46 protein-coding genes (2 of these 46 only partly in view) are annotated in these 57,671 nt (G+C 68.2%); 20 read left to right on the top strand and 26 right to left on the bottom strand.

Translation table 11 applies throughout. The features are described from left to right. Positions 1 to 5, bottom strand: partial view of a phosphotransferase gene (locus F8O03_RS17185; protein ID WP_167516624.1) — the 5' portion only. 1,093 nt of this gene lie to the left of the window's left edge; 5 of the gene's 1,098 nt are visible here — the first part of the coding sequence; the start codon lies at positions 3 to 5; its stop codon lies off the left edge, out of view. Positions 6 to 169: 164 nt separating this feature from the next. Between F8O03_RS17185 and F8O03_RS17180 the strand changes: the two genes are divergently transcribed. Genes F8O03_RS17180 through F8O03_RS17170 form a run of 3 tightly spaced genes read left to right on the top strand, consistent with a single transcriptional unit; the run spans position 170 to position 4,459 of the window. Beyond that, positions 170 to 1,486, top strand: a complete 1,317-nt coding sequence (locus F8O03_RS17180) for an MFS transporter (RefSeq protein WP_151424962.1) — start codon at positions 170 to 172, stop codon at positions 1,484 to 1,486. Next, positions 1,483 to 3,102: an amidohydrolase gene (locus F8O03_RS17175; RefSeq protein ID WP_151424961.1), complete on the top strand. Its 1,620-nt coding sequence runs from the start codon at positions 1,483 to 1,485 to the stop codon at positions 3,100 to 3,102. The genes F8O03_RS17180 and F8O03_RS17175 overlap by 4 nt, the downstream gene beginning before the upstream one ends. Next, positions 3,089 to 4,459, top strand: a complete 1,371-nt coding sequence (locus F8O03_RS17170) for an aspartate aminotransferase family protein (protein ID WP_244296353.1) — start codon at positions 3,089 to 3,091, stop codon at positions 4,457 to 4,459. Before F8O03_RS17175 ends, F8O03_RS17170 begins: the two co-directional genes overlap by 14 nt. Before the next feature lie 140 nt (positions 4,460 to 4,599). On the opposite strand, the gene F8O03_RS17165 is transcribed toward F8O03_RS17170, so the two are convergent. The 3 genes from F8O03_RS17165 to F8O03_RS17155 all read right to left on the bottom strand — a co-directional run bounded on the left by F8O03_RS17165 (position 4,600) and on the right by F8O03_RS17155 (position 12,144). After that, the gene (locus F8O03_RS17165; RefSeq protein WP_167516623.1) at positions 4,600 to 7,869 is read right to left on the bottom strand and encodes a glycosyl hydrolase; all 3,270 of its coding nucleotides are present in this window, start codon (positions 7,867 to 7,869) and stop codon (positions 4,600 to 4,602) included. Positions 7,870 to 7,943: 74 nt separating this feature from the next. Next, on the bottom strand, positions 7,944 to 8,573 hold the full coding sequence (locus tag F8O03_RS17160; RefSeq protein ID WP_151424959.1) for a TetR/AcrR family transcriptional regulator: 630 nt from the start codon (positions 8,571 to 8,573) through the stop codon (positions 7,944 to 7,946). A 91-nt stretch (positions 8,574 to 8,664) separates the two neighbouring features. Beyond that, positions 8,665 to 12,144 (bottom strand): glycosyl hydrolase, encoded by a 3,480-nt coding sequence (locus F8O03_RS17155; RefSeq protein ID WP_151424958.1) that lies wholly within the window; start codon positions 12,142 to 12,144, stop codon positions 8,665 to 8,667. A 163-nt stretch (positions 12,145 to 12,307) separates the two neighbouring features. On the opposite strand from F8O03_RS17155, the gene F8O03_RS17150 reads away from it, so the two are divergent. Then, positions 12,308 to 12,931 carry a TetR/AcrR family transcriptional regulator gene (locus tag F8O03_RS17150; protein WP_151424957.1) on the top strand — a complete coding sequence of 208 codons (624 nt, stop codon included), beginning with the start codon at positions 12,308 to 12,310 and terminating at the stop codon, positions 12,929 to 12,931. A 12-nt stretch (positions 12,932 to 12,943) separates the two neighbouring features. On the opposite strand, the gene F8O03_RS18470 is transcribed toward F8O03_RS17150, so the two are convergent. The 12 genes from F8O03_RS18470 to F8O03_RS17090 form a co-directional block, all read right to left on the bottom strand. Continuing rightward, a complete protein-coding gene (locus F8O03_RS18470; RefSeq protein ID WP_244296352.1) occupies positions 12,944 to 14,164 on the bottom strand; it encodes an MFS transporter in 1,221 nt (406 codons plus the stop codon). A 4-nt stretch (positions 14,165 to 14,168) separates the two neighbouring features. Then, positions 14,169 to 15,062 carry a dihydrodipicolinate synthase family protein gene (locus tag F8O03_RS17140; RefSeq protein ID WP_151425013.1) on the bottom strand — a complete coding sequence of 298 codons (894 nt, stop codon included), beginning with the start codon at positions 15,060 to 15,062 and terminating at the stop codon, positions 14,169 to 14,171. A gap of 2 nt (positions 15,063 to 15,064) precedes the next feature. Continuing rightward, a complete protein-coding gene (locus F8O03_RS17135) occupies positions 15,065 to 15,685 on the bottom strand; it encodes a helix-turn-helix domain-containing protein (RefSeq protein WP_151424956.1) in 621 nt (206 codons plus the stop codon). Positions 15,686 to 15,862: 177 nt separating this feature from the next. After that, complete coding sequence (locus F8O03_RS17130) at positions 15,863 to 16,456, bottom strand: recombinase family protein (protein ID WP_151424955.1); 594 nt, start codon at positions 16,454 to 16,456, stop codon at positions 15,863 to 15,865. A 14-nt stretch (positions 16,457 to 16,470) separates the two neighbouring features. Continuing rightward, positions 16,471 to 17,130 carry a Fic/DOC family protein gene (locus F8O03_RS17125; protein WP_151424954.1) on the bottom strand — a complete coding sequence of 220 codons (660 nt, stop codon included), beginning with the start codon at positions 17,128 to 17,130 and terminating at the stop codon, positions 16,471 to 16,473. After that, positions 17,130 to 17,369 carry an antitoxin VbhA family protein gene (locus F8O03_RS17120; protein ID WP_151424953.1) on the bottom strand — a complete coding sequence of 80 codons (240 nt, stop codon included), beginning with the start codon at positions 17,367 to 17,369 and terminating at the stop codon, positions 17,130 to 17,132. Before F8O03_RS17120 ends, F8O03_RS17125 begins: the two co-directional genes overlap by 1 nt. A 916-nt stretch (positions 17,370 to 18,285) precedes the next feature. Next, positions 18,286 to 18,840, bottom strand: a complete 555-nt coding sequence (locus tag F8O03_RS17115; protein WP_151424952.1) for a hypothetical protein — start codon at positions 18,838 to 18,840, stop codon at positions 18,286 to 18,288. A gap of 1,007 nt (positions 18,841 to 19,847) precedes the next feature. Further along, on the bottom strand, positions 19,848 to 20,528 hold the full coding sequence (locus F8O03_RS17110; protein WP_151424951.1) for a hypothetical protein: 681 nt from the start codon (positions 20,526 to 20,528) through the stop codon (positions 19,848 to 19,850). Positions 20,529 to 21,066: 538 nt separating this feature from the next. Continuing rightward, a complete protein-coding gene (locus F8O03_RS18300) occupies positions 21,067 to 21,513 on the bottom strand; it encodes a class I SAM-dependent methyltransferase (protein ID WP_208851901.1) in 447 nt (148 codons plus the stop codon). 529 nt (positions 21,514 to 22,042) lie between these two features. Next, on the bottom strand, positions 22,043 to 25,660 hold the full coding sequence (locus F8O03_RS17100; protein WP_151424950.1) for a glycosyl hydrolase: 3,618 nt from the start codon (positions 25,658 to 25,660) through the stop codon (positions 22,043 to 22,045). A gap of 118 nt (positions 25,661 to 25,778) precedes the next feature. After that, positions 25,779 to 26,567 (bottom strand): SDR family NAD(P)-dependent oxidoreductase, encoded by a 789-nt coding sequence (locus tag F8O03_RS17095; RefSeq protein ID WP_151424949.1) that lies wholly within the window; start codon positions 26,565 to 26,567, stop codon positions 25,779 to 25,781. Beyond that, positions 26,567 to 27,400 carry an SDR family NAD(P)-dependent oxidoreductase gene (locus F8O03_RS17090; protein WP_151424948.1) on the bottom strand — a complete coding sequence of 278 codons (834 nt, stop codon included), beginning with the start codon at positions 27,398 to 27,400 and terminating at the stop codon, positions 26,567 to 26,569. The genes F8O03_RS17095 and F8O03_RS17090 overlap by 1 nt, the downstream gene beginning before the upstream one ends. 81 nt (positions 27,401 to 27,481) lie before the next feature. Here F8O03_RS17090 and F8O03_RS17085 point away from each other — a divergent pair, with 81 nt between their 5' ends. From F8O03_RS17085 to F8O03_RS17060, 6 genes are all read left to right on the top strand, one after another. Further along, complete coding sequence (locus tag F8O03_RS17085; protein WP_151424947.1) at positions 27,482 to 28,090, top strand: TetR/AcrR family transcriptional regulator; 609 nt, start codon at positions 27,482 to 27,484, stop codon at positions 28,088 to 28,090. A gap of 179 nt (positions 28,091 to 28,269) precedes the next feature. Further along, complete coding sequence (locus tag F8O03_RS17080) at positions 28,270 to 29,778, top strand: sugar ABC transporter ATP-binding protein (RefSeq protein ID WP_104254725.1); 1,509 nt, start codon at positions 28,270 to 28,272, stop codon at positions 29,776 to 29,778. Beyond that, complete coding sequence (locus F8O03_RS17075) at positions 29,778 to 30,830, top strand: ABC transporter permease (RefSeq protein ID WP_104254724.1); 1,053 nt, start codon at positions 29,778 to 29,780, stop codon at positions 30,828 to 30,830. Before F8O03_RS17080 ends, F8O03_RS17075 begins: the two co-directional genes overlap by 1 nt. Further along, positions 30,827 to 31,921 carry an ABC transporter permease gene (locus tag F8O03_RS17070; protein WP_151424946.1) on the top strand — a complete coding sequence of 365 codons (1,095 nt, stop codon included), beginning with the start codon at positions 30,827 to 30,829 and terminating at the stop codon, positions 31,919 to 31,921. The genes F8O03_RS17075 and F8O03_RS17070 overlap by 4 nt, the downstream gene beginning before the upstream one ends. Positions 31,922 to 31,981: 60 nt before the next feature. Continuing rightward, entirely contained in the window at positions 31,982 to 33,013 is a 1,032-nt protein-coding gene (rhaS, locus tag F8O03_RS17065) for a rhamnose ABC transporter substrate-binding protein (protein WP_151424945.1), read from the top strand. Between the two features lie 307 nt (positions 33,014 to 33,320). After that, a complete protein-coding gene (locus F8O03_RS17060; protein ID WP_151424944.1) occupies positions 33,321 to 33,653 on the top strand; it encodes an L-rhamnose mutarotase in 333 nt (110 codons plus the stop codon). A 235-nt stretch (positions 33,654 to 33,888) separates the two neighbouring features. Here F8O03_RS17060 and F8O03_RS17055 read toward each other — a convergent pair whose 3' ends face one another. Continuing rightward, the gene (locus F8O03_RS17055; protein ID WP_151424943.1) at positions 33,889 to 34,440 is read right to left on the bottom strand and encodes a nucleotidyltransferase family protein; all 552 of its coding nucleotides are present in this window, start codon (positions 34,438 to 34,440) and stop codon (positions 33,889 to 33,891) included. A 467-nt stretch (positions 34,441 to 34,907) separates the two neighbouring features. Then, on the bottom strand, positions 34,908 to 35,984 hold the full coding sequence (locus F8O03_RS17050) for an XdhC family protein (protein ID WP_151424942.1): 1,077 nt from the start codon (positions 35,982 to 35,984) through the stop codon (positions 34,908 to 34,910). A 170-nt stretch (positions 35,985 to 36,154) separates the two neighbouring features. Between F8O03_RS17050 and F8O03_RS17045 the strand changes: the two genes are divergently transcribed. The 6 genes from F8O03_RS17045 to F8O03_RS17020 are packed head-to-tail and all read left to right on the top strand — an operon-like array spanning position 36,155 to position 43,477. Beyond that, positions 36,155 to 36,982 carry an FAD binding domain-containing protein gene (locus F8O03_RS17045; protein WP_151424941.1) on the top strand — a complete coding sequence of 276 codons (828 nt, stop codon included), beginning with the start codon at positions 36,155 to 36,157 and terminating at the stop codon, positions 36,980 to 36,982. Beyond that, on the top strand, positions 36,979 to 39,825 hold the full coding sequence (locus tag F8O03_RS17040) for a molybdopterin-dependent oxidoreductase (RefSeq protein WP_151424940.1): 2,847 nt from the start codon (positions 36,979 to 36,981) through the stop codon (positions 39,823 to 39,825). The genes F8O03_RS17045 and F8O03_RS17040 overlap by 4 nt, the downstream gene beginning before the upstream one ends. A 44-nt stretch (positions 39,826 to 39,869) precedes the next feature. Continuing rightward, positions 39,870 to 40,961: an ABC transporter substrate-binding protein gene (locus F8O03_RS17035; RefSeq protein ID WP_151424939.1), complete on the top strand. Its 1,092-nt coding sequence runs from the start codon at positions 39,870 to 39,872 to the stop codon at positions 40,959 to 40,961. Between the two features lie 4 nt (positions 40,962 to 40,965). Next, positions 40,966 to 41,790, top strand: a complete 825-nt coding sequence (locus F8O03_RS17030; protein ID WP_151424938.1) for an ABC transporter ATP-binding protein — start codon at positions 40,966 to 40,968, stop codon at positions 41,788 to 41,790. Positions 41,791 to 41,792: 2 nt separating this feature from the next. Next, positions 41,793 to 42,602, top strand: a complete 810-nt coding sequence (locus F8O03_RS17025) for an ABC transporter permease (RefSeq protein ID WP_151425012.1) — start codon at positions 41,793 to 41,795, stop codon at positions 42,600 to 42,602. After that, the gene (locus F8O03_RS17020; protein WP_151424936.1) at positions 42,599 to 43,477 is read left to right on the top strand and encodes an ABC transporter permease; all 879 of its coding nucleotides are present in this window, start codon (positions 42,599 to 42,601) and stop codon (positions 43,475 to 43,477) included. Before F8O03_RS17025 ends, F8O03_RS17020 begins: the two co-directional genes overlap by 4 nt. A gap of 77 nt (positions 43,478 to 43,554) precedes the next feature. Here the strand turns inward: F8O03_RS17020 and F8O03_RS17015 are convergent, their stop codons facing one another. From F8O03_RS17015 to F8O03_RS17005, 3 genes are all read right to left on the bottom strand, one after another. Continuing rightward, positions 43,555 to 44,922 carry an amidohydrolase family protein gene (locus F8O03_RS17015; RefSeq protein WP_151424935.1) on the bottom strand — a complete coding sequence of 456 codons (1,368 nt, stop codon included), beginning with the start codon at positions 44,920 to 44,922 and terminating at the stop codon, positions 43,555 to 43,557. A 70-nt stretch (positions 44,923 to 44,992) separates the two neighbouring features. Continuing rightward, entirely contained in the window at positions 44,993 to 45,508 is a 516-nt protein-coding gene (locus tag F8O03_RS17010; RefSeq protein WP_151424933.1) for an adenine phosphoribosyltransferase, read from the bottom strand. An 83-nt stretch (positions 45,509 to 45,591) separates the two neighbouring features. Further along, on the bottom strand, positions 45,592 to 46,464 hold the full coding sequence (locus tag F8O03_RS17005; RefSeq protein ID WP_151424931.1) for a LysR substrate-binding domain-containing protein: 873 nt from the start codon (positions 46,462 to 46,464) through the stop codon (positions 45,592 to 45,594). Between the two features lie 68 nt (positions 46,465 to 46,532). On the opposite strand from F8O03_RS17005, the gene F8O03_RS17000 reads away from it, so the two are divergent. Continuing rightward, positions 46,533 to 47,015 carry a GNAT family N-acetyltransferase gene (locus tag F8O03_RS17000; RefSeq protein ID WP_151424930.1) on the top strand — a complete coding sequence of 161 codons (483 nt, stop codon included), beginning with the start codon at positions 46,533 to 46,535 and terminating at the stop codon, positions 47,013 to 47,015. A gap of 243 nt (positions 47,016 to 47,258) precedes the next feature. Here F8O03_RS17000 and F8O03_RS16995 read toward each other — a convergent pair whose 3' ends face one another. The 5 genes from F8O03_RS16995 to F8O03_RS16975 all read right to left on the bottom strand — a co-directional run bounded on the left by F8O03_RS16995 (position 47,259) and on the right by F8O03_RS16975 (position 52,915). After that, the gene (locus F8O03_RS16995; protein WP_151424929.1) at positions 47,259 to 48,269 is read right to left on the bottom strand and encodes a LacI family DNA-binding transcriptional regulator; all 1,011 of its coding nucleotides are present in this window, start codon (positions 48,267 to 48,269) and stop codon (positions 47,259 to 47,261) included. A gap of 100 nt (positions 48,270 to 48,369) precedes the next feature. Then, positions 48,370 to 49,227, bottom strand: coding sequence for a DUF6807 family protein (locus F8O03_RS16990; protein ID WP_151424928.1), 858 nt, complete (start codon positions 49,225 to 49,227; stop codon positions 48,370 to 48,372). Next, entirely contained in the window at positions 49,224 to 50,291 is a 1,068-nt protein-coding gene (locus F8O03_RS16985; RefSeq protein WP_151424927.1) for a Gfo/Idh/MocA family protein, read from the bottom strand. The genes F8O03_RS16990 and F8O03_RS16985 overlap by 4 nt, the downstream gene beginning before the upstream one ends. Before the next feature lie 117 nt (positions 50,292 to 50,408). Continuing rightward, the gene (locus F8O03_RS16980) at positions 50,409 to 51,719 is read right to left on the bottom strand and encodes an MFS transporter (protein WP_341872798.1); all 1,311 of its coding nucleotides are present in this window, start codon (positions 51,717 to 51,719) and stop codon (positions 50,409 to 50,411) included. 146 nt (positions 51,720 to 51,865) lie between these two features. Beyond that, a complete protein-coding gene (locus F8O03_RS16975) occupies positions 51,866 to 52,915 on the bottom strand; it encodes an FUSC family protein (protein WP_151424924.1) in 1,050 nt (349 codons plus the stop codon). A gap of 309 nt (positions 52,916 to 53,224) precedes the next feature. Between F8O03_RS16975 and rhaI the strand changes: the two genes are divergently transcribed. The 3 genes in view from rhaI to F8O03_RS16960 are tightly spaced (at most 57 nt apart) and all read left to right on the top strand, a layout consistent with a single transcriptional unit that may run on beyond the window. Then, positions 53,225 to 54,391 carry an L-rhamnose isomerase gene (gene rhaI, locus F8O03_RS16970; protein WP_151424923.1) on the top strand — a complete coding sequence of 389 codons (1,167 nt, stop codon included), beginning with the start codon at positions 53,225 to 53,227 and terminating at the stop codon, positions 54,389 to 54,391. A 57-nt stretch (positions 54,392 to 54,448) separates the two neighbouring features. After that, complete coding sequence (locus F8O03_RS16965; protein ID WP_151424922.1) at positions 54,449 to 56,485, top strand: bifunctional aldolase/short-chain dehydrogenase; 2,037 nt, start codon at positions 54,449 to 54,451, stop codon at positions 56,483 to 56,485. Next, positions 56,482 to 57,671 carry the 5' portion of a rhamnulokinase gene (locus F8O03_RS16960; RefSeq protein ID WP_151424921.1) on the top strand. The gene runs 292 nt beyond the window's last position, so only the first 1,190 of its 1,482 coding nucleotides appear in the window; it begins with the start codon at positions 56,482 to 56,484; its stop codon lies off the right edge, out of view. Before F8O03_RS16965 ends, F8O03_RS16960 begins: the two co-directional genes overlap by 4 nt.

The raw sequence follows: 57,671 nt of genomic DNA, 5'->3' as shown, positions 1-57,671 counted from the left end.
TTCATGGTTGAAGTATTGATCATCAATAGAGTCGACACAAGGTGGGACGACTCGAAATACCGTTGAAACACGAGGAGAGAACACTGTTATTGCGCGCAGTCGGCTGTTGACACCCCGTCGAAGCTCTGCGATGCTTCCATTATTGGTGATCAATGAAGGGTGTTCCCACATGACGACGACGTCAATCACCGTGACGACGACAGATGCTCGCCGCATCGCCGTCGCTGCGTTCGCAGGTACCGCGCTCGAGTGGTACGACTACTTCCTGTTCGGCACGGCCGCGGCCATCGTGTTCAACCGTCTCTACTTCACAACCCTCGATCCGGTCGCGGCGCTCCTCGCGGCATTCGCCACGTTCGGCGTCGGCTTCGTCGCCCGTCCGATCGGGGCGGTGCTCTTCGGTGCCATCGGGGACCGGATCGGGCGCAAGCCCGCCCTCATCCTCACCGTGGTCCTGATCGGCGTCGCGACGGGGCTCATCGGCTTCCTGCCCGACTACGCCGCCATCGGCGTGCTCGCTCCGATCGCTCTTGCCGTACTTCGCCTCTTGCAGGGGCTCGCGGTCGGCGGGGAATGGGGCGGAGCCGTGACCATGGCCGTTGAGCACGCGCCGATCGAGCAGCGTGGCCGTTTCGCCGCGCTGCCGCAGCTCGGCTCCCCGGTCGGCACTCTGCTCTCCTCCGGAGCGATCGCTCTTGTGCTCCTCATGCCGCCGGAATCGTTTGACGCCTGGGGATGGCGCCTGCCGTTCCTCGCCGCGTTCCCCCTGCTGCTCATCGCGCTCTGGATGCGCAACCGCATGGAGGAGTCACCGGTGTTCCTCGAACTGGCGAAGCAGGCCGACTCGATGCCCAAGGTCCCTGCGCTCGTCGTGTTCCGACGTTCGCCCGGCCGTCTCCTCGCCGGCATCGGTGCGAGCCTCCTCGGCGTGGCAGGCTTCTACATCATGACGACCTTCGTCGTCGGCTACGGGACGACGACGCTCGGCCTGCCTCGAGAGTGGCTGGTCAACGCGACGCTCATTGCCGCGGTCGTCCAGATCGGTGCCCTGCTCATCTGCGGTCGATTGACCGAGCGCTTCGGGGCCGGTCGCATGAGCGTCATCGGCGGAATCGTCACGGCTGTCGTCGCGTTCCCTGTCTTCTGGCTCATCGACACCGGGGAGTTCCTCCTGATCGCACTCGCCATCACGATCGGCACCGCCTCGATCGACATCGTCTACGCGGCGGCCGGGACCCTGCTCAGCGAGCTCTTCCCACCGGAGCAGCGGTACTCCGGCGTCTCGCTCAGCTTCAACATCGCCGGTGCGATCGGCGGATTCCTGCCTCTCATCGCCACCGCTCTCCTCGGGGCCACCGGCGGTGGCTCGTGGATCGCGGCACTCCTCCTCGTCTTCGTCGCGGCGCTGACCGCACTGGGCGGGTACTTCGGAGGGCGTCTCCGAATCATCGACAACGTCGTGTCGGCGGATCGAGCGGGCGCGTGAAGATCGATCTCATCGTCGAGGCGGCCGACGTCATCACGATGGACGAGCGGCGGCCGCATGCGCGCCGCCTAGGCATCCACCATGGTCGAGTCGTGGGGCTCGATGAGGATCTCGTTGGCGTAGATGCGGTCCGTCGCGTGGACGTTGGGGATGCGGTGGTGATCCCCGGGATCATCGACGCGCACTGCCACACGACCTGGTTCGGGCGCACCCAGATCGATCTCGACCTGTCCGGAATTCGCGACGTGGATGAAGCGCTCACACTGCTCACTGCCCACGCGAAGACGCTGCCCGTCGGGGAGTGGGTGCAGGCTGCCGGCTACAACCAGCATCTGGTCGGCGGCCGATACCCGTCGCTGGCAGCTCTGGATGCCGCCACCGCAGGGCACCCTGCCGTGATCAAGCAGTCCTCCGGGCACGCCGTGATCGCCAACACCGAGGCGCTCCGTCGAGCCGGTGCTGTGGACGCGTCTGACCCGGATGGTGGCCGCATCGAGCGGGATGCCAGCGGCCGGCTGACCGGCCGTCTGGAGGAAACTGCGCAGGCCCTTGTCCTCGATCTCCTCAAGCCGATGTCCCATGCCGACATCGTTCGTTCGCTCGAGATCGCAACCAGCATCTACGCGTCCGAGGGCATCACCTCCTTCACGGAAGCTGGGATCGGAGCAGGATGGATCGGCAACAGCACAGCCGAGCTCGGCGCCTACCAGATCGCGCGAGACAGTGGAGCTTTGCGGGCAAGGGCGCAGGTCATGCCAACGCTTGACTCCTTCGAACTCGCGCACGGGGATCCGGCAACGCCGGGATCGATCGGTCTGTCCCTTGGCGCTCGAACAGGTCTTGGGGACGACCGGCTCTGTATCGGTCCGCTGAAGCTCTTCGTCGATGGCTCCCTGACGGGACGTACCGCAGCGATGTCCTCGCCGTACTGCGGCGAGCCGGACAACACAGGCTTCCTGCAAGGCGAGGCCGAGGACATCACCCGCAAGATCCTGGCAGCAGCGGCGAGCGGATGGTCGATCGCCGCGCACGCCATCGGCGACGCCGCGATAGACCTGGCCATGGACGCGATCGAAGCATCCATCGCGGCGAACGGGACGCCGTCGACGCCTCACCGGATCGAACACGCGAGCTACCTGCGAGACGATCAGCTTCCCAGGCTCGCACGACTCGGGATCGCCGTCACCCCTCAGGCGATGTTCGTGCACAGGTTCGGCGACGAGTTCGTGACCTCGATGGGGAAGGAGCGCGTCCCCGGTATCTATCGAGCGCGAAGCCTGCTCGATGCGGGTGTGCTCGTGGCGGGGAGCTCAGACCGCCCGTGCATCGATGGCAATCCGTTCCTCGCGATGCGCACTCTCATCGAGCGGCGAACCGCGTCCGGGCAGGAGTTCGCCCCGCAGGAACGGCTGACCGCCCAGCAGGCGCTCGCTTCGTACACGCGAGATGCCGCCAGGGCCACGGGCAGTCTTGACACGGGCTCCCTCGCGCCAGGTCGACTCGCGGATCTCGCTGTCCTCGACCGCTCACCACTCACCTCGACCCCGGATGAACTCAGCGAGACGCAGGTTCTGACCACGCTGGTGGGCGGGGAGCCGACCCATGGCAATCTCTAGAGAGGAACACGACATCGTGCAGCAAGCCACCGGTGCAGGCGTCCACATGGCAAACGGATTCGACCCCGCGAAGGGCGCGCGGCTCGAACCGAAGATCGCCGAACTCGTCGCGCGTCGAGACCGAGCCCTCGGGCCGTCCTACCGCCTCTTCTACGACGAGCCGGTCGCGCTTGCGTCAGCCAGCGGCCTCGAACTCGTCGGTATCGACGGGCGCACCTACCTCGATGCCTACAACAACGTTCCGGTCATCGGCCACAGCCACCCGGCCGTTACTGCCGCCGTGAGCACACAGCTGCAGACGTTGAACACGCACACCAGGTACATCACCGAGTCCATCCTCGATTACTCAGAGCGGCTGCTCGGGCACTTCCCCGCGCCTCTCGAGCGCGTCACCTACACCTGCACGGGCAGTGAAGCCATCGATCTCGCGGTCCGCATCGCTCGCCATCGCACCGGACGACGCGGGCTCATCATCTCGGAGCACGCGTATCACGGCACGACAGTGACCGCAGCGGGCATGTCACCCTCACTCGGTCCGAACAACCCACTGGGCACAGATGTCGTCACCATCCCATCTGTCGACACCGCCGCAACACCGGCGGATCAGGTTGGTGCCAAGCTCGCGGCCGATGTGAGGGCCGCCGCCGCGCAGCTCGAGGAGTCCGGGGCAGGGGTCGCCGCGGTCGTGCTCGATTCGATTCTGTCGAGTGACGGCGTGCAGACCCATCCACTCGGCTTCCTTCAGCCCGCCGAAGCCGTGGTCCGAGAACTCGGAGCGCTCTGGATCGCCGACGAGGTGCAGCCCGGCTTCGGACGCACGGGCACGTGGTGGGGGTTCGAGCGTCACGGGATCGTCCCCGACCTCGTCGTCCTGGGCAAGCCGATGGGCAACGGCATGCCCATCGCGGCCGTCGTGGGAACCCTGGATGCCCAGGCGTCATTCGGCGCCGAAGTCAGGTACTTCAACACCTTCGCCGGCAACCCCGTCTCGATTGCCGCAGCCACTGCGGTGCTCGACGTGATCGAGGGCGACGAGCTCGTCAGCCACGCGGCCGCGATGGGAACGCGGCTCCTGGACGGCTTGCAGGAGCTCGTCCAGAGCCACGAATCCGCACAGCACGCACGTGGTGCGGGGCTCTTCGCCGCGCTTGATCTCGGCACACCCACCTCTCCGGATCCCGAGTTGGCTGCCCGCGTGGTCAATGGCATGCGCCAGTCGGGGGTGCTCATCAGCGCCTCGGGCCCAGCCGCTGCGTCGCTGAAGATTCGACCCCCACTTCCGATCTCGTCGGCACAGTGCGACCAGATCGTCGAGACGCTCGACGCCGTCCTGATGGAGGTCGAGCGCGCACGTTGAGCAGCTCGTGAAGCCGCCGCGCCAGGTTGCCGGCCTGCCCCCGCGGTGCAGGAGTTAGTTCACGGGTGCAGAACGCCCGGGTGGATGTACTGGTCAGCACCAGCACGTCCACCCGGGCGATCCCATGGAAACCGACGCGGCTACTCGCTGGTCACGCGTCCGCGGCGCTTCTTGATGAGGAACGCCGCTCCGGTGCCCGCGAGGACAGCCCCGAGGGGCGCGAGGAAGCCGGCGAGGCTGCCGTCGACGCCGGTCGTGGCGAGGTCGCCGTCCTGACCGCCAGCGTCAGAGACGCCGTTGCCGCTGCCGCTGCCCCCGCCGTTGCCGGGGCTGGACGTCGGCGCGGTCGTCCCCGTGCCGTCGGTCGACGTCGGCTGAGGCGTCGGCTGCGACGTGCTCGTCGGTTCCGGTGTCCCGTCAACGGGAACCTGCTGCGTCGAAACCAGCTGCACCGGGCCGGTGAGGCCCACCGCGTGCGTCTTCACCTGGCCGGGGTTTGGGAACGGCGCAGGAACACCGCCGGCCGCCGAGACAGCGTTGCGGAGCGTCGTCGCCAGTTCGATCTCGATGACGTTCTCGCCTGGTCGAAGCGCTTCGGTGATGTCGTGCGTCGTGTCGCGGCCCACGTGACGCGAGACCTCGATGCCGTTGACGCTGAGGACGCTCGTGCCGAGCGCCCCGTCGATGTCCAACTCGACTCCGGCACCCGAAGTGAACCAGCTCTCCGGCAGGTCGAAGGTCGACGTGTAGGTTCCGGTCCCTGACTTGTCTTCGAGTCCTGAAATCTCTCGCCAGTCCTTCAGCTCAGTGAGACCGTCGACCTGAATCGTCGCACCGCCGTCGGCCGCGGCGCTCGTGACCTGGAGGTCCCAGGTATTCAGTTCGAGAGGAGCTCGATCCGCGCCGAGCTCCGCCGAGACGGACGCCGTCGAGCCGTCCGCGCGGGTCAGCTCTGCGGCGTCGGTCGCGGTGGCCGTCCAGACGGGGGATCCTCCGTCGTCGAACGTGACGGGGAGCGGCTCGGCGTTCGTGATCGCTCCGGACCATGGCTCCTGAGTCGAGTCGATCTCGATGACCGTCGTGCCGAGCGGCTCCAGCGACAGCGGAACGACCGTGCTGGTGCCAGTGGTCGTGAACTGAGCCACCGGGTTGCGCTCGCCCTCCCACAGGTCGATCTCGCTGACCGCTCCGCGCGCGTTGATCTCTGGTGCCAAGTCCACCGTCTCCGAGGAGGTGTTGTACAGGTAGACGTACGTGGTGTCACCGCTCTGGCGGTACTGGGTCAGCACGGGTGCGTCGTTCCAAGAGACGCGAGCGGATACGCCCAGGTCTTCGAGGGCTGGCTGCACGTCGGCCTGCGTCGGCACCGTGCGGGTGTTCGCCGAGGCGAGGATCGTTGACATTGCCGCTTCGACCTTCGCGTTGCCTGCCTCGCCGCTCGCGAAGCTCGAGTCGACCTTCGGCGCATCACCGACGACGACGATCGCGAGACCGTTTGAGGATGCGTCGGCGAGCGCTTCGGCGGCCGCGCCGTCGATGCTCCGCTCGTCGATGACGAGCGCCTGGTACGCGGGGCCGTCAGCGAACAGCGTTCCGTCGCGAACAGCGCCCGCGTCGACGAGTCCCTTGGGGTCGAGGTACTGCACGGAGTACCCGTGGTTCTCGAGGCCTCGCGTCTCGAACAGCTGGTCCGGCGCCGTCGCATCCTCGCTCGGGTCGAAAACGCCTCGGGCTGAGGTCGTCAGGAAGTCCGTGGAGTAGATCGCGACGTCCGTCTTCGGGGTCCCCGTTTCAAGGACAAGCGTGCCGCGCGCCCAGTAGTCGGTGAGCTCGCTCCAAGCTGCCCACTGCGGGTACGTCTCGTCGTTCCAGCTCTCGCCGGTCAAGCCCCAGAATCGGTCTTGGGTTGGCCATGGCGCGTCGTCGGCCTGGCTGGCGTAGCCGTGGACGTACGGCTGCGTCAGGCCGGCGGCCCATTCCTTGTCCATGAGCTGCTGGTAGTCGTTGAGCGTGATCTCGAAGGCGCCCTGGAACTGTGCGCCAAGCTCCGATGACACTCGGTTCGCCCCGCCCTGGTGGGCTCCGGCGACGAGGGTGCGCTGCCAGTCGAGCGCGAATCGCCACGTCGCTTCGTCGGAACGGACGGGGAACCTGTCTCCCGAGTTGAGGGACTCGCCCTCGATGCCTGCGCCCATGAGCGCCAGCTCGCGTGCGCTGCGGATGACGTCGAGGTTCTGGCCGTAGGCGGGCTGCGTCTTGAAGTCGACGCCGTAGCCCTCTGCCCATTCCTGGTACGGCTTCAGGTGGCCGTCGACGTAGAGGTCCGTGAGGGTCGTGTAGTAGTCGGTCCGGACTCGCTCGCCGGTCTCATCAACCGCGGCGAAGTCGGGAGTCGGCTCCTCGTTTGGCACCCAGTAGTGCGACATGCCGTGCGCGAAGAAGAACGGAAGGTACGCCGTGGGGTCGTATCCGCGGGCATCCTCGAACGACTCGAGGAAATCAGGGGTCCAGAACAGGGAATCGGCGTGCAGCTCGAGCGAATCCTCGAAGAGGTCTCCTCCGACCTTCCCGAGCTGCGCTCCGTTGTCACCGATCTGGTGTTCATCGAGGTACTCGGTCGCGGCCTTGGCGGCGTCCGGGTCGAAGGCGTTCGTGACGTTCTGCTCGGCGTCGCGTTGCCAGTAGGCGAAGAGGATCCAATCTCCCTCGGCGGGGGCAGTCCATGAGACGCCGCCGTCGACGACGCTCGAAGTGAGGTCGAGCACGGATTCGGGGTCGAGCACTGTGGATTTCTCGGGCGGGGCTGCTTCGCCGGACACCTCTGGGCCCGCTTCGAGCACCCGCGCCGCGGTGACCGCGACGAGCTCAGCGGGTCGCTCGCCTGTGGCATCGTCCAGCGGCCCGGGGAGCGTGCCCGAGAACGCACTGCCTGCAGGCACGTCGACGCGGCCGTACTGAAGCTCCTTCTGCACGTACGGCGTTCCGATTCCGGTGTTCGGCGTCTGCACTGGCCAGGCGGCGCCCATCGTCATGCTCACCTCGATGCCGAGGGTCTCGGCCTCGTCGAGGACGACACCGAGTACCTGGCGCTGCACGTCGCTGGCCCAGAACGTTGCGGAGAAGGCGATCTCGACGGAGCTGAATCCTGCTTCGGCGATGGCACGGACCTCGCGGAGGGCCTCCGTCTCGGAGATCGGGGTCTGCCACCACCAGCGCATACCGGGCCTGGAGTCGGAACCGGGATCTGCGAGCTCTTCGACGGAGAGGGCTCCGGATTGGGTGACCGCGCTCGCGGGTGAGGCGAGCGGCACCGTCACGAGTCCGGTCGCGCCGACCGCCAGCACGGCTCCGGCGGCACAGGCTCTGACCCATCGGGGCAGACTAGTTGGTGTGGAACGTTTCAATGACACGCAGTTCTCCCTTGAACTCGGCATCGCCTCGGTGAAGCGACCGAATCAAGTAGTAACTGATTATTTATAAGTAATCAAGAAGTTTGAGCATCAGAGGCTTCCGCGGCGTCGGCCGCCCCGGAGGCGTCAAGGCCGAGAGCATGCACTGCGTGCTCGAGTTCGGTCCGCATGTCGACATCCGCATCGATGAGCCAACGGGTGAGGAGCCCATCGCTGAGTGTCAGCAGGAGTGTCGCGGCGCGTCGTGCGTCGAAGTCCTGAGGGAGCCGGGCATGCGCGGCACGCGCCTGGGCGCTGAGCGTGAAGTAGTGCACCATCAGACGCTGGCGCTCGAAGAAGTAGTCGTGTGCGGGATGCTGCTCGTCTGATGCGGAGCTCGCGTAGTGGGTGAAGAGCGCGGCCAGGTGGCGGCTCTTGGCGCTATTGCTGGCGGCGCTGAGGAGGGCAGCGATCGCATCGGGCTCGACGAGCTCAACCGCGTGCGCGTCGCGGTATCTGAGCAGTTCGACGAACAGCTCATCGCGACTGGGGAAGTGGTGGTGGATCGCAGGCTGGCTGATGCCGACCTCGTCCGCGATCATCTGCAGCGAGACGCGCGGGTGACCGTGCTCGCGCACGAGGCGCTCCGCGCTTGCGAGAATCTCCTCCCGCCGCCGGATGCCGGCCCGATTCGGCTTCCTGCTGGCCGGATGTTCTGTTGCCACCCCGCCATGCTAAGCGGCCTCGCACGACCGCGGCCCCGCGCAGCCACGGTGAGGTGGATGCGCGGGGCCGCGGTTGTGATGTGCGCGAGAGCTACTCGCTGGTCACGCGTCCGCGGCGCTTCTTGATGAGGAACGCTGCTCCGGTGCCTGCGAGGACAGCCCCGAGGAGCGCGAGGAAGCCGGCGAGGCTGCCGTCGACGCCGGTCGTGGCGAGGTCGCCGTCCTGGCCGCCAGCGTCAGAACCGCCGCCCCCGCCGCTGCCGGGGCTGGACGTCGGCGCGGTCGTGCCGCTGCCATCAGTCGAGGTCGGCTGCGGCGTCGGCTCGGTCGTGCCGGTCGGCTCCGGCTCGGCGATGCTCTCGACTGCGCTGTTCAGCGTGACGGGGCCGACGAGGCCGGCCGGGATGAGACCGGATCCGCCGTGCACGCTGTTGTACGCCTGGTACTTCACGTTCGCGGTGGGGTCGCTGTTGTAGAGCTCCTTGAGGCCTTCGCGGCGGTTGCTCTGCACGGGCTGCACGTCGACCTCGATGACGTTGGAGCCGTTCACGAGCGCCGGCGCGATGTCGACCTCGTAGGGCGCGGCGTACAGCTGCGTCACGAACTCGTGCTCGGTGCCGGGGTTCACGCGCACCGTCGCGGCGTTGTGCACGGTGCCGAGGTTCAGCACCGCCCCGCCCTCGAGCAGGTCGGCTGCATCCGGAATCTCCACTGAAGTGCGGTAGGTGCCCGAGTCGGTGACGTACCGAAGCTCGTTGCCGAGGAAGCCGTCGGCGCTCCAGTCGCCGAGCACCTCGCCCGTGTACTCGGACGTGCTCGCCTCGCCCGGCGCGTTCGAGCCGATGTTGTCGGCCGTCACCTCGAGCGAGAACGCCCCGAGCTCGTGGGCGACGCCGCGGTCGGTGGTGTCGATCGACGACGGACTTCCGTCGGAGACGGCGGCGTCGGCGATACCGGTGCCGGCTGGCTCGCAGAGCAGGGCGACCGCTCCGCTCGCGTCGAGCGTCGCCGAGACGACGTTGCCGTCGACCTGCGCGTCGAAGATCTCGCCCGTCTCCGGGTCGAGCCACCAGCACGCGTCGAGGCCGTCGCCGACGGTGAGGTTCACACCCGTGGCCGCTTCCGTGGAGGTGTTGCGCACGTAGGCGAGCTCGCCTCCGGTCGGGAGCGCGCGGCGCCCGAAGCGGACGTCCGTGTTCTCCTCGTAGGAGATGGGCGCGTCAACCGAGGCCGCGAGGGCCGCGGGGACGGCAGCCGCATCGACGGCGCCGCCCATGGCCGCGGCGATCTCGCCGACCTGTGCGTCCAGGGCTGCGTAGTCGCCGCCGGCGTAACCGGGCTGCGCGGCGGGAGCGGTGCCCACGAAGACGATCGGAGCGCCCGCGTCCTTGAGCTTCTGCAGCGCCTGCATCGTCTCGAGCGGCACGGTGCCGCTCTCGACGAGCATGGCGTCGAAGGATGCGTTGCCGCCGTTCGCGACGAGGTGCGAGCCGTCCCAGCTGAGGCCGGTCTGGATCGTGTCGTCGTTGATCGCATCCCACGCCCAGCCGTTCGCCTGGGCCGTGGTGACGGATGCGAGCGGCGTGGAGCCGCCGCCGAATCCGCCACCACTGGCGAGAGCGCCGAAGAGCGGCATGTAGATGGCGACGTCGCTGCTGTTGGTGCCGGACTGCATCAGGTAGTTCGCACGCGAGGCGTAGGAGTTCATCGACGCGTAGTAGTCGGCGATGCCCGCGGTGTCGGCCATCTCGACGCCGATCGTGGGCCAGGCGCGCCAGCCCTCCTCGGCGTAGAGGTTGTCGTCGGAGGTGAAGGCGGGGTCGTCGTTGCCGCTGTAGGTGGCGCTGAGGCCGTGGTAGAAGAAGTTGTTCACGCCGCTCGTGGCCATGAGGTCGTAGCCCTGCTTCATGAACTCGGGCGTGATCTGGAACGGCACCGAACCCAGCGTGAAGACCTCGGAGGTGACGAGGTTCTTGCCGTAGAGGTGCGCTCCGGATGCGACGCGCTTCAGCGAGTACTCGTCGAGCCCCTCGGTCTCGGGGATGTCGACGTACTGCGACGACTTGAGGGTGTCGATGGGCGGGTTGTACGCCTGCTGGCGGTAGTCGATGCCGTACTCGCCGAGCGTCGTCGAGAAGGCCTCGAGGCCCTGCAGGAACGAGTCGTTGAGGAGCACGCCGTAGTCGTGCACGATGCGCTGCGATTCCTCCTCGCTGAGGTTCGTGGCGAGGAGCGGGACTCCGCTGCCGCCGCCGAAGCGGCTGACCTCGGGGGTCTGCATCCCGAGGGCCGCGTACTCGGGCTTGACCGTCGGGGTGCCGTCGATGAGGAACGAGTCCTGGTAGAGCGAGTAGAGGGAGGGGAGGTACGGGGTGATGTCGTAGCCGAGCAGCTCCTGCGACTCCGCCGCGGCCTGAATGAGGTCGTTGTAGTGGCGGTCGGTGTAGAACTCGTAGCTGTCGTTGAAGGCGGCGCGGATGTCGCGCGACTCGACGATGTCGTTCAGCGCCGCTTCGCCGAGCCAGCCGTCGACGAGCTTCGTGATGGCGACCGGGTTGAGGTGGTCGACGACGTAGTTGCGCTTGTCGGTCGTCGTGTTCTCGATGATCGAGTTGAAGCCGTAGGCGCCCGTCGCGGCGCTGTAGAGCGCGACGACCTCGTAGTCGCCGGCTTCGAGCTTCGAGGTGTCGACGCCGAAGGTCGTCTGCCCGTCGCTCGGGTAGGAGAGCTGGGCCGCGTCGAGATCGAGGACTGGCTGCTGCTCGTAGGTCTTGACGGCGCTGAGATCTGAGGTGAGTGTCTGGTTGGCCGTGGTCAGGTCGGCTCCCTGGCCGGTGATCGGGGCGAGCATGACCGAGTTGAGGTGGACGTTCGCCGGGTCCCACTCGCCGAAGTCGAAGCCGAACTTCTCGGACGCGAAGAGCGGGCTGACCTCCGGCTTCGGGATGCCGAGTGAGACAGGTCCCGTCCCCGAGGGGACCGACACGTCGCCGGACACGAGGGTGAGGGTGCCCGCGGCGTCCACGCGAACGGTCGCGCGGCCGAGCGCCATCGTGTTCTGGCTGTCCTCGAGGCCGATGGAGTCGTCGCTCGCCAGGTATCCGCTGCCGATGTTGAGGTCGACCGTGATGCCGAGCTCGTTGGCGCGGGCGACGACCGCGTCGAGCTTCGCGAAGTACTCGGGCGACTCGTAGCCGAGGATCGCCTCGGTGTCGTGACCCGGGGCGGCGTCGTAGATCGAACCGCCGTTGCCTCCGTTGCCGGCGATGCCCTCCTCGGTGAGGAATCCCTTGGAGAAGGCGACGATCTCGACCGCGCCGAAGCCGTTCTCGTGCAGGTAGTCGACCTGGGCGAGCAGGTCCTCCTGGCTGGCCGCGTTGCCCGGCCACCACCAGCGCACACCGGGCCGGAAGTCGACGCCCGGCTCGGCGAACTCGGTGGGGTCGATGGCACTGGTCGTCGTGGAGTGCTCATCTCCGATGGCGGGGCCCGCGACCGCGAGCGTGCAGGCCACGGAGAAGGCCGCCCCGAGCGCAAGCGCCCGTCGACCTCTTCTTCGTTGATCGTTCATCTTTGGACCTCTCTGGCATCTTTGCCAATGACGGGGTGTGAACTGTCGCGCGGGCGCACACCGTGGGGGAGAGCTGCGGTGTGCGGCGCGAACCGCTTCGATTGAATCGATTCACGGGTGAACCTAACACGTGTTAGGGAACGCGGCAAGAGACAATGAGGACATGCCTCCAGGCCTCAGCGACAGCTCCGTCCCGCGGTACTCGCGACGGGACGTCACCCCGCATCCGCGACGCGACGAGATCCTGGATGCGGCGACGCGTGTGTTCACGGTCAAGGGCTTCAACGCGGCATCGATCCGCGAGATCGCCGTCGAGGCGGGCATGTCCCACACCGGTGTGCTCCACCACTTCCCGGACAAGGCCGTGCTGCTCGAGACGCTCCTCGAGCGCCGCGGTCAGCGCGCCGCCGCGGAGGTCGGCCTCGACTTCTCCACCGGGCTCTCCTACCTGCGGGGGCTACTTGCGCTCGCCACTCGCGACGTCGCCAAGCCAGAGGGACTTCTGATGTTCAGCATCGTGTCGGCCGAAGCGCTAGCTCCCACGCATCCAGCACACGCCTCGATAGCGCGCTGGTACGAGTTCCTGCGTTCGACGGCGTTCGACGCGCTCACGGACCTGCAGGAGAGAGGGCTGTACGCTCGCGCCGACGTGCCGCTGGAGCTCGCGGCCGTCCAGATCGCCGGCCTCAGGGCGGGGCTGACGCAGCAGTGGCTCCTGGCGTCCGACGTGGATGCGGTAGGAGCGTTCCGCGTGCAGCTGCAGTCGTACGTGACCGAACGACTCTGAGCTCGGACTCGCTCAGCCGGCGTCGTGACCGGCGCGCAGGCGGCGACGTGACTCCCGGACTCGTTCCAGCACCGCGACGGCGCTGGCGACGAAGATGGCCACGATGACGCCGAGCAGCGGCAGCGCCGCGGCAACCCCGATGATGGCTCCCGTGGCGGCCGTCCCAGCCGATCCGGCGGTGATCTTGAGCGCACCGACCCAGACGAACACCTGGCCGCGGGCCTCCGGTGGCGAGTACTCGCTCCGGGCTGCGAGCGTCGCCGCGAAGAAGCAGGCGTTCGCGACGCCGACCGCGGCGTACGCGGCCACCGAGAACCAGAAGCTGGGCGATAGCATCACGGCGAGCAGACCGAGTGCGGTCGCTGCGGCGAGCTTTGGCAGGAGGGCATCCGCCTCCCCTCGCAGGGGGCGGATCGTCACGCCGGCGGAACCCAGAAGGTTGCCGACTCCGTACGCGGCGGTGAGGACTGCGGCTGCGGAGGCCGCGGTGTCGAGGGTGGCCGTGCTGGCGACCGCGACGATCGGCAGGGTCGCGACGGAGAATGCGACGATCACGGTCAGCGAGAGCGTGCGGCGGAGTCGGCCGGACCGAAGCATGAGGCGGAGGGTCCGGAATGGCCGGGGGACATCTGCTCCTGCACCGGCTGCGGGCGCAGGTGGGAGGAATCGCACGAGCACTGCCGCGACGAACGTGCCCGCGGCGAGCACGAGCGCGGCCGCGGTCGGCGTCGACCAGGCTGCGATGGCCGCCACGACGCTGGGCCCGAGCGTGCCACCAAGACCGTAGGTGGCCACATCCCATCCTTGGGCGCGTCGCTGGCTCACCCGATCCACCCCCGCGATCGCGGGGAGGCGGCTGCTGATGCCACCGGTGAGAAAGGGGCCGAAGAGGCCGGAGAGCGCCAGGAGCCCCGCGGGGACGATGGCCCAGGTCAGCGGATACAGGAGCACGGCGGCTGCGAGCGTTGCGCCGTGGACGACGCAGGCGATGGCGATGACGTTTCGGCCATCGCGCGCCGTATCCAGGCGGCGGGCGATGAGCGGGCCGAGCAGGTGCGGGGCCGTCAGGCTCGCGCCGAGGACGCCTGCAAGCCAGCCCGGGGCGCCGCTCGCGGTGACGATGAGCACGATGGCGACGACGCCCCCGCCGTCGGCGCTGCGGGCGAGCGTGGCGGCGGTGACGTAGCGGGTCAGCCCCCATCTCGGACGCGCGGCGGAGGTGTCGTCGGTCATCGCGTCAGTTCTGGAGGCCGAGGTCTGTGACGAGTTTCGCTACGTCTAGGCGCTCTTCGGTGCTGAGACCGAGGATCGGGCGGGGCAGACTGCTCCTGGTGACGAGCCCGAGATGCTCGGCGATCGCGGCCGTGACGCGCAGGCTGCCGTGCTTCGCGAAGGCATCCCAGAGTGGCTGGTGGCGGTTGGATGCTGCGCGCGCGGCGTCGACGTCGCCGGCCAAGGCGGGCCGCGCGATGGCTGTCGCGAGCTGCGGGAGGGTGCCGCCAATCACCGAGTACCAGACGTCGCAACCAGCGCTGAGGCCGGTCTGCGCAGCGCTATCCCCTGAGATGCCGATGGTGACCTGCGCTGGGACGCGGGCTCGGATCGCGTCGACGCGTGCGGCAGCGCTGGCAGGGTCGGCCGGGATCGCGGGGATCTTGATCGATGCCACGTTCGGGAGTTCCGCGATGCGCCCGTACAGCTCGTCCGAGAACGTGAAATGGGTGGTGCCCGGGTTGTCGTAGACGACCAGCGGAACGGAGAGGTCAGCCGTGACGTCCTCGTACAGGCCGAAGACGTCGTCCTCGGTGTGCTTCTGATAGGTCAGCGGGGCGAGCAGCACGCCAGCGGCACCCGCATCCTGCGCGTCCTCGGCGAGGGCTCGCACCTGAGACGTGCGCAGCGCCCCGATGCCGACGATGACCGGCACCGGTCCCGCTGCGGCGATCGCCGCCTCGGTGACCTGCCGACGCTCACTCCGATCCAGGTAGGCGTAGGAGCCCGTCGACCCGAGAGCCGTGACCGAGTCGACCTTCGCCTCGACGAGTCGGGCGACGAGTCCCTCGAACGCGGCGAGGTCGATGACGTCGTCGCGAAGCGGTGTCAGGGGAAATGCGCTGAGTCCGGTGAACATGGTCACGTCCTGTCGTTGGTGGTGAGCGGGGCGCCTCCCGTGTTCGAGCCGACGCCCGGTTCGAACACGGTGAGGGTGAATGTGGCGGGCGTCCGGCCCGAGTTGGCGTAGCTGTGCGGAGCATCGCCGACGAACGTGATCGCGTCACCCGGTCCGAGGGTTGCCCGCTCGGAGCCCGTCGTGAAGGTGACCTCCCCGGCATGGACCTGCGCCAGCTCGCGGGTGCCGATGGCGTGCGCTTCGCTCTCGTGGCGCTCGCCGACCTCCATGGTCCACTCCCAGAGCTCGACCACGTTCGGCGCCTTCGTCGTGGAGAGCAGGACCCCGCTGCCGCCCCGCCGGCCTCTCCAGAGCGCCGCGCCTTCCCCGGCGGGTGTGACCTTCAACGCGACCGCCGCATCTGGTTGCTCGACGAGCGCGGCGAGCTCGACTCCGAGTGTGTCGCTGAGGCGGAGCAGCGTGCCGATGCTCGGATTCGCCGACCCCTGCTCGATGTTGACCAGAGTCCTCCGGCTCACGCTGGCCAGCTCGGCAAGCTGTTCGAGCGTCCATCCCCTGACCTGGCGTTCCTGGCGCGCGCGCACGCCGATGGCGCTCGCGAGGTGCGCGGTGCTCTCATCCATGAGTGCAGAATACTGCACGAAAAGTGCATCCTCATTGTCAGTGCTGGAGTCGAGGGAGGCTGCGCGCCGGTCGCAGCCGCCGAATATGAGGCGGCAAAGCGCTGGGCGGCGCGGTCGAACGGTCGGTCGGATGCTCCGTCGACGAGCTGCGAGAAGTGGGCTGTGACACCAGACGATCTACGTTTGCGACGCGCGCGACGCCGTCTCTCTGTCGACGCGCCCGAGCGCCCGCGATACCGATGACGAGCCCACGCTGAGCAGGCGCGCGATCTCGGCGATGCTGTGACCTTCCCTGCGCATCCGTACCGCCTCAGTCGTGCGCTCAGGCGTCATCACAGACGGGCGGCCGCCGACGCGGCCCTGGGCTCGCGCATGCGCGAGCCCGCGCTGTGTGTTCTCCCGAATCGTGTCCACACGAAGCTGCGCGAACACGGCGACGATGCCGAACAACGCGTGCCCCATCGGCGTGGTCGTGTCAATGTCGGGCTCAGTGAGGCTCTTGATGTTGATGCCGCGATCGTGCAGCTCACTGATGGCTTGAACGGCCATCGTCTCGCTGCCCGCGATGCGGTCGAGGCGGCGCACCATGAGGGTGTCACCCTCCTGCAAGTAGTCGAGGCAGGCGAGCCACTGCGGCCGCTCCGCGACGCGGCTCGATTCGCCGTGATCCACGAACACTCTCGCAGCTCCCGCTGCTCGCAACTCGGCCTCCTGGGCGGCCGGGTCCTGATCGTGCCTAGACACTCGCGCGTAGCCAACGATGTTGCTCATGCTGCCTCTTCCTCTCAGCCTCGGTCGACGTCGTAGCTCTGCCCGGGCCGCTTCACGGCCATCGCTCGGAACACCGGCACGAGCGACGCGGGCTGCGGCGCGTAGCTGCCGCGATCGGGACCAGAGAGCATCGACGCCTGGTTCCACAGCTCGGGACTCACGCCCGACACGGCGGGGCTGTAGTCGATGCGGAACGGGCTCAGCTCGGAGACGTGCTGCATGAACAACTTGCCCGACCGGCCATTGCCCTCGCGGAACGGGTGCGCCTGGTTGACGTAGGCATAGACCTCGGCAGCCGCCGCGGCGAACTGGTCGCGATCCATCGTCGGCCAGTCGGCCCCGCGAATGATCCGGTTGGCATCACTGAGGTACTGCGGGACGTCGGCCGGGTGGGCGAACTCGCTGAGGTTCCTCCGGATGCCGACCGTGCGGTACTCTCCCGCCCACTCGTAGACGTTCCCGAAGAGCTGCTTGTGGATCGCGCGCAGGTGCTCGGCGTCGTATGTCTTCGGGATCGGCGTCATGCCCAGCTCGATCTTCGCTTGCTGCTTGCCCGTCTCGGCATACTCGCGCTGCGCCAAGACGGCCCCGTCGCGCTCTCCGTAGAGGTTGCGCAGCACGGGGCCGCCCGGCTCCCAGAAGTACGAGTCCCAGGAGGAGAACTGCGACGCCATCAGCTCGCGGTGGCGTGCGCGCGATGGCGCTCGGCGGCTCCTGCTGCGCGCCGGTCGTACTCGGCCTCGTCGATCGCGCCGCGCACGAAATCAGTCAGGTTCTCGACGTCCTCGCGGTTCGGCACCCAACCCTCGTGCCAGCTCGACGCGAACGTATTCACGACGGCCGTTCGCGTGGCGTCATCGAGGGCAGCGAACAGCTCTGGCCAGCGGGCCTCGATGTTGAACTCAGCGGCCATGATGGCCCCCCTCTCGTCGATGTCATTCAAGTCTACCGGCCCACCCGAAAACGGTCTAGATATAGTTTCGGGCAGTCTGAGTTTCGGTGCAGAGTTCTGGGCAATCCGAACGCGGCGTGTCGACGTCGAGGGCGACCAGTTCGACCTCTCGCCCACAAACGATCGTTTCCGGTCGGAGTGCGGCGCTGCTGGCGTAGGCCGTCCGTAAACGTGGACCAGTTCAAAAAGTTCTTTTGGGCCAAATGGTTTCGGGCGTGAGTTGCGGGCGGCCCAGCTGAACTCGTCGCGGTCGGCCAGTTTGGTGATGCACGCATGACGACCCCACTCCCGCAGTGCTGTTCGCCGACGGAAGCCTAAGGGACGTTGACTTCAACATGGCGGACCGTTTGCTCTTGTCCCAAATCGAGCCCACCCGTCGTCTGGTGCACTTCGGCATCTTCACTTCTTCCTTACGCGAAGGAGTGTCGAGAGAACCTGTCGAGCAGCTACTCCCCGTGGGCCTCTATCGAAAATTCCGACCATCACCGCACTGGTGATCGAGACTGAATACAGCAAGGTGGGGATGGCGGCGATCACTGTTGGGTCGAGCATGGAAGCTCCATCTGGTGCCAGAGCCAGGAGTAGCACCGATGGTTGAGCAATCGGGCGTTGGGGGGGATCGATGGAACTCATGTGCTGCTGATGCTCCGCTGCTCCTGGGTGCAGGGTCAGAAGAAGATGGTTTCTTCCACCGATCTCGCTTCCAGCGCGCCTGGCGCTCCCAGCGGAAAGATGAGCTGGGTCCTGCCCACGCTCATGGGGTCGTGCCTCAGCCTGGAGAGGCCGGTCCCGCGGCACCTGGCCGCGGGGGATGGCAGCACCCTAGATGAAAAGCCTGAGGAGAGCGATACTCAAGACCCTTCCGCCCCAACTGCTGTCAAAGCTCAATCGGTCTCACGCCGGGGTGTTCAGTCGGAGGTCGCTCCCACCCGTGCTTGGCAGAGATGGCCTTGATCTGCTCTTCGGCCGCGGCCTGGAGCTGCGATGCGGCCGCAGGCACGAACCCGACCTTCCGGAATCGTCGCAAGTTCTGGCCCAGGACTTGAGCCCATAGTTGGTAGGGGGCGAGGGCGGCTAGTCGCTCGTCGCTCGAGTCGCCCGGCTGAGCTGACTTCATCACTTGCCGAGCGAGGACCGTGCCCAGGGCGCGCTCCGACTCCAGCCAAGTATCAAGCCCTTCCCAGTCATCCAGTTCGTCGACGAGGGCGATCGTCGCGATACGGAAGTCCGCGAGCCGATCACCAACCGGCTCAGTCGTTGGATTGAAACCTATGAACCGCTGGACAGCCTGCTGTACGGCGGACCAGATGGCGGTGGCAGCAGCTTTGCGCGACTCAGCCAGCGCCTCCTTGGATCGCTTGTTCGCCAACGCAGTACCCACAATTGCGATGACAAACGACAGGCCGGAAATGATGAGGGCTGCGATCTCCATGGCTGAATGGTGTCACGCTATTTGATCAGCACCTAGAAGCAAGCGTGGCGCAGTCCTGACGTGGTGGTGTTCTTACAGCTGAGAAGGCACTTCCCGGAAACGATCGTCTGCGGCGTGATAGAGCCCGGCGCCCCGGAATAGCTGCCGCAAACGTTCTCCGGAACCCTGTTGTGGCGGGAGTCTCGGCGCACATGATCGTGTTCGACAGCGAACCGTTTCATCTCACACCGCTCGCTCGACCAGAGTGGACAACACGGAGGAGAGAAGAAAATGGACGAGCAAACTCAGACACCGACAGGAGCAGCGTTCGTCAGGCAAGCGATGGAGGCGAAGCGCGCCGCACCCGAAGAGGGACGCAGCAGCGATCGTTAGCGCACCGCGCGCTCGCCTGTCATTTATCTACAGTGCCCGGTTGAGAGTGCTGTGCGCAAACGGTCGATCCGCGAGACAGAGGGCAGCAGCAACCGCTGGCTGGTGGTTCGACAGGATGCAGCAACGGAGCACTGCCGAGAAGGAAGTGCCCCGTTCCTGACATCCGGTAACGAAGGCGCTAGTGCTGATCTGCCTCGCGAATGTGCTGGTGCTGGTACTCGGGGAGGACCACAGCCCGTGTCCACAGTTCCCTTATGAGGGCATCGCACAAGATGTCCCCGCGCCGCACCCAATCGCTCATGCTTTCTTCGCTGGTCCAGCCGAGACCTGGACCCACCTGTTGTGACCATTCGTGCTGCCAAGCGCGCAAGCTTTCTACGAGACTATCGCTGATCCCCAGAGTGTCAGGGTTAGCTAGATCTTTATCGCCTGACGCCCACAAGGGCCAGTCAGTCGCGTGTTCTGGGTAGACCCGAATGCATACTAAAGCTCCATCTCGCTGGTGTTGCGCGCGCAGAATGGTCTCCGCTGGAGTCGAGTATGAAGGAACCAGAAGTTCAACCTGGGTATCAGGATCCACGACCACAGAATGCTTTTCAATGTTCATTTCGGTTTCCGAAGCTTGCTTATTCTGATTAGTTCGCGTTGCAGTAGGTGCGGGGGTCGGGGTATGAAGTGATGATTCGCGCGTTATTCTCTGACCAAGAGACGGTTACCCGGAATTGGTAAACCGGCTCAAATTGAGCGTTGACAAATCCCATTATGCCGTTCGTGCAGTATTTCTGGCTGACTGCACTGTACTTAAGGCCTTCGCCTGGGTCAGAGACGAATGAAGCAGTCGCCATGTTCATGAGATCGTCCCAGGATTCTACTGCCTGCATGTCTGGGTTCCACCCAGCGGCCAGGCCGGCATCAATCTTCTGCTGCCACTGCGTCTCCTTGCCAGCGCGGATGTGCTTGTATCCGTAGACGTCATTCCCGCACTGGAGCGTGATTGGATATCCAACCCCGTCCTTGGGGAATTCGTATGTGCTAAATACCTCAGAACTTTCGTTCAGCGAGAAGCATCGGAACCACTGATCGAAGCTTATGAGCTGTGGGCTCATTTCGCCTTCCGGTGCGGGTGCGTTGTGCAGGTCAAGGGGAGCAGCGTCGACCGCCTCCCATTGGCCATCAACGAGCCGCGCGAGCTGAGTTCCGTTTGTGGTCTCAGGGACGGTAGGGGTGCTCTCCTCAGCACTTACTGACGGGGCTAGGCTGAATGCCAAGACGCCGATGAGCGAGAAACTCGCGAAGAGATTGATTTTTTTGCGCAACTTGTTGCCTATCCGTGAGAATAATCTGTCTGGGTCGGTCGTAATCTGTGTGGACTACCGATTCGAACACTGTTCGGAATAGTCCAGTCCACTCGACAACCCTATGTGCTGGACTCGATGCGAAAGTCGCACGACTATGCGGAATCATTCATCTTGAGACAATTTGTTATCTGGTCGACTCAGGTAACGATCAGTGCGCGGGTCGCATGAACCGTCAACGTCGTGACGGGTGTTGGCTAGGTGGGTTTCATCAGGTAGGCCTGACCGTCACCGCCCAGAGATTGGGGCCAGCAGCTATCGACTTGCCGAAACGATCGTTAGTCGCGTGGCTTGTGCCAGATGATCGCGTAACGCCACATCGCCAGCCCAGTCCATCTGGCGCCCGGCAGCACCTGGTCGGCACTGCGGCGCACATCGCGGTACGTGTGAGCGGCGGCCAGACGACGGGTGCCGAGTGCTCCCAGATGCCGTACCGGCGTTCGTAGACGCGCTGCTGGACGAGACCCTCGACGTCGTAGACGTAATCAAGCGGCCGCGATTAGCGAGCAAGGCCTACGACCGCGACCATGCCTCCCGGAGCGGCCAGCTCTGCGAAGCGGGAAAACGTTTGATCGAGGTTGGGAAGGTGATGGATGGTCGCGATTGAGGTCACTACGTCAAACGATGCGAGCGGCAGCGGGTAGGTCAGCACATCGTCGTGAATCCAGGTCACGTCGTGATCCTCGCCGTGCGCAGATTCCAACGCTTCCGCGTCAGGATCGAGCCCAATGACGGCGGGCACGCGCTGGTGCAGCTCGGCGGCAAGTAATCCATTGCCGGTGCCAACGTCGAGGGCGGTCTGAGCGTTCGGAGGAAGGGCATCGAGGATGAGGTGGTGATAGTGGATGTTGCTGTTCCACTGTGCGGCGCGCTTGATATCCATCTGACCAGAGTGCAGGGATCGCATCGTCTCCCGATAACGATCGTTTCTGGTGCCGGAGTCCACGAGGGTTGACTATGAATAAGCACTGAGGATTCAGTTCCTCCTGGGCTAAACGTGGCTTCACGTGCGTTGCCACCAGGTCCCGGTAGTGCATGCTCGCCACCGCCCTGTTCTGTTGCCTGGCATGTGGGCCGTGCTTCTGCGTCTTTTTGGGCGGCCGCGGCGCCGGTGTGCCAGGTTGTCTCCGGTGCGCCGTGGAGGTCATTTCCCTTGTCTTGATCGCGCCAGCCTTCGCGTGCGCAATCGTCCTCGCTCGACCCGCGTGGTTGGGTGGCTGGTGGCCCGGTGCGAGTGCTCGACGTGTTCTTGGAGCGGCAGCGATGGAAGCGGTCGCTTCTCCGAAGGAAACCTGTGGCAGCGGATGGTTCCGCCGCAATCGTTCATCTCGGCGTCTGAACGACGTGCGCGCGGCCACCTTCGACCTGCCGCAGGACGCGGACCGGACATGCCTGAGGAGGCTGGGGTCTGACCAACGTGGCCCCTGCATCCACACGTTCGTGGATGCAGGGGCCGCGCCCGGTTCTGCTCTGGACTACTCGATGGTCGCGCGTCCGCGGCGCTTCTTGATGAGGAACGCCGTCCCTGTGCCCGCGAGGACGACCCCGAGGAGCGCGAGGAAGCCGGCGAGGCTGCCGTCGACGCCCGTCGTGGCGAGGTCGCCGTCCTGGCCGTCAGCACCTGAACCGCCGTTGCCGGGGCTCGCTGTCGGCGCGGTCGTACCGGTGCCGCCCGTCGAGGTCGGCTGCGGCGTGGGCTCGCCCGTCGGCTCGGGACTCACGGTCGGCTCGGGCGCGGCGAGTGCCACCGTGTCGCGGTAGGGGGTCAGCGTGATGGGCCCCATGAGTCCCGTGCGCTGGTTCTCCGCGGTCTGGTAGTTGGAGTCGCCGGTCGCCTTGACCGCGTTGAACATGGTGGTGGCGACGCGCACGACGACCGAGTTGTCACCTGGCTCGAGGTGCTGACCGAGGTCGATTCGCGAGCGGTCGGCCTGGTTCACCGTGACCTGCTGCCCATTCACCCAGACCTGAGCGGTGTCGAGCACGTCACCGAGTCCGAGGTACGCGCCGTCCGTTTTCTTCCAGGTGTCGGGCAGGGTCACCGTGGTGCTGTAGGTGCCGAGTCCGGATGCGCTGCTCAGGTCGACATCAGCGGAGATCTCGAGCCACGACGGCAGCTTGCCGTCAGCGTCTGCGGTGATCTCGATGGCCTGCTGGTCGGTCTTGAGCGTCTTGGACGCCGTCATGCCGGTGGAGTCCGGCCCCGGGCCCCACGTCTGAGCGGCCAGTGACCAGGCGGTCAGCCCCTGAGCCGGTGCCAATCCGCTGACCTCGGTCGTCGTGGAGGTGCCGTCGCTGAACTCCGTGCGGAACGCGCCGTCACCGGTCGCGCGCACGGAGACGCTGCCGTCAGCCGCAGGCGCGAGCACCTGCGCGTCGCTCGCGACCGCATGCGTGCCCGGCTGCGTCTCGTCGACGAGCGCGAAGATGGCGGTGTCGTGAGCGGCGACGTCGATGGAGACCGTGACGCTGTCACCGTCCTGCGTGAACTCGCCGACCGGCGTCACCTCGCCGGACCACGGGTCCAGCTGGTAGGGGCGGCCGGTGCCCGCGAGGGTCAGCGTCTGCTGGACTGCCTCGCCGGATCGGTTGTACACGAAGTCGTACGTGACGCCGTCAGCTGCGCGCCGCACGAAGCCGAGCGCCGAGCCCTGACCGCTCGGAGCCGCGGCGGGCGTGATCGAGTCGCCACCGAGAGCCGAGGGCAGCTCCGCCTCGGTTGCGAGCTGCGTGACGCTGGGCTGCGCGAGGAGCTCCGCGACGACGGTCGCCAGCTCCTCGGCCCCAGGCTCAGCCCCGGTCAGCTCGCTCGGCGCCTGCCCGACGACGTAGACCCGCAGGCCCTGCTTCGCGAGGTCCCGCAGCGAGCGTGCCCCATCGAGGGAGATCGTGCGCTGGTCGTTGAGGACGACCGCCTTGTACCCGGAGCGGTCGCCGAACAGGCCGCCGTCCGCATCCGGTGCCAGGCCCTCTTCTGCGAGGAACTGGGGTGCGAAGTAGTCGTAGGTGTACCCGGCCGACGAGGTCGCGGAGTTGGTGCCGAGCATGTGCTGCTCAGCCTGCTGGCCGCTCACCGACGAGCCCTTGAGGCCCAGGTCCTCGTAGTAGACGCCCAGGTCGAGCTTCGCCTGGCCTTCGCGCAGCACGTACTGGGTGCGGGCGAGGGCATCGTTGACACCCGTCATGTCCTCCCAGTTGGCCTGGCGGGGTCCAAAGACGTCGTTCACGTTGAGCGCGCCGAAGATGTCCCAAGGCTGGTAGCCGGGCCAGGTGCCGCCATCGCGACCCGCTATCCCGACCCCGGTGGGTGCATCCGGGTACGCGAAACCGTGCCACACGAGCTGGTTCACGCCTCCCGCGTAGCTCTTGTACACGCTGTCGAGCAGGCCCTGCGAGTACTTGCCGCCGAGGACGGACCCCTCGCCGCTGTCCGAGAACTGCCCGCCGATGTTGGGTCCGGCCATGCCGGAGCGGTAGCCGCCGAAGAACACGGCGCAGCACTCGACCGAGACGACGTCCTTGCCTGCGAGGTGCGCGCCCCCGCTGACGGCGCGGTAGTTCTGCTCAGCTCCGAGCGGGTTGGGGCTGCCGAAGTTCAGCGACTCGCCCTCTGGGATGCCGGCTGCAGAGGAGGCGTGCGACGTGGAGGTGGGGAGCCCGTACGCCTGCACGCGGAAGTCGAGGCCGTGCGTCTGCGCCCACGACTGCATGGGGGTCACGTACTCGTCGATGAACAGGTCGCTGACCGTCTCGCGGTAGTCCTCGCGGGCCTTGTCGCCGATGTCGCCGATCTCGAACGCCGCCTCGTGCGACCCCTGGATGCCGATGCCGGCCAGGGCGGGGAGGACTTCGGTCGCGTCGTAGCCGCGGCGCTCCTCGAACTGCTCGAGGAAGCTCCACGTCCATTTCTGGGATTCGCCGAGTTCGAGGGAGTCCTCGAAGATGGCGCCGCCGCCGACCTTGTCGAGGTTCGCCTTGACTGCGTCGGTGAGGATGTTCTCGTCCCAGAAGTCGGCCTGGATGTCGACGCCGCCTCTGCCGAGGTGATCGACGACGTAGTTCGGCTGCGTCGCCGTGTAGCCGCCGCGCTGCCCGACGAGGCCGGATGCGGTCTGCTGGAAGTCGATGACGGCCCAGCGGTTGCCGTCGGTCGGGAACGTGTAGTCGAGCTGCCCGTCGACGACCTTGTCGGTCACGTCGAGGATGGTGCCGGGCACAAGCGCGGCAGGGCCCTCGCTGCCCGGTGCGCAGTCGGCTTCGCACTGCGCGATCACCGTGCGGAGGCGAGTGGTCTCTGCGACGTTCACAAGGGGCGCGTCGGCCGCGTGATCGGCCGAGACCGGGGTCACGGTCAGGGTTCCGGTTGCGCCGAGGCGGTCGCCGAGGGCGGTGACCGTGACCTTCTCAGCTGACCCATCCGCCCCGAGCGTCACGACGTCGCCGACCGCGAAGCCACCGAGACTCGAGACGGTCAGGCTCGTCTGGCCCGCGGTCGCCGCCTCGGTGAGCTTCGTCGCGACCGAGGGTGGCGCCGTCAGGGGCGCCGGGAGGGCGCCGGCGATCGTCTCACCCGGTGCGTGAGCTGACCAGCCGAAGATGAGCTGCTGCTCTGCTTCCGGCTGGTTGAAGCTGTTCAGAGTGGGAACGGTCGGCGGGTAGTGCGGCCCGAGGTTCTGGTCGACGATGAGGCCCAGCTCGGCGGCCTTCTCGGTGATGACCTCCATCTTGTGAGCCCAGGCGGGTGTGCCCCAGCCGTATTCGGCCAGGAACGCGTTGCTCTGATTGCCCTCGCCGGCGACGATGAACGGCGCGACCTCGACGCCGCCGGCTCCGGAGGCGGCGATCTGGTCGAGCTGCTCGCGCAGCACGCTGTCCTCGGTGTACGCCAGCGGCATCCACCACCGGAACATCGGTCGGACGGATGCGGGCGGATCGGCGAACGCGGCGGCGTCGATGACGGGTGTCGTCGCCGGGGGAGTGATCGGCTCAGCAGTCGCCGGGGCGGCGAGCAGCGGAGTGAGGAGGACCGAGAAGGTCGCTGCCGCCGCGAGCGCGACGGTGCGCCGCTGTCGGCCTCGAATGGGTTGGGGCACGGGTGTTCCTTTCCCTGCGCTTGGCAGGATGTGTGGTGCGAATGATGAGTGAAACGATTCACATGAAGGCCGGAAAACCCCGCTCCCTCGACTGCTCGGGGGAGCGGGGGTGACGAGCTCAGGCCTGGATGACAGCCCCGCCGTCGGCGTTGAAGTTCTGGCCGGTGATCCAACGGCTGTCGTCGCTGGCGAGGAAGATCAGGACCGGGGCGATGTCCGCCGCCGGGTCGCCGAACCGTCCGAGCGGATTGACCGACATCTGCTGCTTCACGAACTCCGAGTACTCGGGCGCGAGGCCGTGCAGGATGGTGTCCGTGAGCGCAACCGGCGCGAGCGTGTTCACGCGGATGCCGCTCGCCCCGAGCTCTCGGGCCGCAACCATGGACAGGCCGCGGATCGCCGCCTTGTCGGGAACGTAGGACGCGTATCCCTCCATCCCGGTCTCGTAGACCCCGGAGACCAGGTTGATGATCGAGGCGGTCCCCTCAGCCCTGGCCATGTGCGGGTGGCAGAGCTGCATGAGCCGCCACACGGCCATTGCGCCGACCTCGAACGCGGTGCGAAGCGACGAGATGTCCTGCTGCAGGAAGGGAGTGAGCTCTGCTTCGAAGTTCGCGTTGTTGATCAGCACGTCGATGCGGCCGAAGCGCTCGACGGTTCGCGCGACGTAGTTCTCGAGGTGCTCCACATCGGTCACGTCGCAGACGACCCCGAGCACCTCAGCCCCCTGCGCTTCGCAGAGTGCCACCGTCTCGAGGAGCGCGGCCTCGCTGCGTGCCGAGATGGAGAGCTTCGCTCCGGCCTTCGCCAGCTCGATCGCATTCTGCTTCCCGAGTCCCTTGCTCACTCCCGTCATCATGACGACCTTGCCGTGAAGGCGCCCCTGGTTCTGGTTCTCCGTGGACATCAGATCGTCTCCCCGGCGTCGGCGAGCAGCGTGCTACCGGTCATGATCATTGACAGGTCGCTCGCGGCGAACAGCACGACGCGCGCGATGTCGTCCGGAGTGCCGGTGCGGCCGATCAGGCTCTGGTTCATGACGTCGAGGTCTGGCAGTTCCACGCCGGTGGCCTTCGCGGCTTCCATCCCGGCTGCGGCTGCGGCGATGTTCCCCTCGGTCGGCACGTAGCTCGGGGCGACCCCGAGCACGCGGATCCCCATCGGCGCGAGGTCGAGTGCGAGTGACTTCGTGAGGCCGTTGGCGGCGTGCTTGGAGCTCGCATAGGCGGCCATGCCGGGGAAGCCGACCTTGAATCCTGCCGTGGAGATGATGTTCACGATGACGCCGCCGGAATCGCCCTGGCTCATGTGCCTCGCGGCTTCACGCGAGCCGAGGAAGGCGCCGCGGGTATTCACCGCGAACACCTGGTCCCACATCTCGTCTGGCATGTCGAGCACGGGCGCGTTCGGGAAGATGCCCGCGTTGTTGACCCAGATGTCGATGCCACCGAGCTGCTCTGCGGCGAGGTCTGCGGCGGCGGCGATGGATTCGGTTCGGCTCACGTCGGCGGCAGTGGCGATGGCGCGTGTCTTGTGCTGCGTCGCGATCTGCTCGGCCGCCGCCTCGGCGCCTCCGAGGTCGAGGTCGATGATGAGGAGGTCGGCGCCGGCTTCGGCGAGCCGTTCGCAGATGGCGCGGCCGAGGCCCTGTGCTCCACCGGTGACGACTGCGCGGCGCCCTCTCAGCGAGATGAGGTCGGTGATGGGCGCTGTCGAGACGTCGGGGAACGGGTACGGCATGAGACCTCCACGTTGAGTTCTGAGCGAGTATTGGCAGAGTATGTCAATACTCCGACGTCGGCAAGGAGGAACAATGTGGCTATGAGTGAGACACGACGGCCTGGTCGTCCCGCGTCCGCGGATCACGGCCAGCTCCGCAGTCAGATGCTGCAGATCATCCTCCGCGACGGATACGGGCACGTCACGATGGCGCAGCTCGCCGCGGAGGCCGGCATCAGTGTGCGCACGTTGCACCGCCACTTCCCGTCCAAGGCCGACATCGTCTGGCAGGGCGCGGAAGGCGGGCACGAGGCATTGAGGCGCGAACTCGACACGGTGGATCCCGAGCTGCCGGTGCTGCAGGCGCTCGCGGTCGCGGTCGGCAGGGTGTTCGACCTCGAGGCGGAAGATGAGCCGACCGCGCGTCTCCGGCTCCGCGCCATCGCGGCCATGCCGCCCGAGCTGTCGTCCCGCCCCGATGCGTACTCGGGGTGGCGAGCGGAGACAGCAGTGTTCCTGGCGCGCAGGCTGGGCCTCGGTCCGGACGACCTGGTCGTGCGGGCGGCGAGCGCGGCCGTCCAGGCGACGATGGCGGAGGCTCTCTCGTGGTGGGCGACGAACGCCGGTTCGCACGAGAGTGCCCACTCGGCGATCGAGCGGGCATTCCTGGGGTTGGAGGGCGCGCTGGTCCCGAGCCCCGGTGGCGCGTGACGCTCCCGTGTAACAAGTCCGCATCCCCCGCTTGACGTTTTCTGCGAGCGTCGCGTAGTGTCACATCCAGTCGCTTGAAACGATTCACAAAGTCGGTGAACGCCAAGCGGATCACAACGCTCATTCCAGAGCACCTCCCTCAACACCCCGCAATACTCAACGAAGAGAACGGAGCCACCGTGACGAGTTCGCAAGTCGTACTCGAGCTGCGCGATGTGCAGAAGTCATTCGGATCCGTCGTCGCACTCCGATCCGGCACGATCGCCGTCGAGTCCGGTTCGATCCACGCACTCGTGGGTGAGAACGGCGCCGGCAAGTCCACGCTCGTCAAGATCGTCGCTGGCCTCTACCAGCGCGACGCCGGCACCTTCCAGCTCGGCGGCGAAGACGTCAACTTCACATCCACGGCCCAGTCGAAGGCCGCGGGCGTCGCGGTCATCTACCAGGAGCCGACGCTCTTCCCCGACCTCTCGGTCACCGAGAACATCTTCATGGGCCGCCAGCCCACGAACCGCTTCGGCCGCATCAACCGCGCAGCGATGCGCGACGAGGCCAAGGCGCTCTTCGCCAGACTCGGCGTCAACATCGACCCCGACCGCCCGGCCGAGGGCCTCTCGATCGCCGACCAGCAGGTCATCGAGATCGCCAAGGCCGTCTCGCTCAACGCGCGAGTGCTCATCATGGACGAGCCGACAGCAGCCCTCTCCGGCGTCGAGGTCGACCGCCTCTTCGCCATCGCCCGCAGCCTGCGCGACGAGGGCCGCGGCCTCATGTTCATCTCCCACCGCTTCGACGAGGTCTTCGCGCTCTGCGACAAGGTCACCGTCATGCGCGACGGCAGCTACATCGCGACCAACCTCATCAGCGAGACCACCGTGGATGCGCTTGTGCAGCAGATGGTCGGCCGCGAGGTCACCGAGCTGTTCCCGAAGCAGGAGGCCGTGATCGGCGAGCCGGTGCTCGTCGTCGAGGACCTCGAGAGCCCAGGCATCTTCCACGACATCAGCTTCACCGTCCGCTCCGGAGAGATCGTCGGCCTCGCCGGCCTCGTCGGCGCCGGCCGCAGCGAGGTCGCCCGCGCCGTCTTCGGCGTCGATAAGTACAAGTCGGGCCGTGTCACCGTCGACGGCAAGACCGTCAAGCCCGGATCGCCCGTCGCCGCCATGCAGGCTGGCCTCGCGCTCATCCCAGAAGACCGCCGCAAGCAGGGCCTCGTCGTCGACTCCGGAGTCGGCGAGAACATCACGAGCGTCATCCTGAACCAGCTCACGAAGCTCGGCGTCATCAACGGCCGCAAGCAGCACGACGAAGCCCGCGAATGGGCGACGAAGCTCGAGGTGAAGGCGCAGGCGCTCGACACGATCGCCGGCACCCTCTCCGGAGGCAACCAGCAGAAGGTCGTCATCGCCAAATGGCTCGCGACGAACCCCAAGCTCCTCATCATCGATGAGCCGACGCGAGGCATCGACGTCGGCACCAAGTCAGAAGTGCACCGCCTGCTCTCCCAGCTCGCGGGCACCGGGATGGGAATCCTCATGATCTCCTCGGAGCTCCCAGAAGTCCTTGGCATGGCCGACCGCGTGCTCGTCATGCACGAAGGCCGCATCTCCCAGGAGATCGACCGCAGCCAGGCCACCAGCGAGAGCGTCATGCGCGCCGCGACCGGCGCAGTGACGGTGGTGCTCTGATGACCACGACCACCACGCAGGGGCCGCACCCCACCGCCGGCGCGCCAATGCCGCCCAAGAAGGCCATCCGCTTCGGCAACTTCGGCAAGGCGCGCGAGCTGGGCATCCTCCTCGCACTCGCGATCGTCCTCATCGTCGCGACCGTCGCCAACCCGAACTTCCTGTTCAGCCCAGACGGCTGGCGCGACCTCTTCCTGACGCCGTCCATCCTGCTGCTCGTCGCAGTCGGCCAGGCCATCGTCCTCATCACCCGCAACGTCGACCTGTCGGTCGGCTCCGTGATCGGCCTCACCGCCTTCCTCACGGGCCGCCTCTTCATCGACTTCCCCGGCATCCCGATCCCCGTCGTCGTCATCGCGGCAGTGCTGTTCGGCGCGATCCTCGGCTTCGTCAACGGCGCGCTCGTCGCCTACGTGCGAGTGCCAGCCATGGTGATCACGCTCGGCACGCTCTACGCCTACCGCGGCATCAACGTCATGTGGGCTGGATCGAGCCGCATCAATGCAAGCGACATGCCCCGCGACTTCCTCGGGCTCGGCACCGGTCAGATCCTCACCATCCCGATCCTCACGATCGTCGCCGTCATCGTGCTCGCCATCGCCGCCTGGGTCATGAAGAACACCCGCCCCGGCCGCGAGTTCTACGCCATCGGCTCGGACCCGGACGCCGCGAAGCTCTACGGCCTCCCCGACGTGCGCCGCGTGCTCACCGCGTTCGTGCTCTCCGGCGCGCTCGCCGGGCTCGCCGGAGTCTTCTACGTCGCCCGCTACGGCACCGTCAGCTCCCAAGCCGGAGCCGGTTGGGAACTGGATGCGGTCGGAGCGGCCGTCATCGGCGGCGTCGCCATCACCGGTGGCGTCGGAACCCTCTGGGGCGCGGCCATCGGCGCGATGCTCCTCATGACCATCAACCGCGTGCTCCCGCTCGTCGGCATCCCGGACTTCTGGCAGCGCGCCGTCGTCGGTGTGCTCATCCTCGCCGCGATCGTCCTCGACCGCGTCCTCGCCATCCGCCAATCCCGCAAGCTCGTCGAAGCGAGGGAGGAATCATGACCGCTCTCACGACCCCAACGTCGTCCGCTGCCACGCAGCGCACCATCGAGAACTACTCGCAGCCAGCCTGGCGGCGGATGCTGTTCACCCGCGAGATGGCGATCGTCGCCCTCCTCGTCGTGGTGTGCGTCGTCTCCATGGCCGCCGTGAAGGGCTTCTCGCAGCCCATCACCATCACCTACCTGCTCATGGACGTCGCCGCGGTGCTCATCATCGCCCTCCCGATGACGCTCATCATGATCACCGGTGAGATCGACCTGTCGGTCGGCTCCATGGTCGGACTCTCCAGCGTCACCACCGGCGCCCTCTACCAGGCGGGCCTCCCATTCGAGGTCGCCGCCCTCGCCGCGATCATCGTCGGCGTCCTCGGCGGAGCGTTCAACGGCTTCCTCGTCACCAAGGTCGGCCTGCCATCGCTCGCCGTCACCATCGGTACGCTCGCCCTCTTCCGCGGCATCGCGGTCGGCGTGCTCGGCACCGCAGCGGTCACGTCGTTCCCCGAATTCTGGACCGACATCGCGAAGGCCAAGATCGTGGGCACGCCCCTGCCGGCCATCATGATCCCGTTCCTCATCCTGCTCGCGATCTTCATCATCGTGCTCCACTACACGCCCTTCGGGCGCGGGGTCTACGCGATCGGCCTCTCCAAGGAAGCCGCCCACTTCTCGGGCGTCCCCGTCGGCCGCACGAAGTTCATCCTGTTCGTGCTGTCCGGCGCCCTCGCGGCCCTCGCCGGCATCTACTTCACGCTGCGCTACGGCTCAGCGCGAGGCGACAACGCGACCGGCCTCGAGCTCCAGGTCATCGCGGCCGTCGTGCTGGGCGGCGTCTCCGTCTTCGGCGGACGCGGCAAGCTCTTCGGAGTCGTCGCAGCCGTCCTCCTCATCGGCGTCCTCGCCAGCGCCCTGCGCCTCGCGAACGTCACCTCCGACGTCATCAACATCATCACGGGAGTGCTCCTCATCGCCTCCGTCGTCGGAGCGAGCCTCCTCCCCAGGATCCGCCGCAAGCGGCCCCGGGTAGCCAAGTCCGCCAAAACGGACAGGCCGCTGGTCGGCACGACCAGCACCAAGACCACCACTTCCAACTAGACGCAACACCCCAACCGTCGCCCGGAACACCGAGCGGCTCAGTACCCGAAGGGAAACCCCATGAAGCTCGCAACGAAGCGGCTGAGCGCAGCTGGCGCACTCGCAGTCAGTGCAGCACTCGTGCTCACTGGATGCACCACCGGCGGCGACGACACCGCAGCAAGCGGCGGCGACACCGGCAACCTCACCGTCACCTTCCTCCCCAAGAACCTCGGAAACCCGTACTTCGAGGCTTCCAGCGTCGGCGGCGAGGCTGCTGCCACCGAATTCGGCGGCACGTTCGCCGAGGTCGGCCCGTCCGAGGCGACCCCAGACGCGCAGGTCAGCTACATCAACACGCTCACGCAGCAGGGCGTCGGCGGCATCGTCATCGCCGCCAACGACCCCGAGGCGATCTGCGACGCCCTCAACGAGGCCCGCGACGCCGGCACGAAGGTCGTCACCTTCGACTCCGACACCAACCCGGAATGCCGCGACCTGTTCATCAACCAGGCTGACGCCGACGGCATCGCCAAGGCGCAGATCGACCTCATCGCCGAGCAGATCGGTGGATCCGGCGAGATCGCCATCCTCTCCGCAACGGCCAACGCCACGAACCAGAACGCCTGGATCGAGAAGATGGAAGAGTACGTCGGCACCGAGTACCCCGACATCACCATCGTCGAGACCGTCTACGGCGACGACGACGACCAGACCTCGTTCGACAAGACCGCGGCACTCCTCCAGACGCACCCCAACCTCAAGGGCATCGTCTCGCCCACGACGGTCGGCATCGCGGCTGCAGCACGCTACATCCAGACGTCCGACTTCAAGGGCAAGGTCGCAGTGACCGGGCTCGGCACCCCGAACCAGATGCGCGAGTTCGTCGAGGACGGCACCGTCACCTCGTTCGCCCTCTGGAACCCGGAAGACCTCGGCTACCTGTCGGCGTTCGCAGCCCAGGCACTCATCGCCGGTGACATCACCGGCGCTGAAGGCGACACCTTCACCGCAGGCGAGCTCGGCGAGTACACGGTCGGCGCCGACGGCACCGTCCTGCTCGGCGACCCCTTCGTCTTCGACAAGGACAACATCGGCGACTTCAGCTTCTAACAGCTGAACACCTGAAGGCGGGCGCCAGTCGCCTCGCCGAACCGAACTGCAGACGCCGCGCCGGGGCCACCTCCCGACGCGGCGTCTGCGCATTTCGCTCCGCGCATCCGCCCTGCGCATCCGCCCTCGAGTGCATCCACGCGGGAAGTGCGTTTTCGTTTCGTGACGAGCCTGCATTTTCCGGATGTTTGTGCCGGGCCGGGCCGGGGCGGGCCGGGCCGGGGCGGGGCGCCAGGCGCCGTCGGCCGCAGCACCGTCAGCCGCGGCACTGCTCAGAACGTGGCATCTCATCAGATAGGAAGAGCTCATGCCGAGAATCGGATTCCAACTCAAGGTCGCACCCAAGCACATCGACGAGTACGTGCGCCGCCACGCGGAGGTGTGGCCGGAGATGCTCGCCGAGATCGCGGCGGCCGGCCGACGCAACTACTCGCTGTTCCTGGCGCCGGACGGCACGCTCTTCGGCAGCTACGACGTCGACGACGAGGCCGCCGCGAACGCGTACCTCGCCGCCTCGCCCGTCGCGGCACGCTGGGAAGCTGACATGTCCCAGTTCTTCGACGGCCTCGAAGGCCGGGCCGACCAGGCCGCATCCCCCCTCGTCGAGGTCTTCAACCTGGAAGACCAGCTCGGCGCGTAGCGGGCTTTCCGCCCGCCGCCCTCGCGAAGACCTGTGGCTCGTGCATCCCGTCCCACCGACGTAGCTGCCGAACTCCGAGGTCTGCGAGCGAGCCCCGCGGTCTGCGAGCGAGCCCCGAGGTCTGCGAGCGAGCCCCGCGGAGACCTGGGGCTAGCGCGGCTGGCGTGGCCCGTTGAGTTGCGTGAAGCCCAGGTCTGCGCAGATTGCTCGGCGCGTGCCGAGAAGACGCGGATGTTCAGGCCGGGCGGGTGTCGATGTCGTGGCCATGCCACAGGTCGCCGCATTCGACCGAGACGGCGCTCCGGGCCGTCAGGTACGCGCCGGCGCCTCGGTCACCGGCGAGGCTCGAGGCGAGGGGAATCCAGTGCTCGCGGCCGATGAGCACCGGATGCCCGGGCTCGCCGCCGTAGCTCGCCCGGGCAAGCGGCCCACCCGCACCGAGAACCCTCCGGCAGGCCATGACCGGCAGATCGGGCGTGTCGACGGGGATCAGCAGGACGGCGTCCGCATCGGTCGTCGCGGCGGCACGCAGCGCGGCGCGCACTGAGGCAGCGAGGCCCTCCGCCCAGTCCGGCACGGACACGACCGCCGCGCTCGCCGGTACCAGCGCGGAGGCCTCCGCGCGCCCGGCGCCGAGGGCGACGAGCACCTCTGAGCATCCGGCCCCGACAAGCGTCTCCACGGCCAGCGCCACCCACGGCGTTCCATCGGGCAGAGACGCCAGCGCCTTCGGCCCGCCAAACCTTGACCCCGCCCCCGCCGCCAGCACGACCCCGGCCACGCTCATCCGCACACCTGGGCCGGGAGCATCTCCGCTGGCCCCGCCGCATGCGCAACCCCCGGGTCCCTGGGCGGCCCCTGGGTAGACCTCGGCTTCCGGCAACCGCAGCCGCCGATTCGGATGCGGAACTCCCGGGTCTGTGCGGGGTCTTGCGCCGGCCGTGCAGACGTGGGTTGTGCGCTTCCGCGGCCGCCGTCGGGGATGCGGAACTCCCGGGTCTGTGCGGGGTCTTGCGCCGGCCGTGCAGACGTGGGTTGTGCGCATCCGCATCCGTCGCTTTGGATGCGGAACTCCCAGGTCTGTGCGGGGTCTTGCCCCGGTCGCGCAGACGTGGGTTGTGTGCATCCGCATCCGCCGATTCGGATGCGGAACCCCCAGGTCTGCGCGCAGCGCACTCGCAGTTCTCGGCGCCGCCACACGCCTCGGCTCACACGCGGCTCCTCATGCGCACACCAATCCGTGCCTGGACGCCGTCATGATGCGACGCGAGCGTCCAGCGGCCGATGCACCGGACCCGAGAGCTCAGACAGGCGGCGGCCGGATGCGCCATGCCGGTCGGCGACGATCTCGGCAAGAATCGAGAGGGCAGTCTCCTCTGGAGAGCGACCTCCCAGGTCGAGTCCTATCGGCGAACGCAGCCGCTCAAGCTGCTCAGCCGACACCGGTTGCTTGGCCGACCCGGACCCGGACCCGGACCCGGATTCCAGCGACCCGGACCCGGACCCCGCCCCAGCCCCCGACGACTCCGCTGCCAGCCGCTCGAGCCGTTCTTCGTGCGTCTGGCGGCTGCCCATCACGCCGACGTAGCCGGCGTCGGACGCGAGCGCCGCGCGCAGTGCGGGCACGTCGAGCTTCGGGTCGTGCGTGAGCACGCACACGGCGGTGCGCGCATCCGCCTCCGCGGACTCCAGGTAGCGGTGCGGCCAGGCGACGACGACGTCTGCCCCGGGGAAGCGGGCCGCCGTCGCGAACACCTCGCGAGGGTCGACGACCGTCACCCGCATGCCCGCGGCGATCGCGATGCGGGAGAGCGCCACGGCGAACTCGACCGCGCCCACGAGGATGAGCCGGGGCGGCGACCCGAGGGTGATCGTCACGGCTCCCGACGAGGGTGGCGCGGTCTGGTCGATGACGCCTCGCCCGACGTCGGCGCCTTCGACCAGCAGCGTGTACGTCACCTGCATGGCACGCGCTTCGCGTTCGGCCAGGAGCAGGATGTCCCGGGCGGCGACGCTTCCGGGCGGGATGGGGCGCACGAGCACCTCGATGACGCCGCCGCAGCTCAGGCCAACGGAGAACGCCTCGGCAGAGCTGTACCCGAACGTCTCGACGCTCACGGCGCCACTCCGGATCGCCTCCAGGCACTGCTCGTAGACGGCGCCCTCCACGCATCCGCCCGACACGTTTCCGAAGACTTCCCCCTCCGCGGACACGATGAGGCTCGCACCCACCTCGCGGGGCGCGCTGCCGCTCACGGCGACGAGCGTCGCCATCGCGAACGGACGCCCGGCCCGCGCCCACTCGGCGGCAATCGGCAGAATTCCACGCATGCCGAAACGCTAGGCGCGCCCCATTGCGCGCCTGTTGCGGGCAGGTGAAGGTCGTCGCATCCCACGACCCACGATCGAAACACCGACGAAACGGCCGTCTGCTTCACTCCCCAGCATCCGATCTCGCGCTCAGTCAGCTGCACGCGCACGACTCACGACCGGGAGGGCCGATGGACATCACGACGGTGCGCTCGTACCGCGTCGCACGATCCCGCGAGGACCTGCTGCTCGCGCCGGGCGAGGTGATCCTCGCGGGCGGCACGTGGCTCATGAGCGAGCCGCAGCCCGCCACGACGGGCTTCGTCGACGTGACCGGAATGGCCTGGCCTGATATCGAGGCGGATACGGGCGGGTTGCGCATCGCGGCGACCTGCACCATCGCCACGCTCGTCGCGTGGGCGAAGAGCGCCGCGCGGGGAGGCACGCACCCGTCGCAGGTGGACTGGCCGGCGCTGTCGCTCATCCCCGCCGCCGCTGACGCGCTCCTCGCATCGTTCAAGATCTGGAACACGGCGACGGTCGGCGGCAACATCTGTCGGGCGTTCGCGGCGGCCGGCATGGTCTCGCTGTGTGTGGCGCTCGATGGGACGGCCGAGATCTGGCGGGGCGCCGACGACATCCGCCTGCCCGTCGCGGAACTGGTGACGGGGGATGGGACGACCGTGCTGCGGCCGGGCGACGTGCTCCGCAGCATCCACCTTCCGGCCGCCGCGCTGCGCTCCCACGCGCGGCTCCTCAAGATCGCGCTCGCCGAGCACGGGCGCTCGGGAGCCGTCGTCACTGGCCGCGTCGACCCCGAAGGGGGCAGCGTCTTCACTGTCACCGCGGCCACCCAGACACCCACCGTGCTCGCGTTTCCGCAGCTGCCGACCGCGGCGGAGCTCGCCGAGCGCGTCGGAGAGGCGCAGGGGTACTACGGTGACCCGCTCGGCTCGGCAGATTGGCGTCGCGGCGTGAGCATCGTGCTCGCCGAGCGCATCCGGAAGGGACTCTCGTGAAGTTCGAAGTGGACGGCACTGGCCGCTCGGCGGAGCCGCGCGCGGGCCAGTGCCTGCGGACCCTGTTGCGGGAGACCGGGTCCATGACCGTGAAGAAGGGATGCGACGCCGGCGACTGCGGCGCCTGCTCGGTCCTGCTCGACGGCACTCCCGTGCACTCGTGCCTCATCCCGGCGATGCGGGTGGCGGGGAGGAGCGTCACGACGGCCGCCGGCCTCGCACCGGGCGACGAGCTGCACCCGGTGCAGGAGGCGCTGGCGGAGGGGTTCGGCTTCCAGTGCGGCTTCTGCAGCCCGGGCATGAGCGTGACCGCGTCGACCCTGGAGGAGGCGGACCTCGACGAGTTCGACAAGCGGATGAAGGGAAACCTGTGCCGGTGCACGGGCTACCGGCCCATCCGCGAAGCGATCTGCGGGTCCGCGCGTGCGGGGTCCTGCGCACAGACCTGCGGCCTGCCCACTTCGGTCGGTGCGTCGAAGGCCCTGCCGGAAACCGCCTCTCAGCCCAGGGCGCAGCCCGACGAAGCGCCCGACCCCCAGCCCGAGCCTCAGCCCCAGCCCCAGCTCCAGACGGTCGGCAGCTCCGTCGTCCCCGAGGCGGCGAGACGCATCGTCCAGGGCCTCGAGCCGTTCACGTTCGACCTGCCGCCCGGGCATCCGGCGAGCGACGCGCTCGTGCTGCGGGTCGTGACGAGCCCGCACGCGCACGCGCGCATCCTGCGCGTCGACACGGCTGAGGCGCTTGCCGTGCCCGGCGTCGTGCGCATCTTCACGCACGAGGACGTCCCGCAGCGTCGCTACTCGTCGGCCCGCCACGAGCACCGCACCGACGACCCAGACGACACGCTCCTGCTCGACAGCGTCGTGCGGCACATCGGGCAGCGCGTCGCCGCCGTCGTCGCGGAGACTGCCGAAGCGGCGGATGCCGCGCGCGCCCTCGTCCGCGTCGACTACGATCCGCTGCCGGCCGTCTTCGACCCGGAGGAAGCCCGTCTGCCCGGCGCACCGCTGGTGCATCCGGATCGCACGCCCGAGGAGCGCGTCGACGAGGCCGAGCGCAATGTCATCACGAGCGTCCACGCGGGCCCGGACCTCACCGAGGCGTTCGCCTCGAGCGCGGTCACCGTCTCCGGCACGTGGCAGACCGCGCGTGTCACGCACGCGCAGCTCGAGACGCACGGCTCGATCGGCTGGCTCGACGACGACGGACGCCTCGTCATCCGCTCCTCGACGCAGGTGCCGTTCCTGGCACGCGACGAGATCGCCCACCTCTTCGACCTGGACCGAGATCGGGTGCGGGTGCTGGCCGCGCGGCTCGGCGGCGGGTTCGGCGGCAAGCAGGAGATCTTCACCGAGGACCTCGTCGCGCTCGCGGTGCTGAGCATCGGAAGGCCCGTCTCGTACGAGTTCTCGCGCACGGACGAGTTCCAGCGCGCCGCCGTCAGGCACCCGATGCGGGTGTCGGTCACGCTCGGCGCCGACGAGGACGGCGTGCTGACCGCGATGCAGCTCGACGTGCTCAGCAACACGGGCGCATACGGCAACCACTCGCGCGGCGTGCTCTTCCACTCACTCGCGGAGTCGACGACGATCTACCGTGTCCCGCTCCGGCGACTGGATGCGGAGGTCGTGTACACGAACACGGTGCCCTCCGGCGCCTTCCGCGGCTACGGGCTCGGCCAGGTCATCCTCGGCGTGGAGTCGGCGATGGACATGCTCGCCGAGAAGCTCGACCTCGACCCGTTCGAGCTCCGGCGACGCAACGCGATCCGCGAGGGCGACGATCCGGGGCACGACGACCTCGTGTGGGGAAGCTACGGGTTCGACCAGTGCCTCGACCTCGCGCAGGACGCGCTCCGCCGCGGCAACGGCGAGGAGGCCCCTCCCGGCTGGCTCGTCGGGGAGGGGGTCGCCGCGGCCATGATCGCCACGATGGCGCCGTTCGGGCACATCGCGCACACGACGGCGACGCTCCGCGCCGACGGCACGTACCTGCTGCGCACCGGCACGGCCGAGTTCGGCAACGGCACCACGACCGTGCTCAAGCAGATCGCGGTCACCGACCTGCGCACGAGCTTCGACCGACTCGAGCTATGGAATTCCGACACGGATGCGGTCGAGCACGACACGGGCGCGTTCGCGTCCGCTGGCATCACCGTCGCCGGCAAGGCGCTGCACGCCGCCTGCCTCTCGCTGGGGGAGCGGATGCGGGAACGCGCGGCGGCCATCACCGGGGCGTCTCCCGACGACGTGGAACTCGCACTCGACGGCGTCGAGACGCCAAGCGGGCTCATCGGCTTCGCGCGGCTGGCATCGGAGGAGAACGGCGGCGAGATCACCGCCGACGGCAGCGAGCTCGGCGAGCACCGCTCGCTCGCCTTCAACGTGCACGCCGTCAGGCTGGCCGTCGAGCCGGAGACCGGAACGGTGCGCATCCTGCAGTCCGTCCACGCTGCTGACGCCGGGTACGTCATGAACCCGGCACAGTGTCGCGGGCAGATCGAGGGCGGCGTCGCACAGGGGCTCGGCAGCGCGCTCTACGAAGAGGTGACGCTGGACGACGGCGGCCGCGTCGCCAACCCCGTGTTCCGCCTCTACCGGGTGCCGCAGTTCGCCGACGTGCCAGACACCGAGGTGTACTTCGCCGACACCAGCGACGACCTCGGGCCCTTCGGCGCGAAGTCCATGAGCGAGTCACCGTACAACCCGGTCGCCCCAGCCCTCGGGAACGCGATCGCGCGCGCCCTCGGGAGCCGCCCGTTCGAGCAGCCCTTCAGCCGTGACCGGGTCTGGCGAATCGCGAATCACGCCCGTAACACCGGCGAACCCGTCCCCGAAATATGAACTGCCTAATGTCGCGACTAGCCGATTGCATTCAAGGAGAACCGATGCACACACTCACCAGAGCACGCCGACGCGCAACTGCGGCGCTCGCCCTCACCGCAACTGCCGCGCTCGCCCTCACCGCCTGCTCGCCAAGCGCATCAGAGTCGTCCCCGGGCAGCGCATCCGTCGACCACGGCGAGATCAGCGTGCAGTACTCGTGGATCAAGAACGAGGAATTCGCGGGTGAGTACTACGCCTACGACAACGGCTACTACGACGAGGCGGGCTTCTCCGAGGTGCAGGGCATCGCGGGCCCGGACACGGGCGTCGCCAAGCTCCTCTCCGGTTCCGTGCAGTTCGCGCTCAGCGACGCCGCCTCCGTCGGAGCCGCGGTCGCGGAGCAGGACGCCCCGCTGAAGATCGTCGCGACGACCTTCCAGAAGAACCCGTTCACGATCCTGTCGCTGACAGACAAGGGCAACATCGCCACGCCGGAGGACCTGGTCGGCAAGAAGATCGGCGTGCAGGACTCGAACGCGTCCGTCTTCAAGGCGCTGCTCGCCGCGAACGGCATCAGTGAGGACCAGGTGACGGTCGTTCCCGTCGACTTCGACCCAACGCCCCTCATGAACGGTGAAGTCGACGGCTTCATGGCCTACCTGACGAACGAGGCCATCACGGTCGAGATGGAGGGCTACGAGGTCACGAACCTCGCCTACGCGGACAACGGGCTGCCGTACGTCGCCGAGGCGATCACGGTCACCGAGCAGTACCTGGACGAGAACCCGGAGCTCGTCAAAGCGTTCCTCATCGCCGAGATCAAAGGCTGGACCGACACGTTCACGCAGCCGACCGACGACACCGTCGCGAAGGTGACCGAGCACTACAACGCGTCGGCCGCAGCCGGTGACCTGACCTTCGGCGAGCTCGACCCCGCGAAGGTCGAGGCCGGCCTCATGGCCCAGGCGGAGCTGATCTCCACCCCGGAGACCGAGGCGAACGGCCTCTTCACCATCTCGGACGAGCTCAAGACGCAGACCATCGCGTCCCTCGCCGCCGCAGGGTGGGAGCTCGAAGCCGACGACCTCTTCGACACGACGATCCTCGACGAGATCTACACCGAGAACCCCGAGCTGAAGAACTATCAGCCCTAAGCTCATGACCCTCACCGACACAACAACGGATTCCGGTGCCGAGACCGGCACCGGAATCCAGATCACCGGCGTCTCCAAGTCCTTCGACCTGCGCGGCGGAAAATCGCTGCTCGCGCTGCAGGACACGGACCTGCACACCGACAAGGGATCGTTCCTCGCGCTGCTCGGCCCCTCGGGGTGCGGCAAGTCGACGATCCTGCGCATCCTCGCAGCGCTCGACCACCCCACGGCGGGGAGCGCGCTCGTCGACGGGCAGACACCCGACCAGCTGCGTGCGAACAGCGAGCTGGGGATCGCGTTCCAGGACCACGCGCTGCTTCCCTGGCGGAGCATCCGCAAGAACGTCGAACTGCCGTTCGAGGTCGCTGGGCGCCCGGTCGACAAGGCGTACGTCGATGAGCTGCTCGCCCTCGTCGGGCTCAGCGACTTCGCGAACGCCAAGCCCGCGCAACTCTCCGGCGGCATGCGGCAGCGGGCCTCGATCGCTCGAGCGCTCGTGCTCAAGCCCTCCGTGCTGCTGCTGGATGAGCCCTTCGGGGCGCTCGACGACATGACGCGGCAGAACCTCAACCTGGAGCTGCTGCGCATCTGGACGGAGAAGCCCGCGACGACGCTGCTCGTCACGCACGGCATCAGCGAGGCGATCTTCCTCGCCGATCGGGTCGCCGTCATGTCGGCGCGGCCGGGTCGTGTGCAGGAGATCATCGAAGTCGACCTGCCGCGGCCGCGCACCCCGGAGATGATGCGCACGCCCGAGTTCCACGCGCTGGTCGACCGCGCCTCCGAGCTGCTCCTCGGCGTGCACGGACACGCAGAAGCCGAGGCGTGACCATGGCCAGGGAGCGCATCCCAGGCTGGCTCGCCGCGCTCATCGGCGGGGTCGCCCTCATCCTGATCTGGTGGCTGGTCTCCTTCGCCGCCTTCCAACCCTCCGATGGGACGAGCTTCACCCCGGTGCCCTCGCCGCTCGCCGTGTTCGACTGGCTGTTCGTGCAGGGCAATGTCGCGGGCACCTGGGGTGTGTTCGCCCCGACGATCACCGCGGCGGGCATCGGCTACGTGTGGGGCAACGGCATCGCGCTGCTGCTCGCGACCGTCGTGCTCGTCTTCCCCCGCCTCGAGACGGTCATCACGCAGATCGCCGTCGTCACGTACTGCCTGCCGATCGTCGCCGTGGGCGGCATCTCCATCGTGGTGCTCGGTGGGGCGAAGAGCCCCGGCGACCCCTCGGAGACGGCCATCTTCCTCGCGGCGCTCGTGTGCGTGTTCACGACGGTCGTCGGCGCCATCCTCGGGTTCAAGTCGGCGGATCGGGCGTCGCTCGACGTCGTCCGCGTCTTCGGCGGCGGCTCGTGGATGCAGATGCGCAAGGTCCGTCTGGTCGCCGCGCTCCCCGCCATCCTCAACGCGCTCCAGATCGCCGTCCCCTCGGCGTTCCTGGGCGCCGTGCTCGGCGAGTACCTGGGATCCATCACCGCGGGGGTCGGGCCGACCCTGATCCGTCTGCAGGGTCAGCTCGACTCCGCCGGCGTCTGGTCGGTCTTCCTGTTGTGCGCGGTGTTCGCGCTCGCGGCCTACGGGCTCTTCGGGCTCGTCATCCGCCTCATCACACCGTGGGTCTCTGGAAAGGCAGTGCGATGACCGTGATCGTGGAGGACGCGCGAACGAAGGCGGCGGACGATGAGGCCGCCGAGGCTCGGATCGTGCGCGAACGGCGCAGTGCCCTCCGGAAGACGGTGCTGCGCTCGCTGGGTTCGGCGGGCATCACGCTGCTCGTGCTGCTCCTGCTCTGGCAGGCGGTCGTGAGCTTCACCGGCATCTCGTCGTTCATCGCGAAGGGGCCCCTTGACGTCTGGGAGTTCCTGTTCGGGTCCGAGGACGCCGCGGAGCACCGCGCGCAGCTGTTCCCCCTCGTGGGGCAGACCCTCGCGGACTCGGCGCTCGGGTTCGTCGTCGGCATGGCGGTCGCTATCGTGCTGGCGGTGGCGTTCAGCCTCTCCCGCGCGATCGAGGCCGGGGTCATGCCGCTTGTGCTCCTGCTGCGGACGATCCCGCTCGTCTCCATCGCGCCCGTCATCATCCTCATGACCGGTCGAGGCACCACGGCCTCCGTCGCCGTGATCGGGACGATCGTGGTGGTCTTCCCGGCACTCGCGAGCGTCCTGTTCGGCCTCAGCCGCGCGAGCCAGCAGAGCCTCGATGTCGTGCACGTGTTCGGCGGTGGCCGGCTCATGAGCCTGGTGAAGGTCAACATGCCGGGCGCGCTGCCGTCGATCTTCGCGGCCGCCCGCGTCTCCGTGCCCGGAGCCGTGACGGGGGCGCTGCTCGCCGAGTGGCTCTCGACGGGAACCGGCATCGGCGGCGCGATCCTGAAGTTCAACGCGCAAGCCCAGTTCTCCGAGCTGTGGACGTCGATCGCGCTCATCACCATCATCACGCTGGTGTCCTACAACCTCGTGCAGATCATCGAGAACATCGTCCTCGACCGCATGGGGATGGGTGTTCCGCGGCGTTGAGTCCGTTGCGCTGAGCCGTCCGCACTGTATGGGCTGAGACGTCGGGGCCGGGAGATACCTCCCGGCCCCTTCGTCGTTCAGTGCGGGTGGCCGCGGAGGGGGATGATCGCAGCCGGCAGCTCATGGAGCTTCGCCGATGCCTCTTCGGCGAGGGGGTTGGTGGATGCGCCGCCCCGGTTCACGAGCTGGCCGCCGACGTAGACGGCCTCGAGGTTTCTCGGGTTCATCGCGAGCACGTACGAGCGCACCGGGTGCCAGAGCGGTCCGACGTCGGGGGAGCGCGGGTCGACGACGACGAAGTCGGCGAACTTGCCGACCTCGAGCGAGCCGACGCGGTCGGCGACCCCCATGATGTCGGCGCCGCCGAGAGTGTGGAGGCGCAGCATCAGCTCGGGCATCATCGACAGCGGGTCCTTCGTGCGCGAACGCTGCAGGTAGATGCCCATGCGCATGTTCTGCCACGGGTCGCTCACGTCGGTGCACGCCTGGTCGTCGAGGCCGACCCCGACCTTCATCCCGAGCTGCAGCATCTCCGGCACGAGCGCTACGCCAGAGGCGAGCCGCCCGTTCGATGACGGCTGCCACGACATGCTCGCCCCGCGAGCGGCGGCCTCGGCGATGATCTCCGGGGTGGTCTGGATGAAGTGCCCGAACATGAGGCCGAGTTCGAGGGCGCCAGCATCTCGGTACATGGCGAACTTCGACTGCTGGTGCTCGACGGCCTCTGGTGATTCGAGGAAGTGCGCCTGATTGGTGATGCCGAAGCGGCGCATGGCCTCGGCCTCGAGCTCGGCGGAATTGGCCCGCGGCGACCACTGCACCTGGCCCATGATGGACGAACCGAGCGCGAATGCCGGATCCATGGCCCTCGTGTGCTCGACCTCGGCCTGCAGCCTCGCGAAGATCTCGTCGTCGCTGCCGACGGTGGCGTCCATACCGGACGCGTCCACGAAGCGGATGCCGGAGTCGAGGGTGCCGTCCGCCTGGCGATAGTGGTACTCGAGGGGGCGGATGCTCGCTGTGCCCGTCCGCTTCCCGTCGACCATCGACTCCCACGCCTGCAGCGGGTCGGTGAAGTTGTAGGCGGTCGTGACCCCGTTCGAGAGGAAGTCGAGCGAGCCGTGCAGGGTCGACCAGTACAGCTGCTCCGGGGTCATGTGGGCGGTTGTGCCGAGCATCGAGTCACACCAGCCGTAGAGGGTGTCGGCGACGCCGAGTCCACGCAGTCCGCTGGTGAACAGGTGCGAGTGGCTCGAGACGAATCCGGGGGCCACGAACTTGCCGGCCACGTCGAGGGTCTCGTCGGCGGTGACGGACGGCGTCCCGCTGCCGATGGCGGCGATGCGGCCGTCTTCGACGAGCATCCAGCCGTCTTCGATGTAGCCGGCATCCGTGGAGCCCGTGGGGATCGTGATGAGGCGTGCGTGGGTGACAAGGAGGGACATGCTCGCAACGCTAGCCAGCACATGTTTCGGGCCTGTCACGGCTCCGAGGCGCCGCGGGGCGAGTTGTGCGTCAGACCTCGAAGAGGGTGTGGACGGGGCCGGCGACCTGCTGGCCGTCGAGGTCGACGAGCTCCATGAGGACGGCCGTGCCGGCCAGCGTGTATCCGAGCTGCTCGAGGAGCTGCTGGCCCGCGCGCAGGGTTCCGCCGGTGGCGAGGATGTCGTCGACGAGCAGGACGCGGGTGCCGGCTGGCAGGTCCTGCGCCGCTTCCAGCTTGTCCGTCCCGTACTCGAGGTCGTACGTGATCGACGCTGCCGGGCGGGGCAGCTTCCCGGCCTTGCGGATGGGGATGAGGCCGACGCCGGCCGCGTTGGCGATGGCTCCAGCCAGGAGGAACCCTCGCGCCTCGACGCCTGCGACGACGTCGAAGGATCCGGCGAACGGCCTGGTCACTGCGTCGACGACGGCGCGGAGCGCGGGGCCGTCGGCGAAGAGCGGGGTGATGTCTCGGAACTGGATGCCCGCCTCTGGGAAGTCCGGGATGGTCGCGATGAGCGACTCGGCGCGCGCGAGCTCTGTGGTCACGGGTCCAGGATACGCGCGACCACCGGGAGGGCTCGCCTGCCGGGAGCGCCTGCGGCTGCTCGGCGACCCCCGGCCAGTCCGCGTCAGTCGGCGTCGATGAAGGCGCGCAGGATGGGCCTGTGGTCGTCGGCGCGAGACGCCCAGGCGAGCGCGGTGAACGCCTCGGTGTCGTCGAGCGCCAGCACGGCGATGCCGGGTGGCGGAGCGAGGACCGTGCTGGCGGGGGCGACCGTGACGCCGATGCCGGCAGCGACGAGGTGCAGCAGCGTCATCCAGGTGCTGCCCGTCTGCACGATCGTCGGCATCCGCCCACCCGCGAGGACGGGCGCGAGGTTGCGCTGCGTCGCCAGCGCGCCTGCTTCTGCGGGGAAGAACACGAAGGGGTCGCCGGCGAGCTCGCTCGCGCGTATGCTGCCGCGCTTGGCGAGCGGATGCGAGAGGGGCACGGCAGCGACGAACCCTTCCGTGCGGAACGGCGACAGTCGCACGCCATCGACAGGGTCCGGGTCGCGGACGATCGCGAGGTCCAGCTCCCCGAGCGCGACCTTCGTGAGGAGGTGCGCCGTCCATCCCTCGAAGAGCTCGATGTGCACGCCGGGGAACGCGGCTCGGAAGCGTTGGACGCGCTCGACGGGGCCGAGTGGCAGCGCCGAGCTCACGAACCCGACGTCGAGCCGGCCCTGCTCGCCGCGACCGACGCGCATCACCTCGTCCGCAACCCGCTCGGACTGCGCCACGAGCGAGCGCGCACGCTCGTGCAGCACAGTGCCCGCGACTGTCAGCTGGACGTTGCGGGAGGTGCGGGCGAAGAGCTCGACCCCGAGGTCCGCTTCGAGGCGCTTGATCTGCTGCGAGAGCGCGGGCTGGGCGACGTGCAGGGCGGCCGCGGCCCGGCCGAAATGCAGTTCTTCGGCGAGGACGAGGAACGATCGAAGCACGCGAATCTCGAGATCCATGCATCCAGCTTATGGATCCGTGCACATCTGTATTGGACTCGCGGGCCCCGCCTCGCGAGACTCAGCTCATGACAACGACGACCATCACCATCGCCCCGCTGCAGGATGAAGCGGACGCGGCGGCATTCCGCACCCTCAACGAGCAGTGGATCACCACGTTCTTCGCGCTCGAGGACGCCGACCGCGCGGTGCTCGCCGACCCGCAGCGAGCGATCGTCGACCAGGGTGGGACGGTGCTCATCGCCCGTGACGGCGAGACGCGCGTCGGCTGCGTCGCACTGCTGCGGGTCGGCGAGGGTGTCGCCGAGCTGGTCAAGATGGCGGTCGCACCGGAAGCCCGTGGGGCGGGGATCGGGCGGATGCTCATCACGGCAGCCATCGACAGTGCCCGCGAGCAGGGTCTCACGAAGCTCATGCTCGAGAGCAACCAGTCGCTGGCCCCGGCCGTTCGCCTCTACGAGTCAGTCGGATTCCGGCACGTGCCGGCCTCCGCGCACGCGCCGACGCCCTACTCGCGCGCCGATGTCTTCATGGATCTCGACCTGGCCTGAGGGCATCCGCTCGTCTGTGCCGCCTCCATGCCCTCGGCGTCTGCATCCTGCCCCGCCCCACCCGCCCCACTCACGGCGGACCTGGGGTTTGCGCATGCTTCTGCCCGGTCGTGACTGCGCAGGCCCGAAGTCTGTTCCCTGACCGCGACAGACCTTGGGGCTGCGCACGCAGGGCGGCGCGGGGAGGTGCGCGGGGCCCAGGTGTGCGGACGAGGTGGGGAGTGGCGTGGGGCGGGGGTCGCGCTAGGTGCGTGGCGCCGTGGATGCGCGGGGCACGAGCTCGGGCGTGAAGCGGATGTGCTCGGGGCTGGCTTTCGGGTCGCGGGCTGCTGCGACGAGGAGGTCCATGGCCTTGGACCCGATGAGGTGCGCTGGCTGGTGGATGGAGCTGAGCGACGTCGATGCGAAGGCGGCGAAGTCGATGTCGTCGTAGCCGATGAGGGCGACGTTCTCGGGCACCCTCGCGTGGCTCGTGCTCTGGAGGCTCTGCAGGAGCCCGAGCGCGAGCATGTCGTTGGCGGCGAAGATCGCGTCTGGGAGCTCAGCGGCACCCCGCTCGGCGAGGACGAGCCCCGCACGCCGGCCCTCTGACATGGAGAGCGCATCCGTCGCCAGCACCTCGAGCGTCGCGCCGGCCACCTCGCTCACTGCGTCGCGGGCCCCCTCGGAGCGGTCGGTGACCTGCTGGATCTCCATCGGCCCTCCGACGAACGCGATGCGGCGGTGGCCGGTCTCGAGGAGATGCTCGACGGCGATGCGGCCGCCCGTGCGGTCGTCGACGGCGACGGATGGGTAGCGCTCGTCGTCGCTCTCGCGGTCGACGAGCACGACCGGGGTTCCCCGCTTGTGCAGGAGCTCGAGCTGCGGCATGTTCGCTGCCATGGGCGTGACGAGGACCCCGAACACGCGCTGCTCCTCGAAGAGGCCGAGGTGCGTGCGCTCGCGGTCTTCCTGCTCGTCGCTGTTGGCGACGAGCACGGAGAAGCCAAGCTCGGCGGCGCGCTCTTCCGCCCCGCGTGCGACCTCCGTGAAGAAGGGGTTGCGGAGGTCGAGGACGATGAGGCCGACGGTGCGGCTCTCGCCGGCGCGCAGCTGCCTGGCGGCGTCGTTGCGGACGAAGCCGAGCTCCTCGATGGCCGACTGCACCCGGTCGACGGTGGCTTCCGAGACCTTCTCCGGGTGGTTCAGCACGTTCGAGACCGTGCCAACGGAGACGCCTGCGAGTGTCGCGACGTCGCGCACGCTGACTGCCATGGGCCTCCTTCGGTGTACAGCGATGCTAGGGCACGCGGGGTCTGCGGGGCGGGTGCCTCGCTCGTGGGCTGCAACTCCGGAGGTCACGGAGGGTCGCCGCTCAGGCCTCGTCGAGCAGGTGGGTGACGCGTTCGGCGTGGAGGGGCGAGTCGGAGAGGAGGATGCGCCAGCGCCACGTCGCGCTCTCGCCGGGCCTCAGCTTCCACTCCTCGTGGAAGAACGGAGCCGCACAGAGCATGGGGGTGGCGTCGTTCCTCACGAACCACGGGGTGGGGGAGACCGGGTTCTCGGGATGCGCGCCCATGACGACGGTCGCGGGTCCGCTCTCGAGGCCCAGCCAGGCGGCTTCTGTGCCGTGCAGCGTGGCATCCGGGTCGTCGAGCAGCAGGGGCGACAGCGGGCGTGCGCCCGAGAAGTTCGGGTGCAGTCGCAGGAACAGTCCGCCGTAGCCGGCGTCCGGTCGGCCGGCGGTCGTGGGCGAGCCGAATGCGACCTCGACGTCGCGGAGGTTCGTCCAGCGGCTGCTGATGTCGAGGACGCCGACGCTGCGCCCGTCGACGTCGCGGATGCTCGCGTCGAGCATCCGCTCTTCCCGCAGGAAGACGGAGCCATCGGCCTCGCGCCACGTGAGGTGCGTGCCGTCGACCGTCTGCGTCTCGTCGACCGTCTGCGAGCCGTTGTTGTCGAGCTGCAAGTAGCCTCGACCATCCACCCAGGTCACGCCGCCCCACAGGTTGACGTCGTGAGCGGCGTCGCCGATGCGGATGTTCGCGACGGTCACGGAGAGCCCCCAGTGCCACATGTGGTCGGCGGGCCGGAAGTCGCTCACGACGGTGCCCGCCGGGGTGCGCAGCGGATGCACGTAGGGGCGGGGCGACTCGATCGGCTGCGCGCTCGGGTCGCGGTGCACGACCGTGCCGAGGCCGAAGGCGAGCTCGTCGCGGGAGGGGGAGCTCATGACCGACGCTCGTCGCGCACCTGCGCGGACATCGGTCCGCGCAGCTCGCCCGACTCCCTGACCTCACGGAGGGCGACGGCGGCCGAGCGCTCGCTCGACGCGTAGAGGGCTGCAACGATCTCCATGGACCTGGCGGGCGCAGAGGCGACGTCCGGCAATGCGGTGCCCGCCGCGAGGGCGGGGTAGACGGCGTCGATATAGGCGTCGTGCCCGCTCGGCCGCTCGGCCGCGGGGAACGCCCAGCTGCTCGGCGCATCCGCTCCGGGGCGTGGGGTGATGCGCCAGTTGGCGTGTCCGTGGCCGTAGAGGTGCTCGAGCTCGATCGTCGCGAGCTCGGTGTCGATGCGGATGGAGCTGACCTGCCTGGGTGAGACGGCGCTTGTCATCGCTGTCGCGACGACGCCCGACTGGAAGCGCAGCACGGCCGTGGAGACGTCCTCCGTCTCGATATCGCGCGCGAGACGCCAGGCCTGGCCGTGCACCTCATCCACCTCGCCGAGGAGGTGGGCGAGCAGGTCGAGCTGGTGGATGCCGTGGCCGAGGGTCGTCCCGCCGCCTTCGTTCGCCCACGTGCCTCGCCATGGCGCGGCGAAGTACGTGTCGTCCCTGAACCAGAAGGTGTCGCACCGGGCGAGGAGGGGGCGCCCGAGGTGGCCGTCGTCGAGGAGGCGCTTGACGTGCGCCGTCGCGGTGCCGGTGCGCTGCTGGAAGACCACGGCGAGGTGCCTGCCTGCTGCCTCACCGGCTGCGACCATCCGGTCGACGTCGTGGAGGGTGAGCGCCGGCGGCTTCTCGACGACGACGTGAGCGCCGCGCGCGAAGGCGTCTTCGGCCTGGGCCACGTGCCCCGCGGGAGGGGTGCAGAGGTGCACGACGTCGAGGTGCCCGTCTGGCAGCGAGGTCGCGGAGCGCGGGATGCCGTACTTCGCCGCGAAGGCGGCAGCTCGGTCCGCGTCGAGGTCCACGGCGAGGGCCACCTCCGCGTCGTCCCTGGCGGCTATCGCCTCGGCGTGCAGTCGAGCCACGTCGCCGGTGCCCACGATGGCTGCGCGCATTCTCGTCATGGTGTCCTCGTTCCGTCGTGATGCAGTCTCGCCGATGCCGGCACGTGTGGTGTCCTCGATGCCGGTCGAGGCCGCCCCGCGCGGGGACGGCCTCGGTCGACGCCCCTTCAGGGCGTTTCAGTCGTGCGTCTCGATGTCCTTGCCGCGCGTCTCCGGAGTGAGGAGCGTCGCGAGGGCTGAGACGGTGGCGATGGCGAGGGTGAGCCCGCCGACGACCAGCGGCACGTTGTCCGAGCCGGGAGGGGCGACGAACGTGAAGATCGAGGGCAGGAAGGCGACGATCATGAGGCCGACGTTCTGCGAGACCGCGAAGCCGGTCACTCGGGTCTGCGTCGGGAACAGCTCCTGGAAGAACGTCGCGAAGGTGGCGTTCCACATCTGGAAGAGCACGCCCATCATGAGGATCGCGAGGACGATCGTGAGCACGAGGTTGCCGGACTGGATGGCGGTGAGGTAGCCGATGGCGACGAGCCCGGAGCCGAAGGAGCCGACGATCATGAGCGTGCGGCGTCCGATCTTGTCGGAGAGCATGCCGAAGACGGGGATGACGATGACGGCCGCCACGTTGGCGATGAGCGGCACCCACAGGAAGGTGGAGGCAGGCATCGCGACGCCGTAGGCCTCCTGCGTGGCGAAGCTCGTTCCGAAGACGAGGGTCGTGACGCCGGCGACGTTGGCGAGGGTCATGAGGATGGCGCGGAAGACCGTCCAGCCGTTGTTCTTGAAGAGCTCGACGATGGGGGCCTGGCGGTTCTGGGCTTGCTGGACCGCGAGCGAGCGGGTGTAGGCCGGCGGCTCTTCGACGTGCTTGCGGATGAGGAAGCCGGCGAGCACGACGACGGCGCTCAGCATGAACGGGATGCGCCAGCCCCACTCGATGAAGGCTTCGTCCGTGAGGACCGCGGTGAGGGGGATGAACACTGCGGTCGCGATGATCGAACCGGCCTGGGTGCCCTGCAGGCCGAAGCTCGCGAAGAACCCTCGTCTGCCGGCCGGGGCGTGCTCGACGATCATGGCGCTGGCCCCGCCGAGCTCTCCGGCGACGGCGAAGCCCTGGATGAGGCGAAGGAACACGAGGATCAGGGGCGCCCAGAGGCCGATCTGGTCGTAGGTGGGGAGGAACCCGACGGCGAGCGTCGATAGGCCCATGAGGAGCATCGCGATGACGAGCACGTTCTTGCGGCCGTGCTTGTCTCCCCAGTTGCCGAGCACGATTGCTCCGATGGGGCGAGCGACGTAGCCGACGGCGTAGGTCGCGAGTGAGGAGATGAGGGCGACGGTGGGATCGCCCGTCGGGAAGAAGACGACGGGGAAGACCAGTGCCGCCGCCTGCGAGTAGAGCGTGAAGTCGTAGTACTCGAGGACGCTGCCGATCCATCCGCTGAGCGCGGCCTTGCGCGGCGTCTTGCCCTCGTTCTCGTGTGACACCGCACCAGTGTCACTGTGTGTTCTCGTCATTGAAAATCCTCGTCATCTTTGACCGTGTTCGATGTCCCACTCAGAGTGGGTAAGCGCTTTCCACTCTGTCACTCGCTCTGAAACGTGTCAAGTGCGATCGCAACGCGGGTCTCAACTCACCTCCTGCGCCCGGGGTGCTCCGCCCACCGCCAGGCCAGGGCGGCTGCGATCACGACCGCGACGCCGATGGCCGTCTCCAGGATCCTGGCCAAGAGCAGGGTGAGATCGGGCTGCGGGTGCGCGAAGTCGAGCATGACGAGCGCCAGCGGGGTGACGAAGACGAGCGCGAGTCCGTAGTTGCGCACGACGAACAGCTCCGCGCACATCTGCAGCACGCAGATGACCGCGATCGTCACGATCGGAGGCAGGTCGACGGACATGATCAGCCACGCAACCCCCACGCCGGCGATGGTCCCCGTGAGGCGGTGGCCGGCCCGCACCAGCTGCTCGTCGGGGCCGGAGGTCGCGAGCGCGGCGGCGGCCGCGACCATGGCCCAGTAGGGGTAGTCGAGCCCGAGTGCTGTGGGGATGAGCCCCGCGACGCCGACGACCAAGCCGACCCCCACGGCCTCGCTGACGCGCGGGCTCTCGGGTCGGGTCGGAGCCGCGGCTGCTCGTGCGCGGCGCTCGAAGTCGCGGGCGGCTGGGCGGGCCAGACCCGCGATGCCGACGATCAGGGCGAACGCGGCCGACGCGGCGGCTGTGCCGGCCGCGAGGAGCGCATCCGTCTCGCTTCCCGGGATGGAGGCCGTCGCGGAGAGTGCGAAGACGGGGAAGAGCGCGCCAGTCGGCTTCCAGCCGAACCGCTGTGCGGCGCCCGTGATGACTGCCGCGTAGGCGGCGGTCGCCGGCAGGACGAGCCACTCACGCTGCTCGGACAGGCTCACCGCGGCGCCGACGCTGACGGCACCGACCATGCCGATGGCTACTCCGCTCTGCAGGCGAGCGCGGATCACGTGCGAGTGGCTGCGCCCGTAGAGCGAGACGAAGGCGCCGAAGGTCGAGTAGAGCGCGAGCTCGACGTGCCCGATGCTCCACAGGATCAGGAGGGGGGTGCCCACGGAGATGCCTGCACGGATCGCGACGCGGTGGGCGCCGTTGTGGGGGCCGAGGTCGAAGAGGCGGTGAGGGTGCGGCAGTTCGGCCAACGGGTGCGTTCGTGTCATGTGGGTGCGATGGTCCCTGCTCGTGCGGTGTTCTGGAATGCGCTTTCCGAGGGTAGTGGATGCGGGTTTCGCCCGTGTTCACGCGGAACGTCCGCCCGGCTCGCGGCGACGAGTGCACGTGAACCGCCGCGCGTGCTTGACACGATTCACTCCGGCTCGTAATCTGGAACCACTGAAACGATTCAATACAGGCCGGCGCGAACAGGCATCCGCTCTCGCCCACACACCGTGAATCGAGTTCCCGAAGCCGTGGACGACGTCGTTCGGCCCGGGAGCGCATCCGCAACCGACCAACGAAGGTGACGAACCGTGAGCATCCTCTCCCCAGACCAGCTTGCAGCGCTCGAAGGACAGGGCATCGAGCTCCCGTCCTGGGCGTTCGGCAACTCAGGCACCCGATTCAAGGTGTTCCAGACGGCAGGAACGCCGCGCGACCCGTTCGAGAAGATCTCCGACGCAGCGCAGGTCAACAAGTACACGGCGCTCGCCCCCAGCGTGGCCCTCCACATCCCGTGGGACGTGGTCGACGACTTCGCCGCCCTCCGCAAGCACGCAGAAGACCTCGGCGTCGAGCTCGGCACCATCAACTCGAACACGTTCCAGGACGACGATTACAAGTTCGGCGCCCTCACCCACGAAGACGCAGCCGTGCGCCGCAAGGCGATCGACCACCACCTGCGCTGCATCGACGTCATGGACGAGACCGGCTCGCGAGACCTGAAGATCTGGCTCGCCGAAGGCTCCAACTACCCCGGTCAGGCCGACCTGCGCGGCCGCCAGGACCGCCTGCACGACTCGCTGCAGGAGATCTACGCGCGCATCGGCGACCACCAGCGCCTCGTGCTCGAGTACAAGTTCTTCGAGCCGGCCTTCTACCACACGGATGTTCCGGACTGGGGCACGAGCTACGTGCAGGTCGCGGCCCTCGGCGAGAAGGCCATGGTCTGCCTCGACACGGGCCACCACGCACCTGGCACGAACATCGAGTTCATCGTCATGCAGCTGCTGCGCCTCGGCCGCCTCGGCTCGTTCGACTTCAACTCGCGCTTCTACGCCGACGACGACCTCATCGTCGGCTCGGCCGACCCGTTCCAGCTGTTCCGCATCCTCGCCGAGGTCATCCGCGGCGGCGGCCTCAACAACCCGGACGTGGCCTTCATGCTCGACCAGTGCCACAACGTCGAGTCGAAGATCCAGGGCCAGATGCGCTCCGTCCTCAACGTGCAGGAGATGACGGCGCGCGCGCTGCTCATCGACAAGGACGCCCTCACCGCCGCGCAGAAGTCCGGCGACGTGCTCGTCGCACACGAGGTCTACATGGACGCGTTCTCGACCGACGTGCGCCCGGCGCTCGCCGAGTGGCGCGAGTCGCGCGGCCTGCCCGCGAACCCGCTCGCCGCGTTCCGCGCATCCGGCTACGAGCAGCAGGTCGCCGAGGAGCGCGTCGGCGGCGTCCAGGCCAGCTGGGGCGCGTAAGCGCTCCCCGCCGACGACCTCACGACTTCACGACCTCAGAGCTTCGAAGGAATCGACATGACGAACCCAGCAGCAGCCGATCTCATCTCGCGCAGCAACCGCCTCGGGGAAGACCCGAAGAACACGAACTACGCGGGTGGCAACACCTCCGCGAAGGGCACCGAGACCGACCCCGTGACGGGTGAGCCCGTCGAGCTGCTCTGGGTGAAGGGCTCCGGGGGAGACCTCGGGACGCTCACCGAGCAGGGCCTCGCCGTGCTGCGTCTCGACCGCTTCCGCGCCCTCACGAACGTCTACCCGGGCGTCGAGCGCGAGGACGAGATGGTCGCGGCCTTCGACTTCTGCCTCCACGGCAAGGGAGGCGCCGCCCCGTCGATCGACACGGCCATGCACGGCCTGGTGGATGCGGCGCACGTCGACCACCTGCACCCCGACTCCGGCATCGCGATCGCGACGGCCGCCGACGGCGAGGAGCTGACCGCCAAGATCTTCGGCGACAAGGTCGTCTGGGTGCCCTGGCGCCGCCCCGGCTTCCAGCTTGGCCTCGACATCGCGAACATCAAGGACGAGAACCCGCAGGCCATCGGCTGCATCCTCGGCGGCCACGGCATCACGGCCTGGGGCGACACATCGGAGGAGTCGGAGCGCAACTCGCTCTGGATCATCGACACTGCAGCGGCATACATCGATGCACACGGCAAGGCCGACCCGTTCGGCGGCGTCGTGAGCGGCTTCGAGGCGCTCCCCGCCGACGAGCGCCGGGCACGCGCGGCGGCCCTCGCACCGTCCATCCGCGCCGTCGCCTCGCACGATGCGCCCATGATCGGGCACTTCACCGACGACGAGCGGGTGCTCGACTTCCTCGCGAGCGAGAAGCTCGCCGAGCTCGCGGCCCTCGGCACGAGCTGCCCAGACCACTTCCTGCGCACCAAGGTCAAGCCGCTGGTCCTCGACCTGCCGACCACCGCATCCGTCGAAGAGCAGCTCGCCCGCCTCGAGGAGCTGCACTCGGCCTACCGCGCCGACTACAAGGCCTACTACGACAAGTTCGCAACGGCCGAGTCGCCCGCCATCCGCGGCGCAGACCCCCTCATCGTGCTCGTGCCGGGCGTCGGCATGTTCTCGTATGGCAAGAACAAGCAGACCGCCCGCGTCGCCGGTGAGTTCTACTTGAACGCGATCAACGTGATGCGCGGCGCCGAGGCGCTCTCGAGCTACTCCCCGATCTCGGACGAGGAGAAGTTCCGCATCGAGTACTGGGCGCTCGAGGAGGCGAAGTTGCAGCGCATGCCGAAGCCGAAGACGCACCAGGGGCGCATCGCGTTCGTCACGGGCGCCGCATCCGGTATCGGCAAGGCCATCGCGACCCGCCTCGCGGCCGAGGGCGCGTGCGTCGTCGTCGCCGACCTCGACCTCGAGAAGGCGCAGGCCGCAGCGGCTGAGCTCGGGAACACCGACGTCGCGATCGGCGTCGCGGCGAACGTCGCCGACGCAGCCGGCGTGCAGGCCGCCGTCGACGCCACGCTGCTCGCGTTCGGCGGCATCGACCTCGTCGTCAACAACGCAGGCCTCTCGCTCTCGAAGCCGCTGCTCGAGACGACCGAGAAGGACTGGGACCTGCAGCACGACGTCATGGCGAAGGGCTCCTTCCTCGTGTCGAAGGCCGCAGCCAAGGCGCTCATCGAGCAGAAGCTCGGCGGCGACGTCATCTACATCTCCTCGAAGAACTCCGTCTTCGCCGGCCCCAACAACATCGCCTACTCGGCGACGAAGGCCGACCAGGCCCACCAGGTCCGCCTCCTCGCGGTCGAGCTCGGCGAGCACGGCATCCGCGTCAACGGCATCAACCCCGACGGCGTCGTGCGCGGCTCCGGCATCTTCGCGGCAGGCTGGGGCGCGAACCGCGCCGCGACCTACGGCGTGAAGGAAGAGGACCTGGGCCAGTACTACGCGAACCGCACCATCCTCAAGCGCGAGGTCGTGCCAGAGAACGTCGCCGACGCGGTGTACGTGCTCACCGGCCCCGAGCTCACGCGCACGACCGGCCTGCACATCCCCGTCGACTCGGGCGTCGCGGCGGCCTTCCTGCGATGACCGAGTCTGCTGCGAAGGGGTCGGCCACCGTCGGGCGTGGTGGAGCGGATGCGCCTCGCACGGTCGCGGCGGTCGACCTCGGCGCCACGAGTGGTCGTGTCATCACGGGCACGATCACGGATGGCGTGCTCACGATGCGCCACGAGGCGCGCTTCCCGAACAACCCGGTACGCACCCGCGACGGGCTGCACTGGAACCTCCTCGGCCTCTACCAGCACGTCCTCGACGGGCTCGCAGCGGCGGAGCGGGATGCGCCCGGCCAGATCGCGAGCATCGGCATCGACTCGTGGGCCGTCGACTACGCGCTCCTGCGCGACGGTCGTGTGCTCGGCGTGCCATACGCGTACCGCGACGAGCGGACCGCGCGCGGCGTCGAGGCCGTGCACGCCGTCGCCTCGCCGGAGGAGCTCTACCGCCGCAACGGCCTCCAGCACCTGCCGTTCAACACGGTCTTCCAGCTGGCCACCGACGGCGAGCTGCTCGAGCTCGCCGAGCAGATGCTGCTCCTGCCCGACCTGCTCGCCTACTGGCTGACGGGCGCGCAGGTCGCGGAGCGCACCAACGCCTCCACGACCGGTCTGCTCCGCGCCGACACTCGTGAGTGGGATGCGGAGCTCGCCGAGCAGGTCGGCGTGCCCGCGCGCATCCTGCCGCACCTCGTCGACCCGGGCGCCGTGCTCGGCTCGCTCGAGGGCGAGGCCGCTCGGGTTGTCGGACGCGACATCGACGTGGTCGCGGTCGGCTCCCACGACACCGCCTCCGCGATCGTCGCCATCCCCAACACGGGCCGCGACTTCGCCTACGTCTCGTGCGGCACGTGGGGACTCGTCGGCCTCGAGCTCGACGAGGCCGTCGTCACCGACGCCGCCCGCGAGGCGAACTTCACCAACGAGGGCGGCGTCGACGGCCGCGTGCGCTTCCTGCACAACGTCATGGGCCTGTGGCTGCTGTCCGAATCGCAGCGCCACTGGGAGCCTGCGGCGACGGATGCGCAGCGCTCGAGCACCCTCCAGCAGCTGCTCGCAGACGCGGCGCAGGTCGTCGGCGACGTGCCGATCTTCGACGTCAACGACCCCGTCTTCATGGCGCCGGGCGACATCCCCGAACGCATCGCCGCCTGGCTCACCGAGCGTGGGCTCGAGGCTCCGACGACGCCAGCGGGCATCGTCCGCTCGATCGTGGAGAG

Origin of the sequence: Pseudoclavibacter terrae (assembly GCF_008831075.1) — a bacterium.
Lineage (GTDB): Bacteria > Actinomycetota > Actinomycetes > Actinomycetales > Microbacteriaceae > Pseudoclavibacter > Pseudoclavibacter terrae.
Note: the sequence above shows the minus strand (reverse complement) of the source record. Positions and strands in the feature narration are given on the sequence as shown.

Coding starts and splice junctions, on each gene's coding strand:
- F8O03_RS17015 (WP_151424935.1), bottom strand. CDS start 44,922: ATGTCCCTCCTTGTCACCCACGCACGCCTCATCACGATCCCCACGGGC.
- F8O03_RS17050 (WP_151424942.1), bottom strand. CDS start 35,984: ATGCGTGGAATTCTGCCGATTGCCGCCGAGTGGGCGCGGGCCGGGCGT.
- F8O03_RS17045 (WP_151424941.1), top strand. CDS start 36,155: ATGGACATCACGACGGTGCGCTCGTACCGCGTCGCACGATCCCGCGAG.
- F8O03_RS16995 (WP_151424929.1), bottom strand. CDS start 48,269: ATGGCAGTCAGCGTGCGCGACGTCGCGACACTCGCAGGCGTCTCCGTT.
- F8O03_RS17095 (WP_151424949.1), bottom strand. CDS start 26,567: ATGTCCACGGAGAACCAGAACCAGGGGCGCCTTCACGGCAAGGTCGTC.
- F8O03_RS17140 (WP_151425013.1), bottom strand. CDS start 15,062: ATGTTCACCGGACTCAGCGCATTTCCCCTGACACCGCTTCGCGACGAC.
- F8O03_RS17135 (WP_151424956.1), bottom strand. CDS start 15,685: ATGGATGAGAGCACCGCGCACCTCGCGAGCGCCATCGGCGTGCGCGCG.
- F8O03_RS17115 (WP_151424952.1), bottom strand. CDS start 18,840: ATGGAGATCGCAGCCCTCATCATTTCCGGCCTGTCGTTTGTCATCGCA.
- F8O03_RS16975 (WP_151424924.1), bottom strand. CDS start 52,915: ATGACACGAACGCACCCGTTGGCCGAACTGCCGCACCCTCACCGCCTC.
- F8O03_RS16990 (WP_151424928.1), bottom strand. CDS start 49,227: ATGAGCTCCCCCTCCCGCGACGAGCTCGCCTTCGGCCTCGGCACGGTC.
- F8O03_RS17075 (WP_104254724.1), top strand. CDS start 29,778: ATGACCACGACCACCACGCAGGGGCCGCACCCCACCGCCGGCGCGCCA.
- F8O03_RS17070 (WP_151424946.1), top strand. CDS start 30,827: ATGACCGCTCTCACGACCCCAACGTCGTCCGCTGCCACGCAGCGCACC.
- F8O03_RS17030 (WP_151424938.1), top strand. CDS start 40,966: ATGACCCTCACCGACACAACAACGGATTCCGGTGCCGAGACCGGCACC.
- rhaS (WP_151424945.1), top strand. CDS start 31,982: ATGAAGCTCGCAACGAAGCGGCTGAGCGCAGCTGGCGCACTCGCAGTC.
- F8O03_RS17125 (WP_151424954.1), bottom strand. CDS start 17,130: ATGGCGTCGCAGTTCTCCTCCTGGGACTCGTACTTCTGGGAGCCGGGC.
- F8O03_RS17155 (WP_151424958.1), bottom strand. CDS start 12,144: ATGAACGATCAACGAAGAAGAGGTCGACGGGCGCTTGCGCTCGGGGCG.
- F8O03_RS17000 (WP_151424930.1), top strand. CDS start 46,533: ATGACAACGACGACCATCACCATCGCCCCGCTGCAGGATGAAGCGGAC.
- F8O03_RS17090 (WP_151424948.1), bottom strand. CDS start 27,400: ATGCCGTACCCGTTCCCCGACGTCTCGACAGCGCCCATCACCGACCTC.
- F8O03_RS17020 (WP_151424936.1), top strand. CDS start 42,599: ATGACCGTGATCGTGGAGGACGCGCGAACGAAGGCGGCGGACGATGAG.
- F8O03_RS17060 (WP_151424944.1), top strand. CDS start 33,321: ATGCCGAGAATCGGATTCCAACTCAAGGTCGCACCCAAGCACATCGAC.
- F8O03_RS18470 (WP_244296352.1), bottom strand. CDS start 14,164: ATGACCGACGACACCTCCGCCGCGCGTCCGAGATGGGGGCTGACCCGC.
- F8O03_RS17150 (WP_151424957.1), top strand. CDS start 12,308: ATGCCTCCAGGCCTCAGCGACAGCTCCGTCCCGCGGTACTCGCGACGG.
- F8O03_RS17005 (WP_151424931.1), bottom strand. CDS start 46,464: ATGGATCTCGAGATTCGCGTGCTTCGATCGTTCCTCGTCCTCGCCGAA.
- F8O03_RS16985 (WP_151424927.1), bottom strand. CDS start 50,291: ATGACGAGAATGCGCGCAGCCATCGTGGGCACCGGCGACGTGGCTCGA.
- F8O03_RS16965 (WP_151424922.1), top strand. CDS start 54,449: ATGACGAACCCAGCAGCAGCCGATCTCATCTCGCGCAGCAACCGCCTC.
- F8O03_RS17055 (WP_151424943.1), bottom strand. CDS start 34,440: ATGAGCGTGGCCGGGGTCGTGCTGGCGGCGGGGGCGGGGTCAAGGTTT.
- F8O03_RS17120 (WP_151424953.1), bottom strand. CDS start 17,369: ATGGCCGCTGAGTTCAACATCGAGGCCCGCTGGCCAGAGCTGTTCGCT.
- F8O03_RS17035 (WP_151424939.1), top strand. CDS start 39,870: ATGCACACACTCACCAGAGCACGCCGACGCGCAACTGCGGCGCTCGCC.
- F8O03_RS17180 (WP_151424962.1), top strand. CDS start 170: ATGACGACGACGTCAATCACCGTGACGACGACAGATGCTCGCCGCATC.
- F8O03_RS17170 (WP_244296353.1), top strand. CDS start 3,089: ATGGCAATCTCTAGAGAGGAACACGACATCGTGCAGCAAGCCACCGGT.
- F8O03_RS17085 (WP_151424947.1), top strand. CDS start 27,482: ATGAGTGAGACACGACGGCCTGGTCGTCCCGCGTCCGCGGATCACGGC.
- F8O03_RS17130 (WP_151424955.1), bottom strand. CDS start 16,456: ATGAGCAACATCGTTGGCTACGCGCGAGTGTCTAGGCACGATCAGGAC.
- F8O03_RS17025 (WP_151425012.1), top strand. CDS start 41,793: ATGGCCAGGGAGCGCATCCCAGGCTGGCTCGCCGCGCTCATCGGCGGG.